Genomic DNA, 57671 nt, shown 5'->3' on the forward strand with positions numbered 1-57671 from the left:
TGGTGCGACCCGGCTATGCCCTCTATGGGGGCAATCCGACGCCGGATCGCGACAACCCGATGCGACCGGTGGTTGGCTTAGAGGCCCGCATCGTGCAGTTGCGCTGGGTCGAGGCAGACCATACCGTGGGATATAACGGTCGCTGGCTTGCGCTCGACAAGCGCCGCATCGCCACGTTGTCCGTTGGATACGCCGACGGCTATCCGCGCTCGTCGAGCGCACGAGGCAAGAGCGGCGACGAATTGCTCGCCGGCATGGCACTGGTCGCCGGACATCCCTGCCCCTTCGCGGGCAATGTCTCCATGGACCTGATCACAATCGACGTGACGGATGTGCCGGAAGCACGCGTGAAGCGCGGCGACACGGTCACGCTGATTGGCGATCAGCTGACCATCGACGAGGTCGGCCACCGCGCTGGCACCATCGGATACGAAATTCTCACCAATCTCGGTGCGCGCTACGCCCGTGCCTATCGCGGAGAGCAAGGCTGATGGCCAAGCAGCGTCACCCCAGCTTCACGTGCCAGGAATGCGGCGCGGTCTACAACCGCTGGAAAGGCAAGTGCGAGGCCTGCGGCGGCTGGAACACCATTGTCGAGGAAGCAGGCTCCGCGAGCCCCATGGCAGGGCCTGCCGCCACCCGCCCCTCCCGCGCCAAGGGCCGCATCTTCCCCCTCGAAGGGCTTCAGGGCGAGACCAAGGAAGCCCCGCGCACGCCCTCAGGCATCGCCGAGCTCGACCGGGTCACCGGCGGCGGCTTCGTGCATGGTTCGATCATCCTGCTCGGCGGCGATCCCGGCATCGGCAAGTCCACACTCCTCATGCAGGCCTCCGCCGCCTTGGCCATGAAAGGTGAGCGTGTCGCCTATATCTCGGGCGAAGAAGCTGTGGCCCAGGTGCGCCTGCGGGCCGAGCGTCTCGGCCTCGGCCAGGCACCGGTCGAACTCGCCTCCGAGACCAATGTCGAGGATATCATCGCGACCTTGAGCCAGGGCCGCCCGCCGGCGCTGGCCATCATCGACTCGATCCAGACCATGTGGACCGAGACGGTGGAATCCGCGCCCGGCACCGTCACCCAGGTGCGCGGCTCGGCCCAGGCGCTGATCCGCTTCGCCAAGACCACCGGCACTTCCGTCATTCTGGTGGGCCACGTGACCAAGGATGGCCAGATCGCCGGTCCTCGCGTGGTCGAGCACATGGTCGACGCGGTGGTCTCCTTCGAGGGCGACACCGGGCACCATTTCCGCATCATGCGCGCCGTGAAGAACCGCTTCGGACCCACCGACGAGATCGGCGTGTTCGAGATGTCCGATCAGGGGCTGCGCGAGGTGCCGAACCCCTCGGAGCTTTTTCTCGCTGGCCGCGACATGGCAACAGCCGGCACGGCCGTCTTCGCCGGCATGGAAGGCACACGCCCGCTCCTCGTCGAGATCCAGGCGCTGGTTGCCCCCTCGTCCCTCGGCACGCCTCGGCGCGCCGTGGTCGGCTGGGACCAGAGCCGCTTGTCCATGGTGCTGGCCGTGCTGGAAGCGCATGGCGGGCTGAAGCTCGGCATGCATGACGTCTATCTCAACGTCGCCGGGGGCCTGCGCATCACGGAGCCTGCGGCGGATCTAGCGGCCGCTGCCGCCCTGGTTTCGTCGCTGTCCGGCAATCCCCTGCCGCCGGACACGGTCTATTTCGGCGAGATGGGCCTCTCCGGAGCCATCCGCCCAGTGGCCCAAGAGCAGGCAAGGCTGAAGGAGGCAGCCAAGCTCGGCTTCTCGAGTGCGGTTTCTCCGCAGCAGAGAATAGATAAAGCTAAGGGCTCAAAGAGTGAGCGCCTGCCGTTGGCTACCTCATCTATCGGCCACATCACCGATCTCGTGGCGGGAATTGCAGCGAGACGAAGGAAGGCAGCGTCCTAAGGAGGCTATCTCTCCTAAAGCCATAGGTCATTGTGCTGAGTTGACACAAATTTGATACTTTGTAACAAGTTTATTCATGCATCATACCTTTGCTGTACCCACAAAGGTAATTTGAAGCGTCGCCAAGGAATTTTCGAAACATGCCTAGCATTAAAATCAACGGTCCTGTCTCAATTCAGGAGAACCTTCAGAGCGACCTTATCGTCGGGACCCTTTCTGTAGAGAACCCGCCGGTAGGGACAGGATCTTATACTTTCGAGCTCAATGACGATTTCGATGGGCGCTTCAAGATAGAACGGAATGCGACCACCGGCGCCTGGGAATTGATCGCTATCGCTGAAGTGAATTTCTTTGACTTCGAAGATCCGACGGAGAACTCATTTGCCTTGTCAATCACGGCAATGCGGGACGGTAGTCCGACGTTGGATGAGACGATTGCGGTTGATGTCACCGACATCGACGAGGCTCCGACCGACATCGTGGTCACCGGTGGCACCGTCACGGAGAACACCACCGTGGGCAGCGTCGTCGCTACGCTGGCAACCATAGATCCCGATGTCGCCGACCGGGGCGCCAGCTTCACTTATACTCTGGTCGATGCGCAGGGTAACGCGGCGACCAGCGACTTCTTCACGATTGAGGGCGCTGCGATCAAGCTGAAGGCCGGCTTGGACAATGCACAGGTCGGCATACAGACCCTCTACGTCAAGGTCGCCGATCCACAGGATTCCAGCCTCTCCTATATCGAGAAGGTCACGATCACCGTCACGAACTCCCCCGAGACGACGACAGGCACGGGCAAGAACGATAGGCTCGTCGGCACTGCTGATATGGACATTCTCAATGGCCTCGGCGGCAACGACACGATCTACGGCCTTGCGGGTCACGACATCATCAACGGTGGCGCGGGCAAGGATAGACTCTATGGCGGCGCCGGCCATAATATTTTCGTGTTCTCCGCAGCCGTGAAGAAAGGTCATTTCGACCAGATCATGGACTTCAATCCGTCCGAGGATACGATTCAGATCAGCTTAACGGCTCTCAAGGCCTTCAAGGTCAAGGGACCGAAGACGAGCGATGTGCAGTCCAAGAAGGGTGCGGACGACGACAAGGGCAAGCCTGACGACAAGGGCGGCGGTCGCCCCGACAAGGGCTCGACGAAATCCGTTGGTTTCGACAAGCTCTTCGTGAAAGGGCAGAAGCTCGAGAAGAAGTTCTTCAACGTTGGCACCAAGCTCAACGATACCCCGGACGGGTCAAACGACTACGTCTTCTACAACAAGAAGAACGGCTTCGTTTACTTGGACGTGGACGGCTCGGGCAAAGGCAAGGGCATCGAGATCCTCAAGGTGAAGCCCGGCACCACGCTCACCGCCGACGACTTCCTGTTCATCTAAGCGCATCAGCCTAAGACGTTTGAGAGGCTCCGGCGGCAATGCCGGGGCCTCACTTTTTTGTGCGCCCCTGCGGAGGCGAAGACCTGAGACTTGACGGGGCGGGACCGCACGCCGACCGTAGCGGAATGAGCATCCCAGAGGAGAAGGGGGTGCGAGCCCCAACTTAGGAGACCCTATGGCGTCAGAACAGAACCTCCAGATCATCCTTGCTTCACGTCCGACCGGCCGCCCGTCGCACGATAATTTCAACCTCGTGCGCACCCCGATTCCAACTGTCGCTGAAGGTCAGGTGCTGCTGAAAATTCGCTATCTGTCGCTCGATCCTTACATGCGGGGCCGCATGAGCGCTGCTAAGTCCTATGCGGCAGCGGTGGAGATCGGGCAGGTCATGGAGGCCGGCACGGTCGCCGAGGTGATCGAGAGCCGCCATCCCGACTACAAGCCCGGTGACTTCGTTCTCTCCTATTCCGGCTGGCAGTCCTATGCCGTGGCGGATGCCAAGGCCCTGCGCAAGCTCGACCCGAACCAGGCTCCGGTAACCACTGCTGTCGGTGTTCTCGGTATGCCGGGTTTCACCGCCTATGCGGGCCTGCTCACCCTCGGCCAGCCCAAACCGGGTGAAACCGTAGTCGTGGCCGCCGCGAGCGGACCCGTCGGCTCGGCCGTCGGGCAGATCGCGAAGATCAAAGGCGCACGGGCCATCGGCATCGCCGGCGGGCATGAGAAATGCGCGCTGGTGCGGGACGAGTTCGGCTTCGATGCCGCGCTGGACCACCGCTCGCCCACCTTTGCCGAGGATCTCCGGGCGGCCTGTCCTGACGGGATCGACGTCTATTTCGAGAATGTGGGCGGCGCGGTTTGGGACGCGGTCTTTCCCCTGCTCAACACCTTTGCGCGCATCCCTGTCTGCGGTCTTGTCGCACAATACAATGCGACAGGCCCTTTCGAAGGCCCGGATCGCCTGCCTATCCTCATGCGCGACGTGCTCACCAAGAGCCTGACCATCCGCGGCTTCATCCAGCGCGAGTTCAGCGCCCAGTACCCGGCCTTTCTCCGGGAGATGAGCGGGTGGATCGCGGATGGGAGAGTGAAGTACAAGGAGGACATCGTTCAGGGACTCGAGAACGCCCCGGAAGCCTTCATCGGCCTGCTCGAGGGCCGGAACTTCGGCAAGCTGATCATCAAGGTTGCCTAAGCCTGCCCGGTGCGGAAGGCGGCACGCGCCGCCTTTCGGGCCCGGCTCAACTTCCCTGGGGTGACGAAAGCCTTTCTTAACGCTATAGAGCCAGGCTTCGAACCCGCAAAGGCGGCTCCACCCCTGTTCCATCTTGCGTAGGCCCGGCTCATGCCCTTTTCCGTTCTGGACCTCGTCGTTATCGGTATCGTCCTGATCTCGGCTCTCCTTGCTGCCGTGCGCGGCTTCACCCGCGAGGTGCTCGCCATCGTGGCCTGGGTGGTTGCGGCCGCCGCTGCCTGGTACCTGCACCCGACCGCCCTGCCGATCGCCCAGCAATACATCAGCAGCAACACGGTCGCGCTGGTGGCAACCATCGGGGCCATCTTCGTTATCACCCTGATCATCGTGTCGATCATCACGGTGCAGATCTCCGACCTGATCCTCGATTCCCGCATCGGTGCGCTCGACCGGACCCTGGGCCTCTTCTTCGGGGCGGCCCGCGGCTTCCTGATCTGCGTGATCGGCTGGGCCTTCCTGGGCTGGCTGCTCCAGGGCCAGGAGCCCGCATGGGCCGCCGCCTCCAAGACCCGCCCGGCCATGGAGAACACCCGCGACAACATCATCGCCATGCTGCCGGAGAATGCCGAGGCCCTGATTCAGCGCCTGCGCAACAAGGATGCTGGACCGACCGAAGCGGAGCCGGCCGAGCCCGATCCGCAGCGCCCGGCTGCACCCGCCGCTCCGGCTGCGCCCCAGGCACCGCAGCGGCGCAGCTGAGCCTCGGAACCTGACGGCAGCGTCAGAATAGACGTTGGCGTTTGGCGCGAGGACGACTACATAAGGGCGGCGCCGGTGGAGGCGCGAATCCCAAAGGTATGATCGATGTCTGCTTTGTCCGAGACGTGGCAGGTCGCGCCTAAACAGGTGGACCTCGACCTCGAAGGCGATACCCTGCGTGAAGAATGCGGTGTCTTCGGCATCTATGGGCACCCGGACGCGGCGGCCATCACGGCCCTGGGCCTCCACGCCCTGCAACACCGGGGCCAGGAGGCGGCCGGCATCGTCACCTTCAACGGCTCGGTCTTCAACTCCGAGCGCAGGCTCGGCCTCGTGGGCGACAACTTCTCCGACCGGGCGACCATCGAGCGCCTGGAGGGCATCTCGGCCATCGGCCATACCCGCTACTCGACCACCGGCGAGACCGTGCTGCGCAACGTGCAGCCGCTCTTTGCCGAGCTTGACGGCGGCGGCTTCGCGGTGGCCCATAACGGCAATCTCACCAACGGCCTGACCCTTCGCCGCAACCTGATCCGCGACGGCGCGATCTGCCAGTCGACCACCGACACGGAGGTGATCGTCCACCTAGTCGCTCGCAGCCGCAAGGACCGGGTCATCGACCGTTTCGTCGAAGCGATCCAGAAGATCGAGGGCGCCTTCGCCCTGGTGGCGCTCACCAACAAGAAGCTGATCGGTGCCCGCGACCCGCTGGGCATTCGCCCGCTGGTTCTGGGCGAGCTCGACGGCCGCTACATTCTCGCTTCCGAGACCTGCGCCCTCGACATCATCGGCGCCCGCTTCGTCCGCGACATCGAGAACGGTGAATGCGTGGTGATCTCGGATGAGGGCATCGAGTCGTTCCGCTACGCCCCGCAAGTGGCGCCCCGCCCCGATATCTTCGAGTACATCTACTTCGCCAGGCCGGATTCCGTGGTGAACGGCCACAGCGTCTACGAAATCCGCAAGGGCATGGGCCGCGAGCTGGCCCTCGAATCCCCTGCCAATGCCGATGTGGTGATCCCGGTGCCGGATTCCGGCGTGCCGGCGGCGCTCGGTTATGCCCAGACCTGCGGGCTGCCTTACGAGCTCGGCATCATCCGCAATCACTATGTCGGCCGCACCTTCATCCAGCCGACCCAGTCGGTGCGCGAGCTCGGGGTGCGCATGAAGCACTCGGCCAACCGCGCCGCCATCGCCGGCAAGAGCATCGTGCTCGTGGACGATAGCCTCGTGCGCGGCACCACCTCGGTGAAGATCGTCCGCATGATGCGCGAGGCCGGCGCTAGGGAAGTGCATTTCCGCATCTCCAGCCCGCCGATCACGCATCCCGACTTCTACGGCATCGACACGCCGGAGAAGGAGAAGCTGCTCGCAGCCACCCATGACCTGGAGCAGATGCGCCAGTATATCGGGGCGGATTCGCTGGCCTTCCTGTCCATCGAGGGCGTCTACCGCGCCATGGGCGAGACCGGCCGCAACGCGGCGCAGCCGCAATTCACCGACCATTGCTTCACGGGCGACTACCCGACGCCGCTGACGGACCTCACCGTCGCCACCCCGCGCCGTCTTGCGGTTCTTGCCGAAGCCGACTGAGGAACCATGGACAAGCCTCTCCAGAACCGCGTCGCGGTCGTCACCGGCGCCTCGCGCGGCATCGGCCGCGCGGCGGCCCTCGCCCTGGCCGAGGCCGGCGCGCATGTGATCGCGCTGGCCCGCACCCAGGGTGCGCTCGAATCCCTCGACGACGAGATCCGCGCCAAGGGCGGTTCGGCCACACTCGTGCCGGTGAATCTGAAGGACCTGGAGGCGCTCGACCGCCTGGGCGCCGCGATCCACCAGCGCTGGGGCAAGCTCGACATCCTGCTCGGCAATGCCGGCCAGCTCGGCGAACTCGCGCCGCTTGCCCATATCGACCAGCCGGTCTGGGACGAGGTGATGGCGGTGAACGTCACGGCCAATTACCGCCTGATCCGCTCCCTCGACCCGCTGCTGCGCGCCTCGGATGCGGGCCGCGCGATCTTCATCACCTCGGGCGCCGCCCACAAGCACAAGGCCTATTGGGGCGTCTATGCGGTCTCGAAGGCGGCCCTCGAAGCACTCGTTCGCACCTACGCGGCCGAGACGGTGACGACGCCGGTTCGGGCGATGCTGCTGAACCCCGGCCCGCTTCGCACCAGCATGCGCCGCGCCGCCATGCCCGGTGAGGATCCGCTCACCCTCAGGACGCCGGAAGAGCTTGCGCCGCACATCGTGAAACTCGCCCTGCCCTCATGGACCGAAACCGGCAAGATCTACGACTTCACGCAGGACGGCAAAGTCATCGAGCCGCAGCCGCCGGCTTAAGTCACCCGAAGCGGCCGACCATTTCCCGGCGCACCCGGACGGCGAGCCGCTCCGCATCGAGCGCCACGTCGTCCTCTGTTACCGCACTGCCTGCGGCAACATCGCGGATGAGGCGCACGCCGTGCGCCAGCCCGATGGGCAGCATGCGCGCCGCCTTGCTGCGGGAGGCCGGTACGAGCCGGCCATAGACCGTATAGCCGCCCTCCCCGTCCAGCATCTCGCCAACTTTAAGTTCGCGCTTGGCCACCGCCACCGCGTCGCCGCGCCAGGCACGGGTGGAGCCCGTCGGCTCCCCGCGCAGGGCCGCGCTCAGCACCGAGATCGACAGCTCCAGGCCGATCAGGTGGAAGGGCTTGTACATGGCGGCATAGCGGCCGGTTGAGTCGGTCGGCAGTCCGTATTGCTTGAAGCAGGCGGCGGCATAATCGTTGGGGGCTTTGAGCACCACATAGACGCCCCAGCGCAGGTCGCGGAACACGGGTCGCCCGTCCCGTTCGAGCGACGACACCACCTCGACCATGCCGTCGCGGTCGAGCTGGCCGCCGACGCTCTTCGGGCGCAGCACCTGGGCGAGATCGTCGACCCCGCAGGGCGGAAAGCGCAAGCCCTCCTCCGGCACGTCGAGATCGCAGGCATTGGCGATGGCCGCCATCTCGATGGCCGATTTGGTGCCGTCGAGAAACGAGTTGAACATCTGCGGGTTCATGCCCCCGGCCTTGGCCTGCTCGGGGGTGAGGCCGTAATGGGTCCAGACATCGTCCGGCGTGACGCTGTGGTAAACAGGCAGGTACTTGGTGCCCTTGCCAGCGGCCGCCACGGTGAAGCCGGCAGCCCTGGCCCAGTCGACCATCTCGGACACGAGCGCCGGCTGGTCGCCATAGGCCATGGAATAGACCACGCCCCGCTCCCGCGCCCTCTCGGCAAGCAGGGGGCCGGCCAGCACATCCGCCTCCACGTTGACCATGACGATGTGCCGACCGGCCTCGATGGCGGCGAGCGCATGGCGGATCCCCGCCTCCGGGTGCCCGGTCGCCTCGATGACGACCTCCACGTCATCCGCCCGGCAGGCCTCGAGCCCATCGGCGACAAAGCGGGTGCCGGCGATCCTGGCGTCATCCCAGCCGACGGTTCGGCAGGCCTCCCTCGCCCGGTCCGGGTCGAGATCGGCGATCACCGCGACATCGAGGCCCGGAATGGTCGGCACCTGGGCGAGGAACATGGATCCGAACTTGCCTGCGCCAATCAGTCCCACGCGGATGGGCCGGCCAGTGTCAAAACGCTGGCGTAGCAAGGCTGACAGGTTCATGGGCGGCGCTCCAATCGTGGGTTTTTCTACCCTTCAAGCTCGAAGCTGCGGCCTGCCCTGTCAATGACAACCTCTGTGCGCCAGAACACATCCTTTCGTTAGGTAATAGCATTATGTCAATCAGCGTCTGCTTCTATTCCATTCTGATTCGAGCCAAGAGCAAGATCGCATTTTGGGGACCCCTACGATGACCACGAGAACCACTTCCAAGACCGGCTGGACCATGCCGAGCCTCGGCCAGGATGCCCTGTGGGGCGCGGCTGCCTTCGAGATGCCTCCCATGGGCACGCCCGGCAGAGACGTGCTCAGAGGCGGCGATGGCGTCGACGGCATCATGGGCTTCGGCGGCAACGACACCATCTATGGCAATGGCGGCAACGACGCCATCATGGGCAACGAAGGCAACGACAAGCTCTATGGCGGCGCCGGCGCGGACCACTTCCGCTTCGACACCAAGCTGAATGCGAAGACCAACGTCGACAGGATCATGGACTTCAAGCCGGACGAGGACGTGCTCGAGCTGGCCCGCTCCCCCTTCAGCAAGGCCGGCAAGGCCGGGGGCGTGCTGAAAGAGTCGGCCTTCTACGTCGGCAAGAAGGCCCACGATAAGGACGACCGCATCATCTACGACAAGAAGACTGGTTCGCTCTACTACGACAAGGATGGCAAAGGCGGCGCGGAGCAGATCAAGTTCGCCACCTTGTATAAGAACCCGACCATCGCTCATGATGATTTCGTGATCGCCTACTGAGCCTGCCATCGCGCATGAAAAACCAAGCCCTTCCGTGACCGGAGGGGCTTTTTTGTTGGGGCCTGCTATTGCCGTCGCAGCACGGCCTCGAAGCTGGTGCGCTGGGAGATCCAGAATTCCCGGTGCTCGTGCATGTCCTCCAGCACCGCATCGGCGAAGCGCTTGCGGTCTTCGAAATAGCACGGCGGGCCATAGCCGCCCTGGCAGCAGCCCTGGTTGCGGCACTTGCGCCGGCGGCAGGTGGACGGCACCTGGATCACGTCGGCGAGGCGCCTTAAGACATCGTCGGCATCGGGCATGCGGGACAGGATGGTGCGAACACGGCTCATGCTGAAACCTCATGGATGAAAGAGTTGAATGAAAAGGTGGGTCAGACAGGCATGACCTTGCGGGCTCAGGAGCCGTTTTCGGCTCCGAGCCTTTCAAGGCAATCGAGGGAGGCGCGAATGGCAGCCCGGCTCGATGATGGATGGTGAGTAGAAGAGCCGAGATGCCTCTTCGCGCACGGCTCCTTTAGGCGGACAGGCGAGGCCGGCCCGGTGACCGTTCCAGGCGGGGTCCGTCTGCTCGACGGGGGCCTTGAACCGATTCCGACCACCGGCATACAGCCTGGGCCTCCTGTCGATGAAGCTTGCGAAGCCGCACCACAGGACCATGCCTGCCTCCACACTGCGACGCCTCGCGAGCGCGCCCCTCGTCAGAGGCAGGTCTAACAAACGATATAGCCGAGGTTAGGAGAATTGTCAAGAACAAAAGAGGAACATCGCTCATGGGTGTCACATGGCTTATCTTGGAAATTATTAGGAGATATGAAACCCCGTAACTTCAACTTGATCAGCCAAATCTACTGAGAGCCACGATGTCCAAACGGATGCTAGATCTGGGCCTTTTAGTGCTTACGTTCGTGTTCCTCGTATTCATAACGATTGGCAATGAGGATCCAGTAGTCCGGCAATCTTTGTTTGCAAATGCCTTGCCCGAGCACCTCTGGCATGCAAAAGCGATCTATAAGGTAATGTATGATATCGGTATCGGCGGCCTACTCAGCTTAATTTTCTACCTGTTGCTTGTTAGGATTCCTGAGAATGCTAAGCGCCGGCGCATCCGCCATAGCTTGGAGCGCCAATACAAAATCTTCAAGCAAGATTGTTTATATGTAATAGTTGGCATTACAGATCATTTGATTGATCCTGATAAAGTCGACGAACTTCTCGATCAGAAGGCATTCAGAGAATACTTCACGCAAAGAGTCTTACCGTCGCAAGATCGATGGCACGTCTTCCTTAACAATGTTGATGAGGCAGCCTTACTGAGGATAATTAACGCTGTTGATCTCTTTCGGGAGGAGATTGCCTTCGCACTCAGCGCGACAGAGATCTCATCGGACGAGGCGTTCCAGTTCTTCAAGCGCCTATCTGGTGTCATTCACTCGATCAGGAGCACGGAACTCGGGTATGATGAAATCAAGCCTTTATCGAGATTTCTGTGGACGCTTTTCTCGGGCTTTGACTTTGTTACAGGCTACCGCAAGGAAGACTTGGTGGCTAAGATGATCAGGTCGATATAGGGCCTTCAGAATTCATAAACGGATTTCGATAGCTGCTGTCTGCGCACATAGAGACTGTCTTATTCAAAACGACTGTTCGGAAGTTTGAATAGCCCGATGTGTCCGAACATCACTGTTAGGAGTGTCAATGAGAGCCGGTGAAACGTGGATGGCCGGGACGAGCCCGGCCATGACGCGGTGAGTGGGGCGGCGTTCCTGGTGTCGAGCGTCGCATCAAGGGTGTCCCGATGCGAGCGCCCTCCCCACCCCGCCTACCGCGTGATCACCACCTCGAGATATTCGCTCGGCACCACCATGGTCTCGTCGCCCGAGCGGTTGAACTCGGTGATGAGCCAGAGCAGGTCCTTGCGCAGGGCTTCCTGGGCCTCGGGCTGCAGGGCCGCAAAGGTTTTCAGGACCGGGCCGTAGAAGGTCTTGAACACCTCCAGGCAATGCTCGGGCGAGCGGTAGCGGAACACGAAGTGCTTGCGGCGCGCTTGGATGGAGGTGGCGCCGTGGCCTAACAGGTGGTCGAGGTGCTCGCGCTGTCCCCACAGGGAGGGCGGGCGCATTCCGGCCGGCGGGGGCATGTGGCGGCCGATGGTCTTGAACATCTGGCCGATGAAGCCCTCGGGCGTCCAGTTCGCGAGGCCGATCTTGCCACCCCGGCGGCACACGCGCAGAAGCTCGGCGGCGGCGCGCTCCTGATCGGGGGTGAACATCACCCCGAAGGTGGACACGACCACGTCGAAGCTCTCATTCTCGAACGGCAGGGCCTCGGCATCCGCCTCCCGGATGGTGATGGGAAGACGCTCGGCCTCGGCCCGTTCCCGGGCGCGGACGAGGAGGGCCGGCACGTAATCGGTGGCGACCACGTCGCACCAGCGGCGGGCGGCGGCGAGCGAGACATTGCCGTTGCCGGCCGCCACATCGAGCACGCGCTGGCCGGCGCGCAGGTCGATGGCCTCGCACAGCTCCTCGCCGACGATCTGAAGGGTCGTGCCGACGACCGCGTAATCGCCCGACGACCATGCGCCCTGCTGGCGGGTCTTGATGGCGGCGAGGTCCGGTTGGACGGGTTGGGTTTCCTGGTTTATCGTGACAGCGGCATCAGCCATGACGGCCTCCTTAGGGTTCGGATGGGCCCGCTCTCGGCTTCGAGCGACCTTGAGACTTCAAGCCCATTGGTGAGACCGTAGCAGCCACACGTGGAGGTGAACGTGGGAGGCAGCGTGGGTTCGGCCGTGGAATCGACCGACACCGCAGACCCAAAAGGCGTTGCGCCCGTCACCGTGCGGATGCTCGGGCCGCTCACCGTCCTGCGCGGCGACGGGCCGGTCGCGCTGCCGGCCTCGCGCAAGGTGCGCGCGCTCTTCGCCTATCTGGCGCTTGCGCCCCGTGCCTCGACGCGAAGCCATCTCTGCGAGCTGCTCTGGGACGTGCCGAACGATCCGCGCGGCGAGCTGCGCTGGTGCTTGAGCAAGATCCGCCGCCTCATTGGCGATGCCGGCCGGATCGGGACGGAGGGCGACACGGTGAGCCTCGACCTCCCGGGCTGCCATGTGGATGCGCTGCAGCTCGATGGAATGGCCGCGCGGGGCATCGCGCTGCAATCGTTGCAGGACTTGTGCCGCATGGCCGATGGCTTCGCGGGCGAGTTTCTCGACGGCTTCACGCTGGACCGCAGCCCCGCGTTCAATGCCTGGCTGGTGGCGCAGCGGCGCCGGTTCAAGAGCCTCCAGACCGTCGTGCTGGAGCATCTGGTCGATCACCTCGATGAGAACGAGGCCGGGCGGTATCTGGAGCGATGGGCTGCGCTCTGCCCGCTCGATGAGCGGGTTCACGCGCGGCTGCTGCGCATGCTGGCCCGCCAGCAACGGGTGCAGGAAGGCAAGAGCCATCTCGACGCGGTGATCCGGCTGTTCGACCAGGAGGGGCTCGACAGCGCGCCTCTGCGCGAGGTGTGGCGAGGGGCCATAGTGCAGCCCCCTCGCCTGCTCCCAGCACAGGCGATCATCGCGGCCGATGCGGTGGCACCGGGCGCGATGCAGCCTGCACCCCGTCACGGCTCCATCGCGGTGATGCCGTTTGCTGATGAATCCGGCGCACCGCGCCTGCGCGGCGGCGTGGCGGATGCGCTCGTGCACGATGTGATCACGCGGCTCGCGAAACTCCGCAGTCTCTTCGTCATCTCGCAAGGCTCGACCTTCGCGCTGCACGACAGAAACATCGCTCCGGACGAGGCTGGGCGTTTGCTGAATGTGGATTACGTGGTCGGCGGCTCGATCCGCCGCAGCCCCGGTCATCTCACTGTCCAGGTGGAGCTCGCCGAGGTGCGCACCGGACGGATCGTCTGGGCGGACATCCTCAGCCATTCCATCGACGATGCGTTTCTGGTGCTCGACGAGATCGGCAACAGGATCGTGGCAACGGTCGCAAGCGAGATCGAGACGGTGGAGCGCAACCGCGCCATCCTGAAGCCGCCGAACTCCCTCGACGCCTGGGAGGCGCATCATCGCGGCCTCTGGCACATGTATCGGTTCAACAAGGCCGACAACGATGCGGCGCAGCACTTCTTCGCGCAGGCGCTCAGCATCGACCCGACGTTTGCACGCGCCTATGCGGGCCTGTCCTTCACGCATTTCCAGAACGCCTTCCAGGGCTGGACTGAGCGGCGCGCGGAGGTCGACCACGCGCTCAGGGCCGCAGGCCAGGGCTTGATGATCGACGACCGCGACCCGGCCGGTCATCTGGCCATGGGCCGGGCCCTGTGGCTGCGCGGAAGCTACGACCAGACTCTGCGGGAGCTGGAGACGAGTGTGGACCTCTCGCCCAACTTCGCCATGGGCCATTACACGCTGGGCTTCGTCCACTCGCAGGCGGGCGATCCGGAGACGGCGATTGCGGCGGCCGACCAATCACGCCGCTTGAGCCCCTATGATCCGCTACTGTTCGGCATGCTGGGCTCGCGCGCCATGGCGCTCATCCGCTTAGGCAGGTTCGACGAGGCGGCCGCCGCAGGCGTGGCCGCCGCGAGCCGGCCGAACGCGCATGCGCATATCGCGGCGATCGCGACGCTCGCCCTGTCCTTTGCCGGGAGGCTGGACGAGGCGCGCAGCACGCTCGCCCATATCCGCAGCACCCTGCCCGGCTATGGCATGAGCCATTTCCTGAGCGCGATGCAGCTCGGGCCGGACGACCAGGCCCTGTTCCGCGAGGCCGCGCGCCGGATCGGCATGGATGACGGGAAGTAGCAGGCAGTTGATTACAACTCCCCCGTCATCCCCGGACTTGTTCCGGGGATCCACGTCTTTGATGCGCGTGGTTCTTAAGACGTGGATGGCCGGAACAAGTCCGGCCATGACGATGAGGGTTTTATAACCGCATTGACCTTTCGAGCACCGCGAACACGCGCTCGTCCGTGCATTGGGCTACGTTGAAGCGCATGTAGCTCCTGGCCGTCTGCGCGGGGCTGAACACGTTGCCGGGGGCGAGCACCACGTCCTCGTTCAGGGCGTGGCGCGCAACAACGGCGGCGTCGAGATCGTCCCTCAGGCGGCACCAGAGGAGCATGCCGGCCTTCGGCACGATCCACGGCGTGATTCCGAGCCGCTCCAGCCGCGGGATAACGGACGCCATGTTCTTCGCGAGCCGCGTGCGCAGGCTCTCCAGGTGCTTGCGGTAGCCGCTGCTGCCGAGGACGCCGAGGACCAGCTCTTCCGCTAGGCGGTTGCTGGAGAAGCCCGTGGCGATCCTGAGGTCTGTCAGCTTGTCGATCCAGTTAAGACGCGCGGCGATGTAGCCGCAGCGGAAGGACGCCGAGAGGGTTTTGGAGAAGCTGCCGATGCGCACGACCCAGTCGAGGCCATCGAGGGCGGCGAGACGCGGCGCGGGCTCGTGCTCGAAATCGGCGAAAATGTCGTCCTCGACGACGGTGAGGCCGTGCCGCTCGGCGAGCTTCAGGAGGCGGTGCGCCGTCACAGAGGAGAGCGTGGCACCCGTCGGGTTGTGCAGGCCGGAATTGGTGATGTAGAGGCGCGGCTTGTGCTCAGCGAGCGCCTGCTCGAAGGCGCCGAGATCGGGGCCGGTTGGAGTCATCGGCACGCCGACCACATTCACCTGATGCGCACGCAGCAGGGCCAGGAAGTTGAAATAGCAGGGGTCGTCCACCAGCACCGTGTCGCCGGGTTGGACGAGCAGGCGGCACACGAGGTCGATGGCCTGCGTGCCGGAATCCGCGAGCAGGATCCGGTCGGGCGCGGCCTCGACGCCCTGCTCCGCGAGGCGGCGCGAGAGGAAGGCGCGCAAGGCGGGTAGCCCCAGGGGCGTGCCGTAATCGGTGAGTCCGGTGATGTCCTTCGTGCGGGCGAGGCCGCGCAGGGCGCGGCGGATCTCATCCTCAGGCATCCAGGCGCCCGGCAGCCAGCCGCAGCCGGGCTTCAGCACTGCCCCTCGCGCCTCCAGGGATTGCCGGGAGACCCAGAACGGATCGACCGCCCGGTCGAGGCGCGGGGCGAGTTCCGCGAGCGACAGGGGCGCCAGCGCCGCCGCGCTGTAGAAGCCGGAGCCCGGCCGCGAGCGGATGACGCCCTCGGCGGCGAGCCGGTCGTAGGCCTCCACCACGGTGGATTTCGACACCTGCATACTTTGCGCGAGCGCGCGGATGGACGGCAGCTTGCCGCCCGGCGTCAGCACACGGCTGGCGATCCGGTGGCGGATGGCCGCCATGACGTGCTCGACAAGGGTGCCGTCGCGATTGGCAAAGGTAAGATCGTCCACTGTACCGCCCATCGTTCCATGACAGTTCGGACAAACCGTACTGCACCGTCCCTGGAAAAGCCATGCCGTTCGGGCTGAGATCGCGACGTGGTGGAGGATGGCGTATGGACAGGACGGCAGAGGGGTGGATCAGTGGTTTTCTCGGGGTGCTGATCTTCAGCGGCTCCCTGCCGGCAACCCGCATCGCCGTGCTCGACATCGACCCGCTGTTCCTGACCCTGGCGCGCGCCACCATCGCTGGTCTCCTTGGTGCGGCGTTGCTCATGCTCCTGCGCCAGAAGCGGCCCGCGACGAGCGACCTCCTGCCGCTCGCCATCGTGTCACTCGGCGTTGTGGTGGGCTTTCCGCTGCTGACGGCTCTCGCCCTGCAGCACATCACGTCGGCGCAATCCATCTGCTTCGTCGGTCTGCTGCCACTGGCAACGGCGGTCTTCGGCATCCTGCGCGGGGGCGAGCGGCCGAGGGCCGCGTTCTGGATTTTCTCAGGAGCCGGCGGCGCATTGGTGGCGGGTTTCGCCCTGGTCCAGGGAGGCGGAGCCTCCCCGGCCGGCAGCCTTCTCATGATCGGTGCGATTCTGGCGTGCGGCCTCGGCTATGCGGAGGGCGCCAAGCTCTCGCGCAGACTCGGCGGATGGCAGGTGATTTCCTGGGCGCTCGTCCTCGCCCTGCCGCTCACGGCTGGCCTGATGCTGCTCAACCTGCCCGCCTCGTGGAGCGGGATCGGCACGCCCGCGTGGCTCTCGCTCGCCTATGTGTCCCTGTTCTCCATGCTGATCGGCTTCGTGTTCTGGTATCGCGGCCTGGCGCTCGGCGGCATCGCGGGCGTGTCGCAGTTGCAGCTGCTTCAGCCGTTCTTCGGGCTGATGCTGGCGGCTTTGCTTCTGAACGAGGCGGTGGGTTGGGGCATGGTCGCCGTCAACGTCGCGGTGATCGCCTGCGTGGCAGGCGCGAAGCGTTTCGCCCAGCCGGGACCTGCGGGTGTCGCGCCGAAAGCCGTTTTGCACACGGTTAACCCTGAGCTGGGATCATCTGCGGGTTCCACCGCGAATTGATTGACTTGCAGACGCGTTGCCTCTTTCCTGATCTTGGGACAACGTCCCCATTCACGACGAGTTGGAGGCTGCTGCGGCAGCCGTGATCCAAAGGCATGATGCCGCCCCGTCGTATCGGTGAGAGCCCGATATTTCTTCATCCCACGTCGAATTTCTTCAAATGGCTTCCGCTCCGACTGCCGCAGGCAATGATGACCTGGCGCGTCGGACGGCTTGCGAAGGCTGACCATGCTGACGGTCTACAATTGCATCGTTTCGGAGCACGATCTGCGGCTCGTGGCCTTGGCGGCCCTGGTCTGCGCGCTCGCGTCGTTGACGGGCATCAACCTGCTCCATCACGTTCGCAAATCGGATCACAACCGGCAGGTCGTGTGGCTCACCATTGCGGCCACCTCGATCGGCTTCGGCATCTGGTCCACGCATTTCATCGCGATGCTGGCGTTCTCGCCTGCCCTTCCGACCGCCTACAACATCGCCCTGACGATCATATCCCTGCTGGCGGCAGTGCTGCTCACCGGCATCGGCTTCGGCGTTGCGCTCCTGTCGGCTTCGGCCGCCCCATGGCTGGGAGGCGCCATCGTGGGCGGCGGCATCGCCGTAATGCACTATACCGGCATGGCCGCCTTCGAGGTTGCTGGCACGATCACCTGGGAGCCGGTTCTGGTCGCTGCGTCGATCCTACTTGGAGGCGCTCTCGGCGCCGCCGCCCTTTGGGCGGGACTGCGCAGATCATCCGTTCCCGCGCGCCTCGCCGGAGCGCTGCTGCTGACGCTTGCCATCTGCAGCCATCACTTCACGGCCATGGGCGCGGTGGCGATCACGCCCGACGCCGCCATGGCGATCTCGCCCTCGTCGATCCCGTCCGGTTGGCTTGCCATCGGCGTGGCGTTCGTCAGCCTCGCCATCCTCCTCATGGCCTTCGTGGCGCTGATCCTCGACATCAGGGAGCGCCGGCGCAGCCATCTCGAGATGGAGCGGATCCGCGACCTCACCGATGCAGCCGTCGAAGGGCTGGTTCTCTGCGACGGAGAAATCATCGTCTCGGTGAACCAGAGCTTCGCCCGGCTCGCCGGGATCGGCCCCAAGCAGATCTGCGGGCAAAGCCTCGCCGCCTGGGTGCCGGACGGCTTCACACGCGAGACGCTGCTGGCAAGCCTGGGCACCACGGTCGAGACGGAGCTGCGCCACAGGGACGGCATCCTGATCCCCGTCGAGCTGATCGCGCGGCAGATCACCTACAACGACCATGCGCATAATGTCGTGGCCTTCCGCGATCTGCGCGACCGCAGGCAAGCGGAGGCGCAGATCCGCTTCCTGGCACACCACGACACGCTGACCGGCCTCGACAACCGCGTGAGCTTCGACCGGCGGCTCGACCGCGAGATCAGCCTGCACCGCAGGGCCGGACAGCAGCTGGCCCTGCTCTGCCTCGATCTCGACGGCTTCAAGGAGGTCAACGACCTCTACGGTCATTCGTCCGGAGACAAGCTGCTCCAGCACATTGCCAGGAACTTCTCGTCCGTTCTCTCGGAAAACCAGCTGCTGGCACGCCTGGGCGGAGACGAGTTCGCCATTATCGTCCCCCAGGTGACGAACCCCGCCGATATCGAGCACCTGGCCGACAGCCTGATCAAAAGCCTCAACACGGCCGACGGAGCCGCCGTCCCGGCCGGTCTCGTGTCGGTCAGCATCGGGATTGCCCTGTATCCGTCCGATGCCAGGGATCGCACGGAGCTTCTGTCCAGCGCCGATACGGCTCTGTACCGTGCGAAGACGGAAGGAAAGGGCACCTATCGCTTCTTCGAAGCCGCGATGGGCGTTCAGATTCGAGAGCGCCGCAGCATCGAGCACGATCTGCGCAACGCCATCGCGAACGGGGAGATGAGCCTCGCCTACCAGCCGCAGGCACAAGTCCATTCCGGTGAGGTGAACGGGTTCGAGGTTCTGCTGCGCTGGAGCCACCCGACCAGGGGTTCGATTTCGCCGACGACCTTCATTCCCATCGCGGAGGAAAGCGGACTGATCCTGAAGATCGGCGAATGGGTGATGCAGGAAGCCTGCCGCGAGGCCGCCGGCTGGATGCGGCCACTCACCATCGCGGTCAATGTCTCGGCCCTCCAACTGACCAGCGACGGCTTCGTGGACTTCGTCCGAAGGACTCTGGACAGCACCGGGCTTCCGCCGGAACGGCTGGAGATCGAGATCACCGAGACGGCGCTGATCCGCGATCCGAACCGTGCGCTTCAGACCCTGCAGAAGCTGAAGGGCCTCAACGTCAATATCGCCATGGACGATTTCGGCACCGGATACTCGTCGCTCTCGAACCTGCGGGCCTTCCCGTTCGACAAGATCAAGATCGACCGCTCCTTCATTCATGCGGTCCACGACAACCCGCAGGCGGCCGCCATCGTCAGGGCGGTGCTCGGGCTCGGGCGCGGCCTCGGGCTGCCCGTCATTGCCGAAGGTGTCGAGACGTCCGAGGAGCTCAGCTTCCTGGGCTCGGAGGGGTGCACCGAGGCCCAGGGCTATCTGTTCGGCCGGCCGGCTCCCATCGAGGAGTTCGTGCCGCTGATTTCGGAGAATGTGGTGCCGCTCCCGAAGCTGCTCATGAAGACGATTACGCAGTGAAGGCGCAATAGACCTCGACCTCTATGTCATTCCCCGGAGGACGCGCAGCGGAGGGGAAGGGAGTTCCCCTTCACCCTCGACGCTATGGATCCCCTTCCCGGCCCTGCGGGCCGCCGGGGATGACACGTGAGCCCTACCCGCGCTTGTCTTTGTCGAACGGGTTCGCCCCCATGCGCAGGGACACGCGGATGGGCGTGCCCGGCAGGTCGAAGGCTTCGCGGATGCCGTTGACGAGGTAGCGGGTGTAGCTCTTCGGCAGGGCATCGAGCTGGTTGCCGAACACCGCGAAGTGCGGCGGGCGCGCCTTGATCTGCGTCATGTAGCGGATCTTGATCCGGCGGCCGGACACGGCGGGCGGCGGGTTGGCGTCGATGGCCTCGGAAAGCCATTGATTGAGCCGTGCTGTGGAGATGCGGGTGTTCCACTTCTCGTAGACGTGCAGCACCGCCTTCATGAGCGGATCGATGCCGCTGCCGGCAAGGCCTGATAGAGGAACCACTGGCGCTCCGCGCACCTGCGGCAGAAGGCGGGTGGCCTTCTCCTTCAGGTCGGCGAGCAGGCCCTTCTGGTCGGCGACCAGATCCCACTTGTTGAGGCCGATCACGAGGGCGCGGCCCTCCTGCTCCACCAGATCGACGATGGTCAGGTCCTGCTTCTCGAACGGGATCGTTGCATCGAGCAGGATGACCACCACCTCGGCAAAGCGCACGGCGCGCAGCGCATCGGCCACGGAGAGCTTTTCGAGCTTGTCCTCGACCCGGGCCCGCTTTCTGATGCCTGCGGTGTCGAACAGCTTGATCGACTTCCCACGCCATTCCCAATCGAGCGAGATCGAATCGCGGGTGATGCCGGCCTCGGGGCCGACGAGCATCCGGTCTTCGCCCACCATGCGGTTGATGAGGGTGGACTTGCCCGCGTTGGGCCGCCCGACGATGGCCACCTGCAGGGGCTTGTTCGGATCGTCCTCGTCCTCCATCTCGTCCGGATGAGGGAAGTGAGGCATCAGGGCCTCGAACAGGTCGGCCATTCCCTCGCCGTGCTCGGCGGAGAGCGGAACCGGATCGCCCAAGCCCAGCGAAAACGCGTCATAGGCGCCTGCCATGCCGCTGGAGCCCTCGGCCTTGTTGGCGATGAGGATCACGGGCTTGCCGGAGCGGCGCACCATCTCGGCGAAGGGGCGGTCGGCGGGGAGAATTCCCGAGCGGGCATCGATCACGAAGAGGATCACGTCGGCATCGACGATGGCGGCCTCGGTCTGGGCGCGCATGCGGCCGAGCAGCGACTCCTCGGTGGCTTCTTCCAAGCCCGCCGTGTCGATGATGCGGAATTCGAGATCGCCGAGGCGCGCTTCGCCCTCTCGGCGGTCGCGGGTCACGCCGGGGCGGTCGTCCACGAGCGCCAGCTTCTTGCCGACGAGACGGTTGAACAGAGTCGATTTGCCGACATTCGGCCGCCCGACAATGGCGACGGTGGGCGTCATGTCTTGTCCTATCTTACTGCGTGGCCTGAACCGGGCCGCCTGCCACGAGCGCCGTGTAGACGGCAAGGCGCTGCCTCAGGGCGGAGGGCGTCTCGCGGTCGGCGGCGATCTGGTCGAACCAGCGGCCGGCATAATCCATGTCACCGGCCTTAAGACCGGATAGGCCCAAGAGTTCCCGGGCGGAGTGGCGCCATGCGTTGGCCGGTGCTGCGAGCGGCTCGACAGCCTGGCGCAGCGCGGCCGGCTCGGCGCTGTCGAGGCGCAGCCACGCGGCGCGAAGGCGGGCCAGATCCTTCCAGAGCGCAGGCACGGCGGAATCGTTGGCGAGAGCGTCGTAAGCCGAGGCGCCGTTCTCGGCGTTCTGCTTGCCGAGCTCGGTGGCGAGGCGAAAGCGGGCGAGCAGGGCATAGCCCGTCCCGGCATCGTTCTTCACGATGTTCTCGAGCGCGGTCTGGGCTTCCTGGCCCTTCTCCTCGGAGGAGAAGCGCAGCGCCTCCTCGTACCGAACGGCCGCCTCCTGGGCGAGGCTCTGCTGCCGGTACTCCCAGAAGCGCCAGCCGCCGACGCCGGCCACGACCAGAACGACCACCGCAATGATGATGCCGTTGTAGCGTTCCCAGATCTTGGCGAGCTGGTCGCGGCGGTATTCCTCATCGACTTCGCGAATGAACTCGTCGTTCTGAGCCATCGTGTCTCTCACGCAGCCAAGCGGCCGCCTCCTGAAATTCGAAGGGGTCGCCTAACACACACGCCCGCACAAGGCGAGAGGCTTCATGCCCGCATGGGGAGAACGGACACGCCGATCAGCCAGGGATGGAGCCAGAATACGAAGGCGAGATACACGCCTGCGCCGATCGCCACGGCCAGGATGTCGTTGCGCCAGCCTGCGGGCGCCGCCGTGCCACCGTGCTGGGCCGCCACGTCCCGGCGCTTGACGCTGATGCGGGCGAGCACTGCCCAGACGAGGAAGGAGCCGAAGAGCAGGATCGACCCGAGATCGCCATTGGCGATAAGATGCGCGAAGGCCCAGATCTTCACGCCCGCCAGCATGGGGTGCTTGAGCCGCGCCTTGATATGGCCGGGCAGGTAGGCCGCCACGAAGCAGATGAAGGCGATGAGCACCAGCAGTAGAGCGAGGTGCCGGGTCCAGACGGGTGGGTCCCAGACCGAAATGTAGCCGCCCGCCCGGTACTGCCCATAGCCGATGGAGACCAGCACGATGCCGGCGAGCGACAGGAGGGAATACAGCCCCTTGTAGGGGCCCTCCCCGATCCGGCCGATGATCGCGGCCCGGCGCTCTCTCGCCATGCTGAAGGAATGGGTGCCGAGAAAGAGCACAAGGCCGATAACGAGCAGCGTCACGGGAAGCCTCCGGAGAATAGGAACTTATAGCCCATCCCCTCGAGAAGCCAAACTTGACCATTGGGAAGGAGCGGGCCGGACGAAAATGCGCTAAGGTCGCAGGACGCAAGTTTCCAAGCCATCACAAAGCCTTATAGTGCCCAAACTTTTAACACCGGGGTCTCTTGCGGCCCGAAAATTTCCCCGCTAGGACCCGTCAAAACCTTGCATACGACTAAAACCCCACTAGCAGGGCCGCTTCAAGTTCGATAGCTAGGCCGCAACTTTTCAATCAACAGGTTCCAAGGGGGAGACAGGTGACGGCACTTCTCGGGCTATCCCGTGTCATCGACTCGATCAACGAACGCATCGGCAAGGTGGCCGCATGGGCCATCGTCGTGGCCATTCTGGTGTCTGCCATCAATGCCATCATCCGGCGCATCTTCGGCGTCTCGTCCAATGCGTGGCTCGAGCTGCAATGGTACCTGTTCGGTGCCGTGTTCATGCTCTGCGCGGCCTGGACCCTGAAGGCCAACGAGCACATCCGCATCGACATCATCTCGAACAAGCTCTCGAAGCGCGGGCGCGACACGATCGACCTGATCGGCCACCTGTTCTTCCTGCTCCCCTTCGTGGCGTTGATGCTGTACCTGTCCTTCCCGTATTTCTTCAATTCATTCCGCTCCGGCGAGGTCTCCTCCAATGCCGGCGGCCTGCTGATCTGGCCGGCCAAGGGCCTCATCCTCCTGGGCTTCATCTCCCTTGCCTTCCAGTGGCTGAGCGAGCTCATCAAGCGGGTGGCGATCATGAACGGCCAGCTGGTCGACGAGCACGACACGGCCGGGCACAACGCCGTCGAAGCCGAGGCCGAGCGGCTGATCGCGGAGCTGGCCGACACCAGCACCACCAAAGGCGGCGAGCCTCCGGGCGACGTCCTGCGCTGACGCCCCTCGCCTGATCTGAATTCGGAGTCTCACGTCCATGGCTGCATTCATTGCCCAGAACCTCGCACCGATCATGTTCGGCGCGCTGGTGATCTTCCTTCTTCTCGGCTACCCGGTCGCCTTCTCGCTCGCGGCCAACGGCCTCCTGTTCTTCTTCATCGCGGTGGAGCTGGCTCCGTATGCGCCGGCCAACATCAACCTGTCCTGGCCGCTCCTGCAGGCCCTGCCGGACCGTATCTACGGCACCATGTCGAACGAGGTGCTGCTCGCGATCCCGTTCTTCACCTTCATGGGCTACATCCTCGAACGCTCGGGGATGGCGGAAGACCTGCTCGATACTATCGGTCAGCTTTTCGGGCCCCTTCGCGGCGGTCTCGCCTATGCGGTGATCTTCGTGGGCGCCCTGCTCGCCGCCACCACCGGCGTCGTCGCGGCTTCCGTCATCTCGATGGGCCTCATCTCGCTTCCGATCATGCTGCGCTACGGCTATGATCGGCGCCTCGCCTCCGGCGTGATCGCGGCCTCGGGAACGCTCGCGCAGATCATCCCGCCCTCACTGGTTCTCATCGTCATGGCCGACCAGCTCGGCCGCTCGGTGGGCGACATGTACGAGGGCGCATTCCTGCCCGGCCTGATCCTGTCCGGCCTCTATGCCGGCTATGTGTTCCTTGCCTCGATGATCGATCCGAAGGCTGCTCCCGGCCTGCCGCTGGAAGCCGTCGGCTTCCGTGAGCCGAACGGCTCGCGCGGCGTGTGGCAGCTCGGCATCCTGGTGCTGTTCTCAGGCCTCGTCGGCTACTACGTGCTGTCGCAGACCAACACGAAGGCCGGCGCCGATTTCGTCATCCTGACGATCTGCGTCGGCACCGTGGTCGCCCTGATCTGCGCCCTCATGAACAAGATGCTGGGCGCCAAGCGCATTGCGATCTCGGCCGTGCTGACCCTGTTCCTCGTCGGCGCCTATGTGGTCCTGCACAACCAAGGCCACGAAGGACTGGCGCTGACCATGGAAATGGTTCTCGCCGGTGCAGTCTATTCGCTCATCGTCGGCATCATCGAGCGGTTCACCGGCCTTCGCCTCATGTCGAACATGGCCCAGCAGACCACCTTCGTCATGGTGCCGCCGCTGCTGCTCATCTTCCTCGTGCTCGGCACCATCTTCATCGGCCTGGCTACCCCGACTGAGGGCGGCGCCATGGGTGCGCTCGGCTCCGTCATTCTGGCGGCCATCAAGCGCAAGCTCGACAACAACCCGAACCGCTTCAATTTCACCATCGTGCGCCAGGCCACCGAAGCGACCGCGAAGCTCTCCGCCTTCGTGCTCTTCATCCTGATCGGCGCCCGCGTGTTCTCGCTCACCTTCTACGGGGTGAACGGGCACATCTGGGTCGAGCACCTGCTGACCTCGCTCCCGGGCGGTCAGGTGGGCTTCCTGATCGTGGTCAACATCATGGTCTTCCTGCTGGCCTTCTTCCTCGACTTCTTCGAGCTGGCCTTCATCGTGGTGCCGCTGCTCGGTCCTGCGGCCGAAAAGCTAGGCATCGACCTGATCTGGTTCGGCGTCATCCTGGGCGTGAACATGCAGACCTCGTTCATGCACCCGCCCTTCGGCTTCGCCCTGTTCTTCCTGCGCTCGGTGGCCCCGAAGGTGGCGTATATCGACCGCCTCACGGGCAAGCGCATGGAGCCGGTGACCACAGGCCAGATCTACTGGGGCGCCATTCCCTTCGTGGTGATCCAGCTGATCATGGTGGCCATCGTGGTGCTCTTCCCGAACATCGTGATGCACTACAAGTCGGCCGGCCCCGTGGTCGATCCGGCGGCAGTGCAGCAGAAGCTCGACCAGTTGCTGGTGCCCGGCCTCGGCGCCCCCGGCGACCCGGGCGGCCTCCCCGGCCTGAACTTCGACGAGCCGCCGAAGATCCAGTAAGGCGCTCCTATCTGACGCGACAAAGGCGGGCCTTGCGGCCCGCCTTTTTTGGTTTGATGTCCATCACAGCCACTTCTCGTAATGGCCGGGCTTGTCCCGGCCATCCACGTCTTCGCGACACGCTGCTTAAAAACGTGAATGCCCGGCACAAGGCCGGGCATGACGGGGAGAAAACGCATATGACGGACGGAAACAGAAAAGTTCTTAGCGAACCATCTCCTCATATTGCTCCGGCTTGAAGCCAACTAGAAGCCGGCCATCAAGGTGGAGCACCGGGCGCTTGATCATGGAGGGCTGATCGAGCATGAGGGCCAGCGCCCTGCCCTCATCGAGGCCTGATTTGTCGGCCTCGGGCAGCTTGCGGAACGTCGTGCCGGCCCGGTTGAGCAGCGTCTCCCAGCCGACGCTTCGCGCCCAGGTCTCAAGCCGCGCCCGGGCAATGCCTTCGACCTTGTAGTCGTGGAACGCGTAAGCCACGCCCCTGTCGTCGAGCCAGGCGCGCGCCTTCTTCATCGTGTCGCAGTTCTTGATGCCGTAGAGCGTGACAGACTGCTTGGACATTATCGCTACTCTCATTCATCCATTGGGTCTGATCGGATGTTGTGCTGAACGAGGAGTCAGTGCCGGCTCTCCTCCCGTATTTTTCCTGGAGGTCTTACCTCAGCCGACTTTGAAGAGGATTTGCGCTTGCGTTTCTCAGCGAGGGAAGCAAGAGCGTCAATTCCGTACACTCCGAACCATCGATCCCAGAACCTCAGCGGCGTCATGATAATGCCGCTCAGGAACTGCCAGAGCGTGATACGAGGAAAGCGCTTCTCGTCATCGTCATGCATGAGACATACCTCAGGGGCATGATGAACCGGCTGCCCCGATGTAACTTTGTACATTTGAGCGGCGGCATGGATGAATTCAAGAGACGCGGACGACCGGTCGTCACTCCCACTCAATCGTCCCGGGCGGCTTCGACGTGATGTCGTAGGTGACACGGTTGATGCCCTTCACCTCGTTGATGATGCGGGTCGCGACGCGGCCGAGGAAGGTCATGTCGAAGGGGTAGAAATCCGCCGTCATGCCGTCGATGGAAGTGACGGCACGCAGCGCGCAGACGTGGTCGTAGGTGCGGGCATCACCCATGACGCCGACGGTCTTGACCGGCAGCAGCACGGCGAAGGCCTGCCAGATCACGTCGTAGAGACCAGCATTGCGGATCTCTTCGAGATAGATCGCATCGGCCTTGCGCAGGATGTCGAGTTTTTCACGCGTAATCTCGCCGGGGACGCGGATGGCGAGGCCCGGACCCGGGAACGGGTGGCGGCCCACGAAGGCGTCGGGCAGGCCGAGCTCGCGGCCGAGCACACGCACCTCGTCCTTGAACAGCTCGCGCAGGGGCTCCACGAGCTTCATCTTCATTCGCTCCGGCAGGCCGCCCACATTGTGGTGGCTCTTGATGGTGACCGAGGGACCGCCCGTGAAGGACACGCTCTCGATCACGTCGGGATAGAGCGTGCCCTGCGCCAAGAAGTCCGCGCCGCCGATCCTCTTCGCTTCCTCGTCGAACACGTCGATGAAGAGCCGGCCGATGGTCTTGCGCTTGACCTCTGGGTCGGACACGCCTTCCAACGCGCCGATGAAGAGGTCCTGCGCCTGCACGTGGACCAGCGGGATGTTGTAGTGATCGCGGAAGAGCGTCACCACCTGCTCGGCTTCCGCCGCGCGCAGGAGCCCGTGATCGACGAACACGCAGGTGAGCTGGTCGCCGATGGCCTCGTGGATCAGCACCGCGGCCACTGCCGAGTCGACGCCGCCGGAGAGGCCGCAGATCACCCGGCCGGTGCCGACCTGGGCGCGGATGCGCTCGATGGCCTCCTCGCGGAAGGCCTTCATGGTCCAGTCGCCCTTACAGCCGGCGATGTCGCGCACGAAGTTGCGGATGAGCTGCGCACCCTGCGGGGTGTGCACCACCTCCGGGTGGAACTGCACGCCGTAGAACTTGTGCTCCTCGTCGGCCACGACCGCGAAGGGCGCGTTCTCGGACGCGGCCAGAACCTCGAAGCCCTCAGGCAGCTTGGTCACCCGGTCGCCGTGGCTCATCCAGACGGGATACTTCTTGCCGACCTGCCAGACACCCTGGAAGAGCGGGCTCTCGGAGAGAATCTCGATTTCGGCGCGGCCGAACTCCGAGTGATGCCCGCTCTCAACCTCGCCGCCGAGCTGGGCTGCCATGGTCTGCTGACCGTAGCAGATGCCGAAGACGGGCAGGTCCGTGTCGAACAGCTCCTGCGGAGCCCTGGGGGATGCGTCCGCGGTGACCGATTCCGGCCCCCCTGAGAGGATCACGCCCTTGGGCTTCATGGTCCGGATGGCCTCGGCGGCCTTCTGGAACGGCACCACCTCCGAATAGACCCCGTCCTCGCGCACGCGCCGGGCGATGAGCTGGGTCACCTGGGAGCCGAAATCGACGATGAGGATCTTGTCGTGGGTCTGAGTCATGGTGTGTCGCGCGGGCCCTTAAGGGAGGATCGAAAAAGCCCCTGTGCTTTACCCTCATATCAGCCCGGATGTCATGTTTTTTGAGTCCTCTTTTCGCAGACCCGGCCTCTTCCGAACGCATGAGCCCCTCGACCGGCGGGCCGGTCGAGGGGCTTTGCAAGGGGCTTGGCAAGGGGCCTGGATTGCCTAGGGCGCAGGCTTTCCGCCCTAGAACACGACGAAGTCCAGGTTCTTCAGGTTCAGCCGGGGATCGACTTGGGCAAACTGGATCTGGTCCTGTCCACCAATACCGTCAGGGTCGTAATAGACGGCTCCCGTCGACCGGTTGTGTATGATCCTGTCGTTGGCATCGTGAGCCCCCGCCCCCCTGTAGAAAGCGGAAGCGGCGAGCGTCCCCGTCGACAGCGCGGTGAAGATCGCATCGTCGAGGCGGATCGTATCGTTCTTGATCGAGAAGCCCCGGATCCGATCGACGTTCTCCGCAGCATTCAGGGCTGTGTCGAAGATGAAGAGGTCCTTCCCCGACTCGCCGTTTAATCGGTCGTTGCCATAGCCGCCGTTCAGGTGGTCGTTGCCGGACCCCGCAACGATCGTGTCGTTGCCATCTCCACCATTGAGCCTGTCGTTGCCGGACTGCCCCTGCAGCTTGTTGGCGGCGGCATCGCCCGTCAACCGGTCGGCAAAGCGTGTGCCGACGAGCCCCTCGATGGACGTGTATGTATCGCCCGCCGCCGTCCCGGTGTTCCCGGTGGCGTCGGCGAGGTTCGCCGTGACCCCGCGATTACCGGAATTGCCCATATCGTATCGCACGAAGTCGAACCCGTCCCGGCCGTCGAGGGCATCCGCACCCTCGCCGCCGACCAGAATATTGGACGCGGCATCGCCCACCAGCACATCGTTGAAGTCGCTGCCCTGGAGCCCTTCGATGGAGATATACGTGTCTCCGGCCGCATGGCCCGTGTTGATGGCGGGATTTTCCAGGCTCGCCGTGACACCGGCCGGAGCCGATTTGTAGCGGGCGAAATCGAAGCCGCCGCGGCCGTCGAGGATATCGGCGCCGGTGACACCCTCAAGCACGTTGCCGCGGGAGTTGCCGATCAGCGTATCGTCGAACCGCCCTCCGCGCAGACGTTCGATGGATGAATACGAGTCGCCTGCGGCTTCGCCCCGGTTGATCGACCGGTTTGCGAGGCTCGCCGTGACGGGCGCATTCGCATCCCGGTAATCGGCCCAGTCGTCCCCCGGCCCGCCGATGAGGCGATCACGACCCGGTCCACCACGGAGAAGATCATCGCCCACTCCACCGTTCAGGATGTCGTTTCCGCGTCCGCCGACGATGGTATCGTCTCCTCCCAGTCCAATGAGGGTCTCGCTCGCCCTCGTGCCCCTCAAGGCATCGCCACGGTTGGTTCCTGTGCGTACCGCCACTGTTGTTCTCCTTTGGCAGTCGCCCCCTTTCTGAATTGATTATTGTCGCGAGCTTAGATCCGTTTGCAGGACCGGCAACAACTCTTAATGTTTAAGCATATTGGGCAGGCGGAATATTTTCAGAGTTTGCGCGAAAGCTTCTGCTTTCATTCCTGTTTACGGCTGCAATCGGATTGAATGCTTATGATTGCCGTCGGAGCACGGCGATGAAGAAACCGTCGGTGCCGGTCTGCTGCGGCGTCAGCTGGAGCCCATAGGCGGTCCGGCGGGTGGCGTTCTTGAGGAAGCCGAGCGCGGAGATCCCGAGCAGCTCCTCATGGGCGACCGGCTTGAAGCCTTCATGGCGCTCCAGGAAGCCCGAGAGCGCGTCGTCGTTCTCCTCAGGCAGGATCGAGCAGGTGATGTAGACGATGCGGCCGCCCGGCTTCACGAGCCCTGCTGCCCGGTCGAGCACCATCGCCTGCTCCTTGCGCCGAACCTCCAAACTGCCGGGCCGCAGGCGCCATTTCGCATCGGGGTTGCGCCGCCAGGTGCCGATCCCGGTGCAGGGCGCGTCCACGAGGACGCAGTCCATCCGCCCGTCGAGATCGGTCACCGCATCGGCCTTGGCCCTCGGCGTGCGCACCTGGACGTTGCGGACGCCCGCCCGCGTCAGCCGATCGTGAATGGGCGCGAGACGGCGCGCGTCGTTATCGGTGGCGTAGATCTGGCCGTGGTTCTCCATCAGGGCCGCGAGCGCCAGGGTCTTGCCGCCGCCGCCCGCGCAGAGGTCCACCACCTGCTCGTTGGGCTTGACGCCCGACAGCAGCGCCACAAGCTGGGAGCCCTCGTCCTGGATCTCGATCCAGCCTTTCAGGAATTCCGGCTCGGACTGCACGGCGGGTCCGCGCCCGTCCTCGCCCGGCATGATCCGCAATCCCAGGGGTGAGAGTGGCGTCTCGACGGCAGCCAGATGCGGCAGGGCATCGTGCGCCTCGTCGCGGGAGGCAACCTTGAGGGTGTTGATCCGAAGGTCCAGCGGCGCCCGGGTGGCGAGCGCCTGCATCTCAGGGACAAGATCCTCGCCCAGGAGCCGCTGGAGCGAAGGCTCGATCCATTCCGGGAAGTCGCCGGCCACGTGGGCGGGAGCGCCGGAGAGATCGGCCTTTTCCAGCCGCCCGCGCTCATCTGCGGAAAGAGGCTCCGGGGCGAAGCGGTCGCCGGAGCAGAGCGCTGCAATGGCATCCCCATTGAGCCCGCGCTGCAGCCGCAGCATGCCGAGCACCACGGCCCGAGGCGCGCTGTCGCCCATGATCCACGCAGCCGAGGCTTTCCGGCGCAGGGCATCGTAGACGAGGCTCGCGATGGCGGCCCGGTCCTTGGAGCCGGCGAAGCGGTGCGACAGGCCCCAATCCTTGAGGGCGTCGGTGGCCGGGCGTCGCCGGGCGTCGATATCGGCCAGAACCTCGATAGCGGCGGAAAGGCGGGCGGCAGGTGTCATGAGAAAAGCACACTCGAGCTTGGCCGTAGATACGACACAATGTTTCCTATTTTCCGTCCCGAACGGACGTGACTTGAAACGCTACGTGCATTCCGCACGATTCTTCTTTTGGAGACCAACCTTATGTTGATCCGTCTGACCCGTGGCCTCGTCGCCGTCGGCTTCACTCTCGCGATCGCCGCCTGCGCCACCGCCCCGGCCGCCGATATCCAGCCGCCTCCGATGAAGCAGCTCGACGCCAAGACGCAGCTCGAGAGCGGCCGTCGTTACTAACTTCTTGAGCGGGATGGGGGTTGCCCCATCCCGTCCTCACTTAGATGCCAGCTTCCGCCGCAAAGATGCGGACGCCGAAGATCACCCACATGGCCGCCAGGATCAGCACGCCGACCACGAAGGCCATGAAGCGCTGGGAGATCTTGTTCGAGGTCGTATGGATCGCCGCATGAACCAGGCGGCTCACCACGAACATCCATGACATGACCACGAAGAGCATGTCGGCCTTGCGGGTGATTAGCGCCAGGGTCACCAGGGCATAGAACAGCACCGGAAGCTCGAACTGGTTGTGATACGCGTTCTGGATCTGCGTGACGCGGCTGGGCCAGTTGCGCTCGCCGAGCGCGATGTCCTTCACCCTCACTTCACCCTTGCGGAGGTGGCCGACCCGGGTCCGGCCCATCCAGAGCAGCAGAATGAAGGTGAGCCCGACTTGGACGAGGACGGGCAGGATGACGGCGGAGATGGTCATGGACTAGGACTCGCGTTAAGCTTAGCTGCGAGTCGGATAGTTAGGGCTTTCCCGCGTGATCGTCACGTCATGAACGTGGCTTTCGCGCAGGCCCGCGCTGGTGATGCGGATGAACTGCGCCTTTTCGCGGAATTCCGGCAGGGTCGCGGCGCCCACGTAGCCCATGGAGGCGCGTAGCCCCCCGGTGAGCTGGTGCAGCACGCTGGCTACTGGGCCCTTGTAGGCCACTTGACCCTCGATGCCCTCCGGCACGAGCTTGAGGGTATCGCGCACCTCGGCCTGGAAGTAGCGGTCGGCCGAGCCGCGGGCCATGGCGCCCACCGAGCCCATGCCGCGATAGGCCTTATAGGATCGGCCCTGGTACAGGAAGGTCTCGCCCGGGGTCTCGTCCGTGCCGGCGAGCAGCGAGCCCACCATGGCGCAGGAGGCGCCGGCGGCGAGCGCCTTGGCGAGATCGCCCGAGAACTTGATGCCGCCATCCGCGATCACCGGAATGTCGGCCTGGGCCGCCGACTCGACCGCCTCCATGATGGCGGTGAGCTGGGGCACGCCCACGCCCGCCACGATGCGGGTGGTGCAGATGGAGCCCGGCCCGATGCCAACCTTGATGGCGTCAGCGCCTGCATCGATGAGTGCCTGGGCGCCTTCGCGCGTCGCCACGTTGCCGGCAATGACCTGAACGGCGTTGGAGAGCTTCTTCACCCGTGTGACGCTCTCCAGCACCTTCACGGAATGGCCGTGGGCGGTGTCGACCACCACCACGTCGCAGCCCGCATCGATGAGGCGCTCGGCGCGCTCGAAGCCCTGCTCGCCTGTCGTCGTGGCGGCAGCCACCAGAAGGCGGCCTTGGGAATCCTTGGCGGCATTCGGGTAGGCCACCTGCTTCTCGATGTCCTTCACGGTGATCAGGCCGATGCAGCGGAAGTGATCGTCGACCACCAGGAGTTTCTCGATGCGGAACTGGTGCAGGAGGTGCCGGGCCTCGTCCTGGCTCACGCCCTCGCGGACCGTGATCAGCCGGTCCTTGGTCATCAGCTCCGAGACCTTCTGGCCGGGATTGCTGGCAAAGCGCACGTCGCGGTTGGTCAGGATGCCGACGAGCTTGCCCTTGGTGCCGTTGGGCCCGCGCTCGACCACCGGGATGCCGGAGATGCCGTTGTGCTTCATCATGGCGAGAGCCTCGGCCAGGGTCTCGTCGGGGAAGATGGTGATCGGGTTCATCACCATGCCGGACTCGAAGCGCTTCACGAGGCGCACCTGCTCGGCCTGGGCGTCCGGCTCGAGGTTGCGGTGGATGACGCCGAGGCCGCCGTTCTGGGCCATGGCGATGGCCATGCGGGCTTCCGTCACCGTGTCCATGGCGGATGCGATGATCGGCATGTTGAGGCGGATGGTCTTGGTCAGCTTGGTGGCGACATCCACGTCGCTCGGCAGGACCTCGGAGCGGCCGGGCCGGAGCAGCACGTCATCGAAGGTCAGTCCCTCGATGATCTTATCGGCGAATACAGAGGCCATGAACCAACTCCATTAGGGGTGCGCGGATGCGGTAATAACGCTTTGGCGAGTTGGCACGGGTCCGTAGCACGGCGTTCAGGTTTCGCAAAGGGTTGAGAGGCGCATCCCCAGAAGATCTGCAATGCGCCTGTTTGCCCTTTGCATCGGGGTTACACAGCGCCAGAGCCTCGGACCCAAAAGTGGACACCACTTTTGGGATCCATCCGATGCTCATTTTTTAAGCAGCGCATCGTTGGGTGCGGAAAACCGGGTCCACTTTTCCGCACGATGCGCTATGTCCGGCGGTCATGCGTCAATCCCGCCTTCTCCCGCTGATCATCGCGACGGCCCTGTTCATGGAGAACATGGATTCGACCGTGATCTCCACGTCGCTCCCGATGATCGCGCAGGACCTTGGAACGCAACCCATCGCCCTCAAGCTGGCGCTGACCTCCTATCTGGTCAGCCTCGCGATCTTCATTCCCATCTCGGGCTGGATGGCCGACAAGTACGGGGCCCGGACCATTTTCACCGCCGCCATCGGGGTGTTCATGGCGGGCTCGCTCGCCTGCGCCTGGGCCAATTCCCTCGAATGGTTCGTGCTCTCCCGCTTCGTCCAGGGCGCGGGCGGGGCCATGATGGTGCCGGTCGGGCGCCTCGTGCTCCTGCGCAGCGTGGCCCGCAGCGAGGTGGTGCAGGCGCTCGCGACCCTGACGATCCCGGCGCTGATCGGCCCCATCATCGGGCCGCCGCTCGGCGGTTTCATCACCGAGTATGCGCATTGGCGCTGGATTTTCTTCATCAACATCCCCATCGGGATCATCGGCATCGTGTGTGCCGTGAAGTTCGTTCCGAACATCAGGGAAGACGACACGCCGCCGCTCGATCTCATCGGCTTCCTGCTGACCGGTGTGGGTTTCTCCCTGCTGATGCTCGGCTTCTCCACCACCGGGCAGCATCTCGTCCCGGCCGAAATCTCGATCGGATGCATGGCGATCGGAGCCGCCAGCCTGGTTTTCTATGTCTTCCACGCAAGGCGCACTCCCCATCCGGTCCTGCATCTGAGCCTGCTCAAGGTGCCGACCTTTCGCGTCAGCGTCGTCGGCGGCTCACTGTTCCGCATCGGCATCGGGGCCATCCCGTTCCTGCTGCCGCTGATGCTGCAGGTGGGCTTCGGCCTGGGGCCCCTGGCGTCAGGCTCGCTCACCTTCATTGCGGCCGTGGGCGCGCTGTTCATGAAGACGATGGCCAAGCGCATTCTCGAGCGCACGGGCTTTCGAAGGCTGCTCATCATCAACGCCTTCATCGGGGCGGCTTTTGTCGCGGCCAACGGGTTCTTCACCCCCGAGACGCCGCACTGGCTCATCATGATCATCCTGCTGGTCGGCGGCTGCTTCCGCTCGCTCCAGTTCACCAGCCTGAACGCCATCGGCTATGCGGAGATCTCCAACCGGGAGATGAGCTACGCCACGAGCCTGGGAAGCGCCCTGCAGCAGGTCTCGCTCAGCATCGGCGTGGCATTCGGCGCCTTCGTGCTGGAAATTTCCTCCAGCATGGACGGCACACCCGGGATCACGGCGGCCGATTTCGGCCCGGCCTTCTGGGCGGTTGCCACCATCTCGGCCTTGTCGGGCTTCATCTTCCTGCAGCTCTCGCCTACGGCAGGGGCTGAGATGTCGGGGCACAGGGCCGTGGAGCGCAAGCCTGCCGCGACGGGCTTGGGCGACGGGACTACAAATCTCGGTGAGGAGGTAGAACGGCGATAGGATTGCGTTACCATCCGCCTCGGACCAGGAGGCCTTAATGGATCAGCGCATCATCGACCTCTACGACGACTTCACCCACGGCGGCATGAGCCGCCGCTCCTTCCTCGACAAGCTCGCGGCTCTCGCCGGCAGCGCAGCCGGTGCGACGGCTATCCTGCCGATCCTGCAGAACAACTACGCCCACGCTCAGACCGTGCCCGAGACCGATCCGCGGATCACTGCCGAGACCGTGGACATCCCTGGCGGGCAGCCCGGTCTCAAAGGCTATCTCGTGAAGCCGAAGGATGCCGCCGGAAAGCTTCCGACCGTAATCGTCATCCACGAGAACCGGGGCCTCAACCCGCACATCAAGGATGTGACACGACGCATGGCGACCGAAGGCTTCGTCGCACTTGGGCTTGATTACCTCTCGCCCATGGGCGGCACGCCGGCCGACGAGGATAAGGGCCGCGAGATGATCGGCCAGTTGAAGCAGCCCGACGTGATCGCCAATGGCAAGGCGGCGGTCGCCCACCTGAAGGGCCGCCCGGACGGCAACGGCAAGGTTGGAGCCATCGGGTTCTGCTGGGGCGGCGGCGCGGTGAACAACCTCGCGGTCAACGAGCCGAACCTCGGGGCAGGCGTGGCCTATTATGGCGGGCAGCCTAAGGCTGAGGATGTGCCGAAGATCGAAGCCGCGATGATGATGCATTACGGCGGCCTCGACGAGCGCATCAATGCCGGCATACCGGCCTACGAGGCGGCGTTGAAGCAGGCGGGCAAGACCTACGAGATCCACGTCTACGAGGGCGTGAACCACGCCTTCAACAACGACACGAATGCTGCGCGCTACGACAAGACAGCCGCCGATCAGGCGTGGCAGCGGACAGTGGGGTTCTTGAAGAAGAATTTGGCTTGAGGCCATCTAAACAGCGTCATCCCGGACGAAGCGCAGCGGAGATCCGGGATCGTTGGACGCGTGTGGCTCCCTTTTTACCTCTCCCAGTAGGAGAGGTCGGCCCAAACCTCCCCCTCAGGAAAAGGGAGACCCGAGTTACGTCCTGCATACGATCCCGGATCGGCTCCGCCGTCCGGGATGACACCAGGGCTTGAGGCTCAATCCTCGAACGCGTCCACCTGCACGCGCTTGCCGACCATGAAAGCGTCGGCCACGAGGCGGAACGGGGCGTCATCGACCTCCGAGTGGCCGATGGTCAAGAGGGCGTCGAAGCGCCGGTAGATGCCCTGGTACTCGGCAGGCTCCTCCTGCACCATGAGCTTCCCGCCGATCTCCAGGCAGCTGCCGCCATGCGTGAGCTTGAGGGTCAGGCCGGCCTCGGTCTCTACCTCGATGTCCCAGGTCTGTGGGCCGGTCTGGCGCCAGTCGAACACGGCCTGGAGATCGCCCTGCCCGTGGCTCATGGAGAACGTCAGGTTCGCGGCAATCGGTGCGTCGCGATTGGCCGGGAATTCCAGGCTTGAGGTCTTGATGAAAACAGGCTCCGGCATGATGCGGGTCACGATGGAGAGCGCGTTGATGCCGGGATCGAAGACCCCGAAGCCGCCTGCCTCCCAGATCCATTGCTGGCCCGGATGCCAGTGCCGGACATCCTCCTTCCAGGTCACCAGAAGACGCTTGATCGACCAGCCGGCGAGCGCCTTCTTCGCCTCCTCGACGGCCTTGTTGTACTGGGCATGCCAGGTGGTGAAGACCACCTTGCGCATCTTGGCGGCAAGCGCCTTCAGATCCTCGAGCTCGCTTAAGGTGGCGGCCGGGGGCTTTTCCAGCAGCACGCCCTTGCCGGCGAGCAGCGCTTCGCGGGCGATCTGGTGCCGAACCTGCGGCGGGGTGCAGATCGACACCGCATCAACATCCGGCAGCTTCAGAAGCTCGCGGTAGTCTTGGAAGGTATACTTCGCGTCCTCATGCGAGAGCCCGCGCGTGCTCGAGACGGCGAGAAGCTCGAAATCCGGGTTGGCCTTGATCACGGGCAGATGCTGATCCTGGGCGATCTTCCCGAGACCGATGATCCCGATGCGGTGCACTGCCATGGTCGTGGCTCCTTGAAATCTGAGAGTTCAGGCACAAGCCTTCACTCAGGCGGAAGGCGTTTCGTCCGCCCGTCCCCGGAAACCGGTCGCCATCACATAGAGTTCCGCCGAATCGGTGCGGCTCGCCGCCGGCTTCACGTGGCGCACCACGGCGAAGTCGCGTTTGAGGTCGGCGAGAAGCTGGTTCTCGGTGCCGCCCTGGAACACCTTGGCGACGAAGGCGCCGCCGGGTGCCAGGATCTCGCGGGCAAAGTAGATGGCCGCCTCGGCAAGGCCGATGATCCGCAGGTGGTCGGTCTTCTTGTGGCCGGTGGTGTTGGCTGCCATGTCGGACATCACCACGTCGGCTGGACCGCCCAACATATCGATCAGCCGGCCCGGAGCGCTCTCGTCCAGGAAGTCGAGCTCGATGAACTCGACGCCCGGCATGGGGTCGATGGGCAGAAGATCGATGCCCACCACCTTGCCCTTGGCGCCAACCACCTTGGCGGCGATCTGGGACCAGCCGCCGGGGGCGGCGCCGAGATCGACCACACGCTGGCCGGGCTTGAGGATGCGGTACTTCTCGTCGATTTCCAGCAGCTTATAGGCCGCGCGGGAGCGATAGCCCTCGCGCTTGGCGCGGGCGACATAAGGATCGTTGAGCTGGCGCTCAAGCCATTTCTGGGAAGAGAGGGACCGCTTGTTGGCGGTTTTCACGCGCTGCTTGAGATTACGGACACCCGAACCGGACCCCGAACTGGACTTGGCACTCACCTTGGGCTGCCCCCACGCCAGACGGAATCCTCTCGCATCATGTTCATCAAAATTCCTTCGCGCAGTCCGCGATCCGCGATGCGCAGGCGCTCCGACGGGAAGGCCCGGCGGATCGCTTCCAAAATGGCGCAGCCGGCCAGGACCAGATCGGCCCGTTCCTTGCCGATGCAGGGGTTTGCGGCCCGCTGACTGAAGTCCGAATGCAGCAGGCGATCCATCACTGTCGAGATCTCGCCGTTGCGCATCCACATCCCGTCGACCCGGCGCCGGTCGTAGCGCGCCAAGCCTAAGTGAATGCCCCCGACCGTGGTGACGGTTCCCGAGGTTCCGAGCAGATGGAAGTTGTGGGCGCGTCCCGCTTGGGCGGCCACGAGGGCGAAATCCATGAGGAGTTCTGACACTTCCTCGACCATGCCCTCGAAGCTTTCCGGCGTGACGTCGATGCCGCCATGGCGCTCGGCCAGCGTGACCACGCCGACGGGCAGCGAATCCCATGCCCGGATGCGCTTGCACGGATCGGCGAAAGCGTGCGGCGCGCGGCCATCGAGCCAGGCGATCTCCGTGGAGCCGCCGCCGATGTCGAACACGATGACGGATTGCGCCTTGGGATCGACCAGCGACGCGCAGCCGGTGACGGCGAGATAGGCCTCGGTCTTGCGGTCGACGATCTCGAGATCGAGGTCGAGTTCCTCGCGCACGCGCTCGATGAAGGCGGGGCCGTTCTCGGCGAGTCGGCAGGCTTCCGTGGCCACGAGACGCGCGCGCCTCACATCCTTCGCGGCCATCTTTTCGCGGCACACGCGCAGGGCATCGATCGTGCGATCGATAGCCCCGTCGCTGAGCCGGTTGCCGAGGCCAAGCCCCTCGCCCAGCCGCACAATTCGCGAGAATGCGTCGACGACCCGGAAGCCGAAATGCGCAGGTTCCGCAATGAGAAGGCGACAGTTGTTCGTGCCGAGATCGAGGGCTGCATAGCTTTTGGAAGAGCGTCGCCTGTCCGTCTGCCCAGGACGCTCGGCAGCCCAAGAGGCACCGTTCGCCGACCCATTGAGCGGATCGGGAAGCCGGTCTCCTGCATCTGCTGTCACGTCAGTCTTGACGGTCAAAACGAATTCCCCGCGGCACTCTCAAAGCGTGCCTCTTTGACCAAGAGAGTAACCATCGCCCCACCCTCCTGCCAAGGGTACCCCCTGGAGTTTATGGTTTTGCCTCCGAGCACCGGCCCCAAAAGTGGATACCACTTTTGGGATCAAGCCGATGCTCAGTCTCTAAAAAGGCGCATCGTTCGCTGCAGAAAACCGGGACCACTTTTCCGCACGATGCGCTGGAGGTATCAGAGCGCAAGGCCTCTAAAGCGCTCCGTGAGCCCGCTCAGAACATCCGCGCCTACATTGGCGATGGCTACCCGCAGATGCCCTTCCTGACCGGGACCGAAATAGCTTCCGGGCAGGCATAGAACGCCCCGTTCGGTCGCGAGTCTCTCTGCCACCTGCTGCGCTTCTGTGCCGGAAAAGGGATGCCGTACATAAGCGAAATAGGCGCCTGCCGACTCGATTGTCCATCCCGGTAGAGGCGCGAGTGCGTCCTGAAAAACCTGTGCACGGCGGTTGATCTCGGCCCGGTTGCTCTCACGCCAGTCGCGCAGGCCGTCGATGGCCCAAGGCAGCGCGCCCTGAGCGGTGCGCGGGGGGCAGATCTGGATGCAATCGAGAATCTTGGCCACCTGCTCGATCAGTGCCGCGTCGGCCGTGATCGCCCCAGTGCGGTGACCGGGGATCGCGTAGGATTTCGAGAAGGAATAGAGCTGGATGACCGTCTTGCGCCATTCCTCGTGGGTGAAGAGCCCATGGGAGCGGTTCATGCCCTGCGGCAGAAAATCCCGGTAAGTCTCGTCGATCACGAGGTAAATGCCGCGCTTGGCGCATAATTGCGCGAAGCTCTCGACCACATGAGCCGGGTAGACGGCGCCGGTCGGGTTGTTAGGCGTGACAAGCACGATGGCCCTGACCTTCTCGTCGATCAGCGCTTCCGCATCCTCGATGCGCGGCACGAATCCGTTCTCCGCCTGGCAGGGCAGCGGACGCGGCTCGATGCCGAGCATGTCGAGCGTCATCTGGTGATTGAAGTACCAGGGCGTGGGCAGCAGCACCGCCTCGCCGCGATGGGCGAGCAGCATCATGGCGGCAAAGAACGCCATGTTGCAGCCAGCCGTCACCGCCGTATCCTCCGGGGCGATCCGGCCCTCGTAGATGCGGGACAACTCGGCTGCGTAAGTTTGCCTAAGCGGCGCATCGCCGTTGATGGGGCCGTATTGCGAACCTGCCGCCGCGCCGGCAATGGCGGCCATCCGCTCCAGCAGCTCCGCATGGGGCGCATTGCCCGGCACTGCCTGGGAGAGGTTGATCAGTGGCCCATACGACCCGTCATAGCGCTTGGTCCAGGCCTGCGCCTCTGGGATCGGAGGGCTGCCGACATCGGCGACCAGGGGGTTGATGGCATGGGCAGGACCGCTCGTCATGAAACCGCTCGACTTGGCAAAAAGATAAGGGCAGGACGCCCGGTGAGCCTTCACCGAAACTTCCTGCCCTGCAAGCTTTGTTCAGCCCGGCGTCACGAAGCGGCCGGGCGTGGCGCAAGGACGGTTAGTCCTTCGCGCGCTCCACGTAGGAGCCGTCTTCCGTCATGACCACCACGCGGGTGCCGGCCTGGATATGGGCCGGCACCAGGGTGCGGACGCCGTTCGACAGCATGGCGGGCTTGTAGGACGAGGAGGCTGTCTGGCCCTTCACGACCGGCTCGGTCTCGGTGATCTCCAGGGTCATGCGGGCGGGCAGCTCAATGGCGATGGCGATGCCATTATGGATCGAGAGCATCACGGCCATGCTCTCCTGGAGATAGGCCTTCTGGTCGCCGATGATGTCCTCCGGGACCACGACCTGATCGTAGTTCTCCGGGTTCATGAAGTGGTAGCCCTCGCCATCCTGATAGAGGAAGGTGTGCTCGCGGTCCTCGACGAAAGCGCGCTCGACCTGCTCGGTGGTGCGGTAGCGCTCGGAGACCTTCACGCCGTCCGAAATGCGGCGCATGTCGAGCTGGGTGACCGGCGTGCCCTTGCCGGGGTGGATGTTCTGGGCGGTGAGAACCACATAGAGCCTGCCGTCCATATCGACGACGTTGCCTTTGCGGAGCGTAGAGGCGATGACCTTCACGGGAGGCTTTCCTTGTGACAGATAGGGGCGCGTCGTGAGGGTTGGGTTGTCCTGCCCCCATTGGCACCGAAAAATGCTTTCGGTGCCGCAAGTAGCCTATCTTGGCGCAATTCGCCAGTCCGACCTCGCGGAACCCTTTGGAATGGATAAGCCTATCGCCGCTCCCTCCCCCTGGTGGACACCCCACGTCCACGCGGACCGCCGTCCCTTCCTCATCGGCCGGAACCGGATCCAGGCGGCCCTGCGCGGCTTTTTCGCGGATCGGGACTTCGTGGAGGTCGACACCGCCACGCTCCAGACCTCGCCCGGCAACGAGGCTCATCTCCATGCCTTCGCGACGGAAGCCATCGGGCTCGATGGATCGCGGACACCGCTTTACCTCCATACCTCGCCGGAATTCGCCTGCAAGAAGCTTCTGGCCGCAGGCGAGCCCCGGATCGCGTGCTTCGCCCATGTGTACCGCAACCGGGAGCGCGGCCCCCTGCACCATCCGGAATTCACCATGCTCGAATGGTACCGGGCGGGCGAGAGCTACGAGACGCTCATGAAGGATTGCGGGGAGATCCTGGGCTTGGCGGCCGAGACGGCGGGCACCCGCAGCCTCACTTATCACGGCCGCGAGACAGACCCGTTCCGGGATCCGGAGCGCCTGAGCGTGGCCGAGGCTTTCGAGCGCTTCGCGGGCATCGATCTCCTCGCCTCCATCGACCGCGACGGCGAGACCGATCGGGAGCGTCTGGCCGCCAGCCTCAAAGTGGCGGGCCTGCGGGTGGCGGAGGACGACACCTGGGCGGACCTGTTCAGCCGCGTGATCGTAGAGCGCGTCGAACCCAATCTTGGCCTCGGGCGCGCCACGATCCTGGACGAGTACCCGGTCGCGGAAGCGGCCCTCGCCCGCCCGACCGGCCGCGACCCGCGGGTGGCAGAGCGGTTCGAACTCTATGCCTGCGGCGTGGAGCTCGCCAACGCCTTCGGCGAGCTGACCGACGCGGCCGAGCAGCGCCGCCGCTTTGAGGGAGAGATGGCCGAGAAGATGCGGGTCTATGGAGAAAGCTACCCCGTGGATGAGGATTTTCTGGCCGCGCTCGCCCACATGCCGGAGTCCAGCGGCATCGCGCTGGGCTTCGACCGGCTGGTGATGCTCGCCACCGGGGCTTCTCGCATCGATCAGGTGCTCTGGGCACCCGTGCCGGAGACGGGCCGATGAACGCCATGCGCCCTCTCCGCACTCCGGCCGAGTTGGCCGAGGCCGGCCTCATTACGCCTGAGGAGCTGCCCGAGATCGAGGCGGTGGCCGAGCGCTACGCCGTTGCCATCAGTCCTGCCATGGCCGGGCTGATCGACCGCAATGACCCGAACGACCCCATCGCCCGCCAGTTCGTGCCCGATGCGGCGGAGATGACCACCACGCCCGAGGAGCGGGACGATCCCATCGGCGATCTGGCCCACAGCCCCGTCGAGGGCATCGTCCACCGCTATCCCGACCGGGTGCTGCTGAAGGCCGTGCATATCTGCCCGGTCTATTGCCGCTTCTGCTTCCGCCGCGAGATGGTCGGGCCCCAGGGGCTGGGCACCCTCTCGCCCGAGGCCATGGACAGGGCTTTCGCCTATATCGCCGATCATCGGGAAATCTGGGAGGTGATCCTCACCGGCGGCGATCCGCTGGTTCTGTCCCCGCGGCGGCTTACCGAGATCATGCAGAGGCTTTCCGCCATCGATCACGTAAAGATCGTCCGCTTTCACACCCGCGTGCCCGTGGTGGAGCCGGAGCGGATCGACGAGGCTCTGATCGCCGCCCTTAAATGCAGTGGCAAGACGGCCTATGTAGCGCTCCACGCCAACCATCCGCGCGAGCTGACCTCTGAGGCGCGGGCTGCCTGCGCCCGGCTGGTGGATTCAGGCATCGTGATGATCAGCCAGTCGGTGCTCCTGAGAGGCGTCAACGACGACCCGGACACGCTGGCCGCCCTCATGCGCGCCTTCGTGGAAAACCGGATCAAGCCCTACTACCTGCACCACCCCGATCTCGCGCCGGGCACGAGCCATTTCCGCCTCTCCATTGAGGAGGGCCGCTCCCTCGTGGCGGGATTGCGCGGGCGGCTCTCGGGCTTGTGCCAGCCAACCTACATCCTCGACATTCCGGGCGGGCATGGAAAGGCGGTGATCGGCCCGGATGCGCTGCGCGACAGCGGTGGGTGCTATACGGTCTCGGATTTCCGCGGCCGAGAGCACGCCTATCCCCCGTCAGAGTAACGGAAGCGGTATCGGCATCAACCATAGCCTGATGTAAGATCGCCCATGAGAAGCTCTGGATTGGAGCCCGCCATGGCGAACGATGCGGTTGAACCTGCCCAGCGCGACGAGCATCAGCGAATCGATTCGATCTTCCGCAGCGGTTCCATCACGGCGATCGGCGTCGTTGTCGGCTTCTCCCTGGGATTCCTGAGTCGCTGGGCAGCACTGCCCGGCGAGTGGACCCCTTCGGATCTTGTCTCGGTCGCCTTGATCACCCTGGGCCTAGCCCTGCAGGTCAAAGCGCTGGCCGATCTGCTTCTGGTTTCCTCGCTCCAGCTCAAGCGGTACAACCGCTCAGTGCGGTTTTTCCTGACCGGGCTCATCCTTGTCGGTCTTGGGGTTGTGTTTGCCGTCTTTGCCGATCTTCTCGGCTTCGGCGGCATCGTCCTTCAAGGGTAAGCTCAGTCGAAGCCCGGCTTGCCGCTGCGTCCCTTCTTGATATCCGACCGGCGGCCTTTCGCCTCCAGCCTGCGCTTCTTGGACGCCAGCGTCGGCCGGGTGGGCCGGCGCGGCTTGGGACGCTCGGTCGCCTGTCGGATCAACTCCACGAGGCGCTCCAGAGCATCCTCCCGATTGCGCTCCTGTGAGCGGAACCGCTGTGCGGTGATGATCAGAACGCCGTCATTGGTCAGGCGGCTGCCGGCGAGCCGCTCCAGCTTTTCCTTTACGTAATCCGGCAGCGAGGGTGAGTTGCGCACGTCGAAACGCAGCTGGACGGCGGTTTCCACCTTGTTGACGTTCTGCCCGCCCGGCCCCGAGGCGCGGATGAAGCTTTCCTGAAGCTCGTCCTCATGGAGCGCGATGGAGTTCGTCACCTGGATCATGGGGCCTCTGGCGGAACGCGAACAAAGACAAGTGGAGTATCGGGACCGGAATCCAATGCAAGCTTATCCGGCGCTTGTCGATGGCCTCGATCCGGCTTAAGCGCCTCATGCACGCCGCTTTTGCCGGACTGCCCACGCCCTCCCGCTCCGGATTCCCATGTCGGCCGTCTTCGCCAGCCTGATCCCGACCTTCCTAATCATCGCCACCGGTTGGCTGTGCCGGGCCACGGGCTTCGTCAACGAGCAGCAATGGGCCGGGATGGAGCGCGTCACCTATGTGATCTTCTTCCCGGCGCTCGTCATCGACACCTTGTCGCGGGCCGACCTCTCCTCCGTGCCGGTCCTCGGCGTCGGCGGAGCGCTGGTCGGCGCGATCCTCGCCATGGCGGCGCTGGTGCTCGCGCTACGCCCCCTGCTGGAGCGCCATTTCGGCATCGACGGCCCCAGCTTCACGTCGATCTTCCAGGGCGCGACCCGCTGGAACACCTTCGTGGGCCTCGCCGTCGCCGGCAGCCTGTTCGGACAGCGCGGCATTGCGCTGATCGCGGTGGCCATCGCCGCCATGGTGCCGCTCCTCAACCTGCTGGCCTTTTATGTCTTCATACGCTTTGCCGGCCAGCCCCGGCGCAGCCCTTTCGATATCCTGCGCTCCTTCGTGACCAACCCGTTCATCTGGTCCTGCGCCGTGGGGCTCACCCTCAACCTGCTGGCGCCTCCGCTGCCAAAGCCGATGGCCGCCTATATCGAGATCATCGGCCGCGCGGCGCTGGCTGCGGGGCTCCTGATCGTCGGCGCGGGCCTCGACATCCGGCGCCTTGCCCGCCCGGGCCTTCCGCACGCACTGACGGCGGGCCTGAAGCTGATCCTCCTCCCGTTGATCGCCGGAACCCTTGCAGGCTTTGCAGGCGTGACCGGTAGTGACATGACGGTGACCATCATCGCCGCCTCCGTGCCCTGTGCCAGCGCGGCCTACGTGCTCGCGCGCCAGATGGGCGGCAATGCCGGGCTCATGGCGGAGATCCTGACGCTCCAGACCCTGCTCGCCCTCCTTTCCATGCCGGTTCTCATTTCCCTCCTGGGTTGATAGCAGACCGCCGTTCTGCAACCCAATGTATAGTAAATGGCAGCTTGTCATATTAGCAGTTGCGCTGCTAACTAGGCGAATTGCAACAGTGAGACAGTTTCATCCCTCATGACCAAAGCCCTGCGCCCCTCCGGAAAAGACCCGTCCGCGAATGACGTTGCGGGCGCCGAGGGCGGCGTCCATCCCCGCAGCGGGATGAGCCCGGTGGAAACGGCCCAGTATGTGGCCGAGTTTTCGGCGGAGCTGTCCTATCTCGCCCGCGAGGCCAATCTCGACCTCCTGGCCTACCTGCTCGACATGGCGCGGCTGGAGGCTATCCGGACGGTGCAGTCCGGCGACAAAAACAATTAGATCTGAAGCAGCGACACCGCATTACCGCCATGACGCTCGAGCCGTCCGGCAATTTCTAGTTCCAGCAGGGCCGTCTGCACTGAGCGGATCGACAGTCCGGTTTGCCGGACGAGATCGTCGATGGCCACAGGGGACGGGCCAAGGAACGTGATCAGATCCGCCTGCCCCTCCTGTGCCTCGTCCTCGATCCCGGCATCCGGCATGACGGGCCGCACCGGCGCGCGGGCGATGTCGGGCAGGTCGAGTTCGTCCCAGAGTTCTTCCGATCCAAGGACGTAATGCGGCTCCTCGGCGCTCCGGTCGAGACGCGGGCCCGAGGCGATCAGCGGCTCCAGCACGCTCGTGACATGCTCGACCCCGGCGCAGAGGGTGGCGCCGTCCCGGATGAGATCGTTGGTGCCCTCGGCGCGCGGATCGAGGGGCGATCCCGGAACGGCGAAGACCTCCCGCCCCTGCTCCAGGGCAAAGCGTGCGGTGATGAGCGAGCCGGAGCGGCGCGCTGCCTCCACCACCACAACCCCGTAGGACAGGCCGGAGACGATGCGGTTACGGCGCGGGAAGTCGCGTCCGCGCGGCTCCCAGCCCATGGGCATCTCCGAGATCACCGCCCCGCCCTGCTCCAAAATGGCTTGAAGCAACGGCTCGTTCTGGCTCGGATAGATGCGGTCATGCCCACCGGCCAGCACTGCGACCGTGCCGGTCTCGAGCGTCGCCTTGTGGGCTCTCGTGTCGATGCCCCGCGCCAGCCCGGATATGACCACGTATCCGGCTTCGCCCAGCTGCCGCGCGAGACGCTCGGCGAAGGTCAGGCCGGAGGCCGAGGCGTTGCGCGAACCGACGATGGCGACGGAGGGCTTCGCCAGCACCGCGGCATTGCCGCGAAGCGCAATCAGCGGCGGAGCCGTGTCGATGGCCTGCAGGGTCTTCGGGTAATCGGGTTCGCCCATGGCGATGAAGCGCACGCCGAGGCGCGCGGCCGCGGCTATCTCCTTCTCGGCCTCGGCCCGGCTGTACACCTTGAGCAGCAGGCGCCCGCCGCGACGGGCCAAGTCCGGAAGGGCATCCAGCGCGGCTGCCGCTCCGCCATATTGGTTGATGAGCGCGCGGAAGGTGCGCGGGCCGACATTTTCCGAGCGGATGAGGCGAAGCCAGTCGAGACGCTGCTCATCCGTCAGGATCATGCCTTATCCCTTCTGCCCGATCTTGCCCTCGGTCCCGGCAAGGAGGCGGCTGATGTTCTGGCCGTGCTTCCACCACAGGAGCGCCACGAGCACCACGGCAATCCCGGCCATGCCGGGTTCGCCCAAGAGCCAGAGGATGATGGGCGTAGCGGCGCTGGCCACCAGAGCCGAGAGCGAGGAGTACTTGGAGGCGAAAGCGACGCCGAGCCAGATCAGGCAGAAGATCAGCGCGGCCAGGGGCTTGAGGCCGATCAGGACGCCGATGAAAGTGGCCACGCCCTTGCCGCCCTTGAACCCGAGCCAAACGGGAAAGAGGTGGCCCAGGAAAGCCCCGAGGGCAGCCATGATGGCGAAGTACGGACCCCATTGTGCGGCGATGAGCACGGCGGCCGTGCCTTTCAGGGCATCGGCCAGGAGCGTTGCCGCCGCGAGGCCCTTGCGGCCCGTGCGCAGCACGTTGGTGGCGCCGATATTGCCCGACCCGATCTTCCGCACGTCGCCCAAACCGGCCATGCGGGTGAGGATCAGGCCGAACGGAATCGAGCCCAGGAGATAGCCGAAAAGCAGAGCCGCCAGCAGGTACAGGAGATTGGCCTCGTCAGACATTCACTTCTCGTTACATCGTTTCGCGTTGAAAAACCACCCGGCCCGCAACCATCGTGACGGCCACCTGACCTTCCAAGCGCGCTTCATCGAAAGGCGTGTTCTTGGACAGGGATTTGAGCTGGCGCTTGTCGAGCACGTAAGGCGCATCCGGATCGAACACGATCAGGTCGGCCGGAGCGCCGACCGCCAGCTGTCCGCCGGGAAGGCCTAGGATCTCTGCGGGTTTCGTCGACAGGGCTCGCAGAAGCCGTGGCAGCGAAATGCCATCCGAATGGACGAGGCGCAGGGCTGCTGAGAGCAGGGTCTCGAGCCCCACGGCTCCATCGGCCGCCTCAGCGAAGGGCAGCCGCTTGTTCTCAACATCCTGTGGATTATGGTCCGACACGATCACGTCGATGGTGCCGTCGGCCAGCGCCTCGATCATCGCCTGCCGGTCGTCCTCATGGCGCAGCGGCGGCGAGAGCTTCAGGAAGGTGCGGTAATCGCCGATGTCGTTCTCGTTGAGCGCCAGGTGATTGATGGAGACCCCGCAGGTGACCGGCAGTCCGTTCGCCTTCGCAGCCTTCACGATATCGGCCGAGTCGGCGCAGGAGATCATGGCCGCGTGGTAGCGCCCGCCCGTGAGGCGCACGAGGCGGATGTCGCGCTCCAGCATCACCGTCTCGGCCTCGCGCGGGATGCCCGGCAGCCCGAGCCGCGAGGCGAACTCGCCCTCGTTCATCACACCCTGGCCGACGAGATCGGGATCCTCCACGTGATGGATGATCAGCGCGTCGAAGTCGCGGGCATAGGTCAGCGCCCGGCGCATGACCTGAGCGTTCGTGACGGAGCGCGCACCATCCGTGAAGGCGATGGCGCCGGCCTCCTTCAGACGACCGATCTCCGCCATCTCGTCGCCCTGGAGGCCCTTCGTGAGGGCAGCAGCCGGGCGGATGTTCACCATGGAGGTGTCGCGGGCGCGGCGCACGATGAAGTCGATCACCGCCGGATCGTCGAGGGCCGGGCTCGTGTCCGGCATCGACACCACGGTGGTGACGCCGCCCGCCGCCGCCGCCTCGCCGGCGCTCTTCAAGGTCTCGCGATAGGGCCCGCCCGGCTCGCCGATGAAGGCGCGCATGTCGATGAGGCCGGGGGCGAGGACTTGGCCGCCGCAATCGATCACCTGCGCATCATCGGAGACGGCGACCTGCGGACCAAGAGCCTGGATGACGCCGTCGCGCACCAGCAAGCTCCCCCGTTCCTCGCGGTCGCTGGCGGGATCGATGAGGCGGGCGTTCTTGAAGAGGATGGGTTGGTTGCTCATGACGCCCCTCACCTGTTCGGCAGATGGCTCGCCAGAGCCTCCAGCACCGCCATGCGCACGGCGACGCCCATTTCAACCTGCTCGCGGATCAGGGACTGCGCGCCGTCCGCCACATCGGACGAGATCTCGACGCCCCGGTTCATCGGACCCGGATGCATCACGAGCGCGTCGGGCTTGGCGAAGCTCAGCTTCTCCTGATCGAGCCCGTAGAAGCGGAAATACTCCTTCACGGAGGGCACGAAGGAGCCGTTCATGCGCTCGCGCTGCAGGCGCAGCATCATGACGATGTCCGCGTCCTTCAATCCCTTCTCCATGCTGGTGAATGTCTCGAAGCCGAGCCGCGCGATGCCGGGCGGGATCAGGGTCGAGGGTGCCACGAGGCGCACCCGGGCGCCCATGGCGGCGAGCAGGATCATGTTGGAGCGCGCCACCCGCGAATGCAGGATGTCGCCGCAGATCGCCACAGTCAGCCCCTCGATGCGCCCCTTGTTGCGCCGGATGGTGAGCGCGTCGAGCAGAGCCTGGGTCGGGTGCTCGTGCGCGCCGTCGCCGGCATTCACCACCGAGCAGTCGACCTTCTGGGCCAGCAGATGCACGGCGCCCGCCGAATGATGGCGCACGACGATGATGTCGGGCCGCATGGCGTTCAGTGTCACGGCGGTGTCGATCAGGGTCTCGCCCTTCTTCACCGAGGATGAGCCGACCTGCATGTTCATTACGTCGGCGCCGAGCCGCTTGCCGGCGATCTCGAAGGACGACTGGGTGCGGGTGGAGGCCTCGAAGAAGAGGTTGATCTGGGTCCGGCCCCGCAGGGTCGTCTTCCGCTTCTCGACCTGCCGGCTCACCTCGACCTGTTCGTCGGCAAGGTCGAGCAGCGCCTGAATGTCCAAGGGAGACAGCCCCTCGATGCCGAGGAGATGCCGGTGGGGAAAAACGGATCGGGGGGCGTCTGTCATCTTAAAGCGATGGCTATAGGCGGTCCCGGAAACGGCGGCAAGCAAGGGATTTCGCCCGAGGCCAGATTATGCCCAGGGACTGGTCGCTCCCCGCCTCTATCGCGTTAACCTGATGATACCCTATAGATGCAAGATTGAGACATTTAGAGATGCTCATATTTATCTTCATACAATTCGAGGGGAAGCCCGTCCGGATCGGCGAAAAAAGTGAAGCGCTGGTTTGTGTGCTCGTCGACGCGGACCGGCTCGACGAGAATCCCATAGTTTTCCAAATGGGTGATCATCGGTTCCAGGGCCTTCACCCTGAAGGCGAGATGCCTTAACCCACAGGCTTCCGGTCCGGATGGGCGGGGTGGCGGGTTCGGAAACGAAAAGAGTTCGATTTGAACTGAGCCGAGCTGAAGATCGCACTTCCAGGATTGCCGCTCTGCACGCCAGACCTCACGGATGATCGGAAATCCTAGGATTTGAGAATAGAATTGCTTCGAGCGATCGTAATCAGAGCAGATCATTGCGACATGGTGAATGGCGTCCAGCATCAGACCCTCGCATTCCAGTTTACCGATGATTGACACGGGTTAGGCAAAGTAAAAGGGGCTCTGATGCACCCTATATCTAAACATTATAACAATTAACAAGCCGCTGTTGAGTTGCATGGGGTAGCTGGGACGAAGGCAATCGGGTTGCCGACATAATCTTGGGGCGGCGGATACGATCCCTCTTTTTCTGCTCTAGAATAGATAGTTGTCCCTGGATCGCTGCCGTGCCGAATTTCTCCAACAGTCACGAGGTCTTCAACCAGGCACCGCCCTTCGGGGACGTGAACCTGATCGCGACCAACCGCCCCCTGCTCGATGCGCTCGATGCCCATGGGGCCGATCCGGATGCGGAGGGGCTTGTCGCTTTCGGTGCCGCCTGGGGCTCGGCGGAGCGGATCGATCTCGGGCGGCTCGCCAACGAGAACCCGCCGAAGCTGCGCACCCACGATGCGCGGGGCTACCGGATCGATGCGGTCGAGTTCCATCCGGCCTACCACGTGCTCATGCGGGCGAGCATGGAGGACGGGCTCCATGCCTCGACCTGGGACGAGCCCGGGAGCGGCAATGCCCATGTGGCACGGGCGGCCCGGATCTACACCGCGGCGGGAGTCGAGAGCGGCCATGTCTGTCCGATCACCATGACCCATGCCTCGGCGGCGGCGCTGGCCGCCTCCCCGAACCGGCTCGCCGAATGGCTGCCGAAGATCCGCTCGCGGGATTACGACTCCCGCTTCATTCCCTTCTGGGAGAAGAGCGCCGTCACCCTCGGCATGGGCATGACGGAGAAGCAGGGCGGGACGGATGTCCGCGCCAACACGACCCGGGCCGCTCAGAAGGCCGGAGACGAATATGCGCTGACCGGCCACAAATGGTTCATGTCGGCGCCCATGTGCGACGCCTTCCTGGTGCTGGCCCAGGCGCCCGGCGGCCTCACCTGCTTCCTCCTGCCCCGCTTCAGGCCGGACGGCTCCCTCAACGCCCTTCGCCTGCAGCGGCTGAAGGACAAGCTCGGCAACCGCTCGAATGCCTCCTCGGAGGTCGAGTTTCACGAGGCCTTCGCCTGGCGGATCGGCGAGGAGGGCCGCGGGGTCCGCACCATCATCGAGATGGTGCAGCTCACCCGCCTCGACTGCGCCGTGGCCTCGGCGGGGCTCGCGCGGATGGGGCTCGCGCTTGCCATGCACCACGCCCGGCACCGCAGCGTCTTCCAGAGGAAGCTCATCGACCAGCCGGCCATGCGGATGGTGCTGGGGGACCTCGCCCTGGAAAGCGAGGCCATGACGGCCTTGAGCCTCCGGGCCGCCCACAGCTTCGACCTTCAGCAGACCGACGAACACGAAGCTGCCCATGCCCGGCTCGTCACCCCTGCGGCCAAGTTCGGCATCTGCAAGGCGGCACCACGCCTCCTCTACGAGGCCATGGAGTGTCTTGGCGGTAACGGCTACGTGGAGGAAAGCGCCCTGCCCCGGCTTTACCGGGAGGCTCCCGTCAACGCGATCTGGGAGGGATCGGGCAACGTAATTGCTCTCGACATCCTGCGCGCCGAGACCCGCGAGCCCGAGGTTGCCACCGCCGTGCTGGAGCACCTGATGGCCGATATCCAGGACCTTCCAGGCGCCTCCGAGGCGGCCAGGGACCTCGTCATGGCGCTCCATTCGCCGGAGGCCGAAGCGCGGGCCCGGTTCATCGCCGAGAGGCTGTTCCTTCTGGCCGCCACAGCGGCGCTCGCCCGCTCCGCGCCTCCTGAAATTACCCAGGCTTATGCCCTTACCCGCCTCGCTGCCCCGTCCCGGATGATCGGCGCCAACGATCTCGGGCCAGCCGTGAATCCCTTGCTGGAGAGAGCCTTCGTGGCCATATGACAAAGGTGCGGATGGGCCTGATTTGACTTGTCCGCGATCATCAACCACTTATTCCCGCCCTGCGGCGGTCATGGGCTGACCGCCGGTTACGCCCTGGCAGCAGGGCGTCCGTCTGCTCCCGCGCTTAGGAAGTCGTTCATGAAAGTCCTCGTCGTCGAGTCGCCTGCCAAGGCCAAGACGATCAACAAGTATCTCGGCAAGGATTACGAGGTCCTGGCCTCCTTCGGGCATATCCGCGATCTGCCCGCCAAGGATGGTTCGGTCGACCCGGATGCCGATTTCCGCATGATCTGGACGCTCGAGGACAGGGGCTCGAAGCGGGTTTCTGATATCGCGAAGGCGATCAAGGGGGCCGAGAAGCTCATCCTGGCCACCGACCCGGATCGCGAGGGCGAGGCGATCTCCTGGCACGTGCTGGAGGCCCTGCGCGAAAAGCGCGTGCTGAAGGACCTGCCGGTCGAGCGCGTGACCTTCAACGCCATCACCAAGGACGCCGTGCAGACGGCCCTGCGCAATCCGCGCCAGATTGATCAGGCGCTGGTGGATGCCTATCTGGCCCGTCGCGCCCTCGACTATCTTGTCGGCTTTACCCTCTCGCCGGTTCTCTGGAGGAAGCTCCCCGGCGCCCGCTCGGCCGGCCGTGTTCAATCGGTGGCCCTTCGCCTCGTCTGTGACCGTGAGCTTGAGATCGAGACCTTCAAGCCGCGCGAATACTGGTCGCTGATCGCGACGCTTGCCACCAAGGACGGCGGCGTGTTCGACGCGCGCCTCGTGGGCGCCGACGGCAAGAAGATCACCCGTCTCGACATCGGCAACGGCAAGGACGCGGAAGCCTTCAAGAAGGACCTGGAGCTCGCGACCTTCTCGGTGGCGAACATCGAAGCCAAGCCCGCCAAGCGCCACCCCTACCCGCCCTTCACCACCTCGACCCTGCAGCAGGAGGCCTCGCGCAAGCTCGGGCTGGCGCCGGCCCAGACCATGCGCATCGCTCAGCGTCTTTACGAGGGTGTGGACATCGGTGGCGAGACGGTCGGCATCATCACCTATATGCGTACCGACGGCGTCGACATGGCGCCCGAGGCCGTGCAGGACGCCCGCCGGGTGATCGTCAAGGAATACGGCGACCGCTACGTGCCGGGTGCGCCGCGCAAGTACACCACCAAGGCCAAGAACGCCCAGGAAGCGCACGAGGCCGTCCGCCCGACGGACATGAGCCGCCTGCCGAAATACGTGGCCAAGTACCTGGAGCCGGAACAGGCCCGTCTCTACGACCTGATCTGGACCCGCACCATCGCGAGCCAGATGGAATCGGCCGAGCTGGAGCGCACCACCGCCGACATCACGGCCCAGGTGGGCCCGCGCAAGCTGGACCTGCGCGCCACCGGCCAGGTGATCAAGTTCGACGGCTTCCTCACCCTCTACAACGAGAGCAAGGACGACGAGGCGGACGAGGACGAGGGCCGCCTGCCGCCGATGAAAGCAGGCGATTCCCTGGAGCGCCGCCGCATCGCCGCCACCCAGCACTTCACCGAGCCGCCGCCGCGCTATTCGGAAGCCTCGCTGGTCAAGCGCATGGAAGAGCTCGGCATCGGCCGACCCTCGACCTATGCCGCCGTGCTGCAGACCCTGCGCGACCGCGAATACGTCAAGATCGAGAAGAAGCGGCTCGTCCCCGAGGATAAGGGCCGCATCGTCACGGCCTTCCTGGAGAGCTTCTTCCGCCGCTACGTGGAATACGATTTCACCGCGGACCTGGAGGAGCAGCTCGACCGGGTCTCGAACAACGAGATCGACTGGAAGCAGGTGATGCGCGAGTTCTGGCAGCACTTCTCGGCTGCCATCGGCGAGACCAAGGAGCTGCGCACCACGGAGGTGCTCGACGCGTTGAACGAACTGCTCGGCCCGCACATCTTCCCCGATAAGGGCGACGGCTCCAACCCGCGCACCTGCCCGACCTGCGGCACCGGCCAGCTCTCGCTGAAGCTCGGCAAGTTCGGTTCGTTCATCGGCTGCTCGAACTATCCCGAGTGCAAGTTCACCCGCCAGATCGCCGCCACGGGCGTCGATGGCGATGGCGAAGGCTCGTCGGAGAACGGCGGCCAGCCGGGCGTGAAGGTGCTGGGCCAAGACCCGGAGACCGGCCTCGAAGTCACCCTGCGCGATGGCCGCTTCGGCCCCTTCGTGCAACTGGGCGAAGGCGAGAAGCCCAAGCGCTCGTCCCTGCCGAAGGGCCTCACGCCCTCGCAGGTCGATCTGGAGAAGGCCCTGAAGCTCCTGGCGCTACCGCGTCAGGTGGCGGTGCACCCTGAATCGGGCGAGCCGATCCTGGCGAGCATCGGGCGCTACGGGCCTTACGTTCAGCACGGCAAGGTCTACGCCAATCTGGGTGCCGGCGACGACGTGCTGGAGATCGGCGCGAACCGGGCCATCGACCTGATCGTCACCAAGGAAAGCGGCGGAGGCGGCGCCCGGCGCGGCGCGGCCGATCCGGGGCGCCCCCTGGGTGCGGATCCGGAATCGGGCAAGCCCATCGTGGTGAAGGCCGGTCGCTTCGGGCCCTACGTGACCGACGGCGAGACCAACGCGACCCTGCCGCGCGCCATGGCTGCCGAGGCGGTGACGCTGGACGATGCGGTGGAGCTTCTGAAGGCGCGCCGGGCTGCCGGCCCGTCGAAGAAGCCGTCGCGCGGCCGCAAGGCTCCGGCCAAGAAGGCCGCCGCCAAGGCACCTGCTGCGAAGAAGGCGGCATCCAAGACCTCAGCCAAGAAGAGCCCGGCCAAGAAGGCAGCTCCGAAAAAGGCCGCCACCAAGACGGCTGCCGCGAAGAAGACTGCCAAGGCAGGCTGAACGCGATGGAGCATTGGCTGTTCTGGCTCATGGAAGAGCACGGCGATCAGGTCGAGATCTCCCTGCGCCTGTTGGTGGCGACGGCGGCCGGCATGGTCGTCGGCATCAACCGGGACCTTCACAACAAGCCGATCGGGATGCGGACCCTTGGGCTCGTCTCGCTCGGCTCCGCCCTCGTGATCCTGGCGGGCTCGGTCTATGAGGGGCTGCACTTCTCGCAGGATGCGGTCAGCCGCGTCGTGCAGGGCATCCTGACAGGCTTGGGATTCCTCGGCGCAGGCTCGATCCTGCGGGCCAAGGATGGAACGGAGGTTCAGGGCCTCACGACGGCTGCGACAGTCTGGATTGCGGCAGGCCTGGGCATCACGGCGGGCCTGGGCGCATGGTTCATCACTGTGGCCGGAACATTGGTGACGCTGTTCCTGCTAACCTACGGCACCCGCCTCGAAGCGAGGCTCATCCGTATGTTCGGCAGGAGCCGGAACGCCGACGAAGATGTTCTAGAAGACTAGGCTCAAGCCCACCACCGCAACGGCCGCCATGCCGAGCCAGACCAGGCTCGACCCATAGGAGCGTGATGCAGCCGGTGTGGTATCGGGTTCGTCGAAGGCGAAAGCTTCGCCTGCATTGCGAGCGGCGCGATCGAGGTGAAGCTTCTGGGCCGGTGCCATGTTCGTCCGCGTCATCACGCTCAAATCTCCCGTTAAGCTCATGCTTAACCATTCAACGTGAATGGAATTTAAACAGTTCCGGATGACGGGCGTAAGACAGCCTTTAGGGGAATTCGCCGGTAACCTTTATAGACTAAGCTCACTGTCAAATTTATGGCTTGTGACTGAAATTTGCCTTCATGTTTCCGTTTTGTTCTCGTATAAAAACGGGATGAGAAATAGTGTAAAGAAACGCGAATCATCATCCCGGACCAAGGTCCCAATGACAGACAACGACGATCTCTTCGGGGGCAGCGCTGCCAAGCGCGCCGCGCCTGCCACGGCCCGCAACGCCGCCGTCAAGGTCTCCCGCCAGGCGCCGCCTCAAGGTACGCCGGATGAGGCCGGATATGACGCGTCGGCCATCGAGGTGCTGGAGGGGCTTGAGCCCGTTCGCCGCCGGCCGGGCATGTATATCGGCGGCACGGACGAGAAGGCCCTGCACCACCTCTTTGCCGAGGTGATCGACAACTCCATGGACGAGGCGGTCGCGGGCCACGCGACCTTCATCGAAGTGGAGTTGGAGGAAGGCGGCTGGCTGTCCGTGACCGACAACGGGCGCGGCATCCCCGTCGATCCGCACCCCAAGTTTCCGAAGAAGTCGGCCCTCGAAGTGATCATGACCACCCTGCACGCGGGCGGCAAGTTCGACTCGAAGGTCTATGAGACCTCGGGCGGTCTGCACGGCGTCGGCGTGTCGGTGGTGAACGCTCTGTCGGAAATTCTTGAGGTGGAGGTCGCCCGCGGCCAGACGCTGTACCGGCAGATCTTCTCCCGCGGCATCCCGCAGGGCAAGATCGAGACCGTGGGACGCGTGCTCAATCGGCGCGGCACCAAGGTGCGCTTCAAGCCCGACTGGCAGATCTTCGGCAAGGAGGCTCTTTTCCAGCCCCGCCGCTTGTTCAAGATGGCGCGCTCCAAGGCCTATCTGTTCGGCGGCGTTGAGATCCGCTGGAAATGCGCTCCCTCGCTGGTCGAGGGCGTCACCAACGTTCCCGCGGAAGCGACCTTCAAGTTCCCGAACGGCCTGAAGGACTACCTGCTCCACGACATCGAGGGGAAGGATCTTGTCACGGACCAGCTCTTCTCCGGCAAGATCACCAAGCCCGGCAGCCACGGCTCGCTGGAATGGGCGGTCGCCTGGATGACGAACGAGGACGGGTTCTCGACCTCGTACTGCAACACGGTACCCACGCCTGAAGGCGGCACGCACGAGAACGGCCTGCGCATCGCGCTGCTGCGTGGCCTGCGCGAGCATGCTGAGCGGGTGAACCAGGCCAAGCGCATGGCGGCGGTGACCACCGACGACGTGATGGCCACCTGCGCGTCCATGCTGTCGGTGTTCATCCGCGAGCCGGAATTCCAGGGCCAGACGAAGGACAAGTTGGCTACCGTCGAGGCTGGCCGCATCGTCGAGAACTCCATCCGCGACACCTTCGATCACTGGCTCGCCGCCTCGCCGCAGCAGGCCAACAAGCTGCTCGACTGGGTGATCGACCGGGCGGAAGAGCGCCTGCGCCGCCGCCAGGAGAAGGAGGTCGCCCGCAAGACCGCGACCCGCAAGCTGCGCCTGCCGGGCAAGCTGGCCGACTGCTCCAATGCCGGCGCCAAGGGCTCCGAACTCTTCCTGGTCGAGGGCGACTCGGCCGGTGGATCCGCCAAGCAAGCCCGCGACCGCGCCAGCCAGGCAGTTCTTCCGTTGCGCGGCAAGATTTTGAACGTGGCTTCGGCCGGAAAGGACAAGCTGCACCAGAACCAGCAGATCTCGGACCTCGTCCAGGCACTCGGCTGCGGCCAGGGCTCGCAGTTCCGCGAGGCGGATCTCCGCTACGAGAAGGTCGTCATCATGACCGACGCGGACGTGGACGGCGCCCACATCGCCACCCTGCTGATCACGTTCTTCTACCGTCAGATGCCGAAGCTCATCGACAACGGCCACCTGTACCTGGCCGTCCCGCCGCTCTACCGGCTGACGCAAGGCGCGAAATCCGCGTATGCCCGCGACGAGGCCGACCGCGAGCGTCTGATGAAGACGGTGTTCAAGGGCAACGGCAAGATCGAGGTCAGCCGCTTCAAGGGCCTCGGCGAGATGCTGCCTGCGCAGCTCAAGGAAACCACCATGGACCCGAAGAAGCGTCTGCTTCTGAAAGTGGTGGTGGCCGATGAGGAGAGGCTGGACGCCAGCGACGTCGTGGAGCGCCTGATGGGCAACAAGCCCGAAGCCCGCTTCGCCTTCATCCAGGAACGCGCAGCGTTTGCCGACGAGGCGGATCTGGATATCTGATCGGTATAGTGCGGAGACACACTCAGCAGCTCCTTCGCAACGGGAGTACCAGCATTTAGGCTACTTCCGCTGA

The 57671-nt window shown here is 64.6% G+C and carries 51 protein-coding genes (1 of these 51 running past the window's edge); 26 read left to right on the forward strand and 25 right to left on the reverse strand.

All coding sequences use genetic code 11. The features are described from left to right. The 7 genes from alr to JKL45_RS06165 all read left to right on the forward strand — a co-directional run. Positions 1-491 carry the 3' end of an alanine racemase gene (alr, locus tag JKL45_RS06135; protein ID WP_210345689.1) on the forward strand. The gene continues 676 nt to the left of window position 1, outside the view, so only the last 491 of its 1167 coding nucleotides appear in the window; its start codon lies off the left edge, out of view; its stop codon occupies positions 489-491. Further along, positions 491-1906, forward strand: a complete 1416-nt coding sequence (gene radA, locus JKL45_RS06140) for a DNA repair protein RadA (protein WP_201860227.1) — start codon at positions 491-493, stop codon at positions 1904-1906. The genes alr and radA overlap by 1 nt, the downstream gene beginning before the upstream one ends. Positions 1907-2046: 140 nt before the next feature. Next, positions 2047-3303, forward strand: coding sequence for a hypothetical protein (locus JKL45_RS06145; protein WP_201860228.1), 1257 nt, complete (start codon positions 2047-2049; stop codon positions 3301-3303). A 175-nt stretch (positions 3304-3478) separates the two neighbouring features. Next, on the forward strand, positions 3479-4498 hold the full coding sequence (curA, locus tag JKL45_RS06150; protein WP_201860229.1) for an NADPH-dependent curcumin/dihydrocurcumin reductase: 1020 nt from the start codon (positions 3479-3481) through the stop codon (positions 4496-4498). 150 nt (positions 4499-4648) lie between these two features. Continuing rightward, positions 4649-5257: a CvpA family protein gene (locus JKL45_RS06155; RefSeq protein ID WP_201860230.1), complete on the forward strand. Its 609-nt coding sequence runs from the start codon at positions 4649-4651 to the stop codon at positions 5255-5257. Positions 5258-5362: 105 nt separating this feature from the next. Beyond that, on the forward strand, positions 5363-6850 hold the full coding sequence (gene purF / locus JKL45_RS06160) for an amidophosphoribosyltransferase (protein WP_201860231.1): 1488 nt from the start codon (positions 5363-5365) through the stop codon (positions 6848-6850). 6 nt (positions 6851-6856) lie between these two features. After that, positions 6857-7600 (forward strand): SDR family NAD(P)-dependent oxidoreductase, encoded by a 744-nt coding sequence (locus tag JKL45_RS06165; protein ID WP_201860232.1) that lies wholly within the window; start codon positions 6857-6859, stop codon positions 7598-7600. A 1-nt stretch (position 7601) separates the two neighbouring features. On the opposite strand, the gene JKL45_RS06170 is transcribed toward JKL45_RS06165, so the two are convergent. Beyond that, a complete protein-coding gene (locus JKL45_RS06170) occupies positions 7602-8906 on the reverse strand; it encodes an NAD(P)H-dependent oxidoreductase (protein WP_201860233.1) in 1305 nt (434 codons plus the stop codon). Positions 8907-9093: 187 nt separating this feature from the next. Between JKL45_RS06170 and JKL45_RS30445 the strand changes: the two genes are divergently transcribed. Beyond that, entirely contained in the window at positions 9094-9657 is a 564-nt protein-coding gene (locus JKL45_RS30445; RefSeq protein ID WP_201860234.1) for a calcium-binding protein, read from the forward strand. A 65-nt stretch (positions 9658-9722) separates the two neighbouring features. On the opposite strand, the gene JKL45_RS06180 is transcribed toward JKL45_RS30445, so the two are convergent. Beyond that, a complete protein-coding gene (locus tag JKL45_RS06180) occupies positions 9723-9986 on the reverse strand; it encodes a hypothetical protein (protein WP_201860235.1) in 264 nt (87 codons plus the stop codon). 530 nt (positions 9987-10516) lie between these two features. Here JKL45_RS06180 and JKL45_RS06185 point away from each other — a divergent pair. After that, positions 10517-11224 (forward strand): hypothetical protein, encoded by a 708-nt coding sequence (locus JKL45_RS06185; protein WP_201860236.1) that lies wholly within the window; start codon positions 10517-10519, stop codon positions 11222-11224. A 251-nt stretch (positions 11225-11475) separates the two neighbouring features. On the opposite strand, the gene JKL45_RS06190 is transcribed toward JKL45_RS06185, so the two are convergent. Then, a complete protein-coding gene (locus tag JKL45_RS06190) occupies positions 11476-12321 on the reverse strand; it encodes a class I SAM-dependent methyltransferase (RefSeq protein WP_201860237.1) in 846 nt (281 codons plus the stop codon). 102 nt (positions 12322-12423) lie between these two features. Here JKL45_RS06190 and JKL45_RS06195 point away from each other — a divergent pair, with 102 nt between their 5' ends. After that, the gene (locus tag JKL45_RS06195) at positions 12424-14457 is read left to right on the forward strand and encodes a BTAD domain-containing putative transcriptional regulator (protein WP_312896917.1); all 2034 of its coding nucleotides are present in this window, start codon (positions 12424-12426) and stop codon (positions 14455-14457) included. 121 nt (positions 14458-14578) lie between these two features. Here JKL45_RS06195 and JKL45_RS06200 read toward each other — a convergent pair whose 3' ends face one another. Further along, positions 14579-15931 (reverse strand): aminotransferase-like domain-containing protein, encoded by a 1353-nt coding sequence (locus JKL45_RS06200; protein WP_246498342.1) that lies wholly within the window; start codon positions 15929-15931, stop codon positions 14579-14581. Between the two features lie 155 nt (positions 15932-16086). Between JKL45_RS06200 and JKL45_RS06205 the strand changes: the two genes are divergently transcribed. Continuing rightward, a complete protein-coding gene (locus tag JKL45_RS06205) occupies positions 16087-17034 on the forward strand; it encodes a DMT family transporter (RefSeq protein WP_201860239.1) in 948 nt (315 codons plus the stop codon). A gap of 228 nt (positions 17035-17262) precedes the next feature. Further along, positions 17263-19662, forward strand: a complete 2400-nt coding sequence (locus tag JKL45_RS06210; protein WP_201860240.1) for an EAL domain-containing protein — start codon at positions 17263-17265, stop codon at positions 19660-19662. 133 nt (positions 19663-19795) lie between these two features. On the opposite strand, the gene der is transcribed toward JKL45_RS06210, so the two are convergent. The 3 genes from der to JKL45_RS06225 form a co-directional block, all read right to left on the reverse strand. Next, positions 19796-21142: a ribosome biogenesis GTPase Der gene (gene der / locus JKL45_RS06215; RefSeq protein WP_201860241.1), complete on the reverse strand. Its 1347-nt coding sequence runs from the start codon at positions 21140-21142 to the stop codon at positions 19796-19798. Positions 21143-21155: 13 nt separating this feature from the next. Continuing rightward, positions 21156-21830: a tetratricopeptide repeat protein gene (locus tag JKL45_RS06220; RefSeq protein WP_201860242.1), complete on the reverse strand. Its 675-nt coding sequence runs from the start codon at positions 21828-21830 to the stop codon at positions 21156-21158. Between the two features lie 83 nt (positions 21831-21913). Next, entirely contained in the window at positions 21914-22504 is a 591-nt protein-coding gene (locus JKL45_RS06225) for an NnrU family protein (protein WP_201860243.1), read from the reverse strand. A 296-nt stretch (positions 22505-22800) separates the two neighbouring features. Between JKL45_RS06225 and JKL45_RS06230 the strand changes: the two genes are divergently transcribed. Beyond that, positions 22801-23427 (forward strand): TRAP transporter small permease subunit, encoded by a 627-nt coding sequence (locus JKL45_RS06230; RefSeq protein WP_201860244.1) that lies wholly within the window; start codon positions 22801-22803, stop codon positions 23425-23427. 37 nt (positions 23428-23464) lie between these two features. Beyond that, positions 23465-25357, forward strand: coding sequence for a TRAP transporter large permease (locus JKL45_RS06235; protein ID WP_201860245.1), 1893 nt, complete (start codon positions 23465-23467; stop codon positions 25355-25357). 204 nt (positions 25358-25561) lie between these two features. Here the strand turns inward: JKL45_RS06235 and JKL45_RS06240 are convergent, their stop codons facing one another. The 4 genes from JKL45_RS06240 to JKL45_RS06255 form a co-directional block, all read right to left on the reverse strand. Next, on the reverse strand, positions 25562-25918 hold the full coding sequence (locus JKL45_RS06240) for an ArsC family reductase (RefSeq protein ID WP_201860246.1): 357 nt from the start codon (positions 25916-25918) through the stop codon (positions 25562-25564). Between the two features lie 372 nt (positions 25919-26290). Then, a complete protein-coding gene (guaA, locus tag JKL45_RS06245; RefSeq protein ID WP_201860247.1) occupies positions 26291-27847 on the reverse strand; it encodes a glutamine-hydrolyzing GMP synthase in 1557 nt (518 codons plus the stop codon). Positions 27848-28054: 207 nt separating this feature from the next. Then, on the reverse strand, positions 28055-29275 hold the full coding sequence (locus JKL45_RS06250; RefSeq protein WP_201860248.1) for a calcium-binding protein: 1221 nt from the start codon (positions 29273-29275) through the stop codon (positions 28055-28057). Between the two features lie 181 nt (positions 29276-29456). After that, positions 29457-30755 (reverse strand): RsmB/NOP family class I SAM-dependent RNA methyltransferase, encoded by a 1299-nt coding sequence (locus JKL45_RS06255; protein WP_201860249.1) that lies wholly within the window; start codon positions 30753-30755, stop codon positions 29457-29459. A gap of 123 nt (positions 30756-30878) precedes the next feature. On the opposite strand from JKL45_RS06255, the gene JKL45_RS06260 reads away from it, so the two are divergent. Next, positions 30879-31028: a hypothetical protein gene (locus JKL45_RS06260; RefSeq protein ID WP_201860250.1), complete on the forward strand. Its 150-nt coding sequence runs from the start codon at positions 30879-30881 to the stop codon at positions 31026-31028. A 40-nt stretch (positions 31029-31068) separates the two neighbouring features. On the opposite strand, the gene JKL45_RS06265 is transcribed toward JKL45_RS06260, so the two are convergent. Together JKL45_RS06265 and guaB are read right to left on the reverse strand one after the other, a co-directional pair. Continuing rightward, the gene (locus JKL45_RS06265; RefSeq protein ID WP_201860251.1) at positions 31069-31500 is read right to left on the reverse strand and encodes an MAPEG family protein; all 432 of its coding nucleotides are present in this window, start codon (positions 31498-31500) and stop codon (positions 31069-31071) included. Positions 31501-31521: 21 nt separating this feature from the next. Continuing rightward, a complete protein-coding gene (gene guaB, locus JKL45_RS06270; RefSeq protein ID WP_201860252.1) occupies positions 31522-33015 on the reverse strand; it encodes an IMP dehydrogenase in 1494 nt (497 codons plus the stop codon). A 287-nt stretch (positions 33016-33302) separates the two neighbouring features. Between guaB and JKL45_RS06275 the strand changes: the two genes are divergently transcribed. Together JKL45_RS06275 and JKL45_RS06280 are read left to right on the forward strand one after the other, a co-directional pair. Further along, positions 33303-34760 (forward strand): DHA2 family efflux MFS transporter permease subunit, encoded by a 1458-nt coding sequence (locus JKL45_RS06275; protein WP_201860253.1) that lies wholly within the window; start codon positions 33303-33305, stop codon positions 34758-34760. A 37-nt stretch (positions 34761-34797) separates the two neighbouring features. Then, the gene (locus JKL45_RS06280) at positions 34798-35658 is read left to right on the forward strand and encodes a dienelactone hydrolase family protein (protein ID WP_201860254.1); all 861 of its coding nucleotides are present in this window, start codon (positions 34798-34800) and stop codon (positions 35656-35658) included. A 197-nt stretch (positions 35659-35855) separates the two neighbouring features. Here JKL45_RS06280 and JKL45_RS06285 read toward each other — a convergent pair whose 3' ends face one another. The 5 genes from JKL45_RS06285 to efp all read right to left on the reverse strand — a co-directional run bounded on the left by JKL45_RS06285 (position 35856) and on the right by efp (position 40711). Beyond that, positions 35856-36791 (reverse strand): Gfo/Idh/MocA family protein, encoded by a 936-nt coding sequence (locus JKL45_RS06285; RefSeq protein WP_201860255.1) that lies wholly within the window; start codon positions 36789-36791, stop codon positions 35856-35858. Positions 36792-36836: 45 nt separating this feature from the next. After that, positions 36837-37547, reverse strand: coding sequence for an RlmE family RNA methyltransferase (locus JKL45_RS06290; protein WP_201860256.1), 711 nt, complete (start codon positions 37545-37547; stop codon positions 36837-36839). After that, positions 37544-38653, reverse strand: coding sequence for a Ppx/GppA phosphatase family protein (locus JKL45_RS06295; RefSeq protein ID WP_210345690.1), 1110 nt, complete (start codon positions 38651-38653; stop codon positions 37544-37546). Before JKL45_RS06295 ends, JKL45_RS06290 begins: the two co-directional genes overlap by 4 nt. A 227-nt stretch (positions 38654-38880) precedes the next feature. After that, positions 38881-40065 carry an aminotransferase gene (locus tag JKL45_RS06300; RefSeq protein WP_201860257.1) on the reverse strand — a complete coding sequence of 395 codons (1185 nt, stop codon included), beginning with the start codon at positions 40063-40065 and terminating at the stop codon, positions 38881-38883. A 124-nt stretch (positions 40066-40189) separates the two neighbouring features. Beyond that, the gene (gene efp, locus JKL45_RS06305) at positions 40190-40711 is read right to left on the reverse strand and encodes an elongation factor P (protein ID WP_246498344.1); all 522 of its coding nucleotides are present in this window, start codon (positions 40709-40711) and stop codon (positions 40190-40192) included. Positions 40712-40898: 187 nt separating this feature from the next. Between efp and epmA the strand changes: the two genes are divergently transcribed. The 3 genes from epmA (at position 40899) to JKL45_RS06320 (ending at position 43450) form a co-directional block, all read left to right on the forward strand. Beyond that, entirely contained in the window at positions 40899-41963 is a 1065-nt protein-coding gene (epmA, locus tag JKL45_RS06310; RefSeq protein WP_210345691.1) for an EF-P lysine aminoacylase EpmA, read from the forward strand. Next, positions 41960-43009 (forward strand): lysine-2,3-aminomutase-like protein, encoded by a 1050-nt coding sequence (locus tag JKL45_RS06315; protein ID WP_201860259.1) that lies wholly within the window; start codon positions 41960-41962, stop codon positions 43007-43009. Before epmA ends, JKL45_RS06315 begins: the two co-directional genes overlap by 4 nt. Before the next feature lie 72 nt (positions 43010-43081). Further along, a complete protein-coding gene (locus JKL45_RS06320) occupies positions 43082-43450 on the forward strand; it encodes a hypothetical protein (protein WP_201860260.1) in 369 nt (122 codons plus the stop codon). Positions 43451-43452: 2 nt separating this feature from the next. Here JKL45_RS06320 and arfB read toward each other — a convergent pair whose 3' ends face one another. Then, positions 43453-43875 (reverse strand): alternative ribosome rescue aminoacyl-tRNA hydrolase ArfB, encoded by a 423-nt coding sequence (gene arfB, locus JKL45_RS06325; RefSeq protein WP_201860261.1) that lies wholly within the window; start codon positions 43873-43875, stop codon positions 43453-43455. Between the two features lie 157 nt (positions 43876-44032). Here arfB and JKL45_RS06330 point away from each other — a divergent pair, with 157 nt between their 5' ends. Both JKL45_RS06330 and JKL45_RS06335 read left to right on the forward strand, forming a co-directional pair. Continuing rightward, the gene (locus JKL45_RS06330) at positions 44033-44959 is read left to right on the forward strand and encodes an AEC family transporter (RefSeq protein ID WP_201860262.1); all 927 of its coding nucleotides are present in this window, start codon (positions 44033-44035) and stop codon (positions 44957-44959) included. 108 nt (positions 44960-45067) lie between these two features. Further along, the gene (locus tag JKL45_RS06335; RefSeq protein WP_201860342.1) at positions 45068-45310 is read left to right on the forward strand and encodes a hypothetical protein; all 243 of its coding nucleotides are present in this window, start codon (positions 45068-45070) and stop codon (positions 45308-45310) included. Here JKL45_RS06335 and dprA read toward each other — a convergent pair. The 5 genes from dprA to gloA2 form a co-directional block, all read right to left on the reverse strand. Beyond that, on the reverse strand, positions 45307-46491 hold the full coding sequence (dprA, locus tag JKL45_RS06340) for a DNA-processing protein DprA (RefSeq protein WP_201860263.1): 1185 nt from the start codon (positions 46489-46491) through the stop codon (positions 45307-45309). The genes JKL45_RS06335 and dprA overlap by 4 nt on opposite strands. Before the next feature lie 3 nt (positions 46492-46494). Beyond that, a complete protein-coding gene (gene plsY, locus JKL45_RS06345) occupies positions 46495-47097 on the reverse strand; it encodes a glycerol-3-phosphate 1-O-acyltransferase PlsY (protein ID WP_201860264.1) in 603 nt (200 codons plus the stop codon). Between the two features lie 10 nt (positions 47098-47107). After that, the gene (locus JKL45_RS06350; protein WP_201860265.1) at positions 47108-48400 is read right to left on the reverse strand and encodes a dihydroorotase; all 1293 of its coding nucleotides are present in this window, start codon (positions 48398-48400) and stop codon (positions 47108-47110) included. 8 nt (positions 48401-48408) lie between these two features. After that, the gene (locus tag JKL45_RS06355) at positions 48409-49356 is read right to left on the reverse strand and encodes an aspartate carbamoyltransferase catalytic subunit (RefSeq protein WP_201860266.1); all 948 of its coding nucleotides are present in this window, start codon (positions 49354-49356) and stop codon (positions 48409-48411) included. 143 nt (positions 49357-49499) lie between these two features. Beyond that, positions 49500-49895, reverse strand: a complete 396-nt coding sequence (gene gloA2 / locus JKL45_RS06360) for an SMU1112c/YaeR family gloxylase I-like metalloprotein (RefSeq protein ID WP_201860267.1) — start codon at positions 49893-49895, stop codon at positions 49500-49502. Positions 49896-50119: 224 nt separating this feature from the next. Here gloA2 and JKL45_RS06365 point away from each other — a divergent pair, with 224 nt between their 5' ends. The 3 genes from JKL45_RS06365 to JKL45_RS06375 all read left to right on the forward strand — a co-directional run bounded on the left by JKL45_RS06365 (position 50120) and on the right by JKL45_RS06375 (position 55116). Next, positions 50120-51757 carry an isovaleryl-CoA dehydrogenase gene (locus JKL45_RS06365; RefSeq protein WP_201860268.1) on the forward strand — a complete coding sequence of 546 codons (1638 nt, stop codon included), beginning with the start codon at positions 50120-50122 and terminating at the stop codon, positions 51755-51757. Positions 51758-51895: 138 nt separating this feature from the next. Then, entirely contained in the window at positions 51896-54604 is a 2709-nt protein-coding gene (gene topA / locus JKL45_RS06370) for a type I DNA topoisomerase (protein WP_201860269.1), read from the forward strand. 5 nt (positions 54605-54609) lie between these two features. After that, positions 54610-55116 (forward strand): MgtC/SapB family protein, encoded by a 507-nt coding sequence (locus JKL45_RS06375; RefSeq protein WP_246498335.1) that lies wholly within the window; start codon positions 54610-54612, stop codon positions 55114-55116. On the opposite strand, the gene JKL45_RS06380 is transcribed toward JKL45_RS06375, so the two are convergent. After that, positions 55105-55293, reverse strand: a complete 189-nt coding sequence (locus JKL45_RS06380; RefSeq protein WP_201860270.1) for a hypothetical protein — start codon at positions 55291-55293, stop codon at positions 55105-55107. The genes JKL45_RS06375 and JKL45_RS06380 overlap by 12 nt on opposite strands. Before the next feature lie 244 nt (positions 55294-55537). Between JKL45_RS06380 and parE the strand changes: the two genes are divergently transcribed. Further along, positions 55538-57598, forward strand: coding sequence for a DNA topoisomerase IV subunit B (gene parE / locus JKL45_RS06385; RefSeq protein ID WP_201860271.1), 2061 nt, complete (start codon positions 55538-55540; stop codon positions 57596-57598). The last annotated feature ends 73 nt before the right edge of the window (positions 57599-57671 follow it).

This window comes from Microvirga soli (assembly GCF_016734765.1).
In the GTDB taxonomy this organism is placed as follows: Bacteria; Pseudomonadota; Alphaproteobacteria; order Rhizobiales; family Beijerinckiaceae; genus Microvirga; species Microvirga soli.

Coding starts and splice junctions, on each gene's coding strand:
- radA (WP_201860227.1), top strand. CDS start 491: ATGGCCAAGCAGCGTCACCCCAGCTTCACGTGCCAGGAATGCGGCGCG.
- JKL45_RS06145 (WP_201860228.1), top strand. CDS start 2,047: ATGCCTAGCATTAAAATCAACGGTCCTGTCTCAATTCAGGAGAACCTT.
- curA (WP_201860229.1), top strand. CDS start 3,479: ATGGCGTCAGAACAGAACCTCCAGATCATCCTTGCTTCACGTCCGACC.
- JKL45_RS06155 (WP_201860230.1), top strand. CDS start 4,649: ATGCCCTTTTCCGTTCTGGACCTCGTCGTTATCGGTATCGTCCTGATC.
- purF (WP_201860231.1), top strand. CDS start 5,363: ATGTCTGCTTTGTCCGAGACGTGGCAGGTCGCGCCTAAACAGGTGGAC.
- JKL45_RS06165 (WP_201860232.1), top strand. CDS start 6,857: ATGGACAAGCCTCTCCAGAACCGCGTCGCGGTCGTCACCGGCGCCTCG.
- JKL45_RS06170 (WP_201860233.1), bottom strand. CDS start 8,906: ATGAACCTGTCAGCCTTGCTACGCCAGCGTTTTGACACTGGCCGGCCC.
- JKL45_RS30445 (WP_201860234.1), top strand. CDS start 9,094: ATGACCACGAGAACCACTTCCAAGACCGGCTGGACCATGCCGAGCCTC.
- JKL45_RS06180 (WP_201860235.1), bottom strand. CDS start 9,986: ATGAGCCGTGTTCGCACCATCCTGTCCCGCATGCCCGATGCCGACGAT.
- JKL45_RS06185 (WP_201860236.1), top strand. CDS start 10,517: ATGTCCAAACGGATGCTAGATCTGGGCCTTTTAGTGCTTACGTTCGTG.
- JKL45_RS06190 (WP_201860237.1), bottom strand. CDS start 12,321: ATGGCTGATGCCGCTGTCACGATAAACCAGGAAACCCAACCCGTCCAA.
- JKL45_RS06200 (WP_246498342.1), bottom strand. CDS start 15,931: ATGGCGGCCATCCGCCACCGGATCGCCAGCCGTGTGCTGACGCCGGGC.
- JKL45_RS06205 (WP_201860239.1), top strand. CDS start 16,087: ATGGACAGGACGGCAGAGGGGTGGATCAGTGGTTTTCTCGGGGTGCTG.
- JKL45_RS06210 (WP_201860240.1), top strand. CDS start 17,263: ATGCTGACGGTCTACAATTGCATCGTTTCGGAGCACGATCTGCGGCTC.
- der (WP_201860241.1), bottom strand. CDS start 21,142: ATGACGCCCACCGTCGCCATTGTCGGGCGGCCGAATGTCGGCAAATCG.
- JKL45_RS06220 (WP_201860242.1), bottom strand. CDS start 21,830: ATGGCTCAGAACGACGAGTTCATTCGCGAAGTCGATGAGGAATACCGC.
- JKL45_RS06235 (WP_201860245.1), top strand. CDS start 23,465: ATGGCTGCATTCATTGCCCAGAACCTCGCACCGATCATGTTCGGCGCG.
- JKL45_RS06240 (WP_201860246.1), bottom strand. CDS start 25,918: ATGTCCAAGCAGTCTGTCACGCTCTACGGCATCAAGAACTGCGACACG.
- guaA (WP_201860247.1), bottom strand. CDS start 27,847: ATGACTCAGACCCACGACAAGATCCTCATCGTCGATTTCGGCTCCCAG.
- JKL45_RS06255 (WP_201860249.1), bottom strand. CDS start 30,755: ATGACACCTGCCGCCCGCCTTTCCGCCGCTATCGAGGTTCTGGCCGAT.
- JKL45_RS06260 (WP_201860250.1), top strand. CDS start 30,879: ATGTTGATCCGTCTGACCCGTGGCCTCGTCGCCGTCGGCTTCACTCTC.
- JKL45_RS06265 (WP_201860251.1), bottom strand. CDS start 31,500: ATGACCATCTCCGCCGTCATCCTGCCCGTCCTCGTCCAAGTCGGGCTC.
- guaB (WP_201860252.1), bottom strand. CDS start 33,015: ATGGCCTCTGTATTCGCCGATAAGATCATCGAGGGACTGACCTTCGAT.
- JKL45_RS06275 (WP_201860253.1), top strand. CDS start 33,303: ATGCGTCAATCCCGCCTTCTCCCGCTGATCATCGCGACGGCCCTGTTC.
- JKL45_RS06280 (WP_201860254.1), top strand. CDS start 34,798: ATGGATCAGCGCATCATCGACCTCTACGACGACTTCACCCACGGCGGC.
- JKL45_RS06285 (WP_201860255.1), bottom strand. CDS start 36,791: ATGGCAGTGCACCGCATCGGGATCATCGGTCTCGGGAAGATCGCCCAG.
- JKL45_RS06300 (WP_201860257.1), bottom strand. CDS start 40,065: ATGACGAGCGGTCCTGCCCATGCCATCAACCCCCTGGTCGCCGATGTC.
- efp (WP_246498344.1), bottom strand. CDS start 40,711: ATGGACGGCAGGCTCTATGTGGTTCTCACCGCCCAGAACATCCACCCC.
- epmA (WP_210345691.1), top strand. CDS start 40,899: ATGGATAAGCCTATCGCCGCTCCCTCCCCCTGGTGGACACCCCACGTC.
- JKL45_RS06315 (WP_201860259.1), top strand. CDS start 41,960: ATGAACGCCATGCGCCCTCTCCGCACTCCGGCCGAGTTGGCCGAGGCC.
- JKL45_RS06320 (WP_201860260.1), top strand. CDS start 43,082: ATGGCGAACGATGCGGTTGAACCTGCCCAGCGCGACGAGCATCAGCGA.
- arfB (WP_201860261.1), bottom strand. CDS start 43,875: ATGATCCAGGTGACGAACTCCATCGCGCTCCATGAGGACGAGCTTCAG.
- JKL45_RS06330 (WP_201860262.1), top strand. CDS start 44,033: ATGTCGGCCGTCTTCGCCAGCCTGATCCCGACCTTCCTAATCATCGCC.
- JKL45_RS06335 (WP_201860342.1), top strand. CDS start 45,068: ATGACCAAAGCCCTGCGCCCCTCCGGAAAAGACCCGTCCGCGAATGAC.
- dprA (WP_201860263.1), bottom strand. CDS start 46,491: ATGATCCTGACGGATGAGCAGCGTCTCGACTGGCTTCGCCTCATCCGC.
- plsY (WP_201860264.1), bottom strand. CDS start 47,097: ATGTCTGACGAGGCCAATCTCCTGTACCTGCTGGCGGCTCTGCTTTTC.
- JKL45_RS06350 (WP_201860265.1), bottom strand. CDS start 48,400: ATGAGCAACCAACCCATCCTCTTCAAGAACGCCCGCCTCATCGATCCC.
- JKL45_RS06355 (WP_201860266.1), bottom strand. CDS start 49,356: ATGACAGACGCCCCCCGATCCGTTTTTCCCCACCGGCATCTCCTCGGC.
- gloA2 (WP_201860267.1), bottom strand. CDS start 49,895: ATGCTGGACGCCATTCACCATGTCGCAATGATCTGCTCTGATTACGAT.
- topA (WP_201860269.1), top strand. CDS start 51,896: ATGAAAGTCCTCGTCGTCGAGTCGCCTGCCAAGGCCAAGACGATCAAC.
- JKL45_RS06375 (WP_246498335.1), top strand. CDS start 54,610: ATGGAGCATTGGCTGTTCTGGCTCATGGAAGAGCACGGCGATCAGGTC.
- parE (WP_201860271.1), top strand. CDS start 55,538: ATGACAGACAACGACGATCTCTTCGGGGGCAGCGCTGCCAAGCGCGCC.